Here is a 57671-nt window from a genome sequence, read left to right as displayed (position 1 = left end):
CCGCCTAGCCAGGGCCGCTGCGCTGCATTTTGTCAGCGCCTCTATGGAGAAAACTTCATGCATCAACTGACCATCGCCGGCAAGGCGTACCGTTCCCGCTTGCTGGTCGGCACCGGCAAGTACAAAGATTTCGCCGAAACGCGCGCCGCCATCGACGCCTCGGGCGCCGAGATCGTTACTGTCGCCGTGCGCCGCGTCAATATCGGCCAAGACGCCAGCCAGCCCAACCTGCTCGACGCCATTCCGCCGTCGCAATTCACCATCCTGCCCAATACCGCCGGCTGCTATACCGCCGATGACGCGGTGCGCACCCTGCGCCTGGCCCGCGAGCTGCTCGACGGCCATCCGCTCTGCAAGCTCGAAGTGCTGGGCGACCCGACCAACCTGTTCCCCAACATGCCGGAAACGCTGAAGGCGGCCGAAACCCTGGTCAAGGACGGTTTCCAGGTCATGGTCTACTGCGCCGACGACCCCATCCAGTGCAAGATGCTGGAAGAGATCGGCTGCGTCGCGGTCATGCCACTCGCCTCGCTGATCGGTTCCGGCATGGGCATCGTCAATCCGTGGAACCTGCGCCTGATCATCGACAACGCCAAGGTGCCGATCATCGTCGACGCCGGCGTCGGCACCGCGTCGGACGCCACCATCGCCATGGAACTGGGTTGCGATGGCGTGCTGATGAATACCGCCATTGCCCACGCCAAGGACCCGGTGCTCATGGCATCGGCCATGAAGAAGGGTATCGAGGCCGGTCGCGAGGCCTATCTGGCCGGCCGCATGGCGCGCAAATACTACTCGGCCGACCCGTCGTCGCCGACCAGCGGATTGATCGGCTCATGAGTGGCGCACCGCTGATCCAGTCGAGTGCCGCGCACGACGACGGCGTCTATATCGAGGGCCGCGAGGGGCACGACGGCCACGGCCACATCAAGAGCTTCGTGCGCCGTGCCGGCCGCATGTCCGACGCCCAGCACCGCTATTTCGACGACATGATGCCGAAAATCGGCATCGCCTACCGGCCGGAAAATATCGACCTGAACGCCGTGTTCGGCCGCGACAATCCGAAGATTCTCGAAATCGGCTGCGGCATGGGCGAGACGACGGCCAAGATCGCCGAAGCCAACCCGGATAGCGACTATTTCGGCCTGGAAGTCCATGTGCCGGGTGTCGGCGCCCTGTGCAAGCTGATCGCCGAGAAGAACTTGTCCAATCTGCGCATCGGCAACCACGACGCCGTCGAGGTGGTGCGCGACATGCTGCCGGAAGGCTCGCTGTCCGGCATCCATGTCTTCTTCCCCGATCCGTGGCACAAGACGCGCCACAAGAAGCGTCGGCTGATCCAGCCGCATTTCGTTGAATTGCTCGCTTCGCGCCTCAAGCCGGGCGGCTATTTTCACTGCGCTACCGACTGGGAAAACTATGCCTTGCAGATGCTCGACGTACTGGGTCGTGAAACTAGTCTGCAGAACAGCGTTGCCAATCCGACAGCCGAAGCGCTCGCTGCGGCGTTGGAGGCCGACAGCAGCGCCGGACTTGCCGGCTTCGCGCCACGCCCGGAATACCGGCCGCTGACCAAGTTCGAAAACCGTGGCCTGCGCCTCGGGCACGGCGTTTGGGACGTGATATTCGAGAAAAAATAGCCGGCGTAATAACCCTACCTGTTAAAATGTTTTTGTGATTAATCATAAAAAACCGGGGTTATCATGAAAAACACTAAATCTGTTCAAGCTTGTGTCCTGGCTCCGCTGACCATCCTGTTGCTGGCATCAGCGCCTGCCCTGGCGGCGGAGCGTTCGGGCAAGGAAGTGGTCGATACGGTATGCGCAACCTGTCACGCTACCGGCAAGGATGGCGCGCCCAAACTGGGCGACCAGGCTGCTTGGGCGCAGCGCGCCGCCAAGGGCCTGGACAAGCTGACGCAGAACGCCATCACCGGGGTGCGCAACATGCCGGCCCATGGCGGTCAGGCCGCACTTTCCGATGTCGAAATGAGCCGTGCCGTCGGCTACATGGTCAGTTCGGGCCATGCGGCCGATACCGACAAGGCTTACAGCTCCCCGAAGACGCGCAGCGGCGATCAGGTGGTGCAGGAGCGCTGCCAGGAATGCCACGCCACCGGCAAGAACGGCGCACCGAAACTGGGCGACATGAACGACTGGAAACCGCGCCTGAAAAATGGGGTCAATCCCTTGGTTAAATCGGCCATCAGCGGGCATAACGCCATGCCGGCCCGCGGTGGCCTGGCCAACCTGAGCGATGCCGAAATGAAGGCCGCCGTCGAATACATGGTGAGCCGGACCGGCGCCGGTACCAGCAGCAAGTAAGACGCGGGCCGACCGGGCAAGCAGGTCGGCCAGGGCAGCACAGACCCCGTCGGGACCGCAAGGTGCCGGCGGGGTTTTTTCATGGCAGCTGGCCTGCGCTTTCTGTGCGCATATCCCGGCACAGGGGGAGGGTGACTGATAAAATCCGCCCCCTGACCCGAGGCGAATCTGCGCTTGGGCTGCTTTCTGGGAAACAAGACCATGTGGTTCAAGAATCTTCAAATCTACCGCCTGCCGACGCCGTGGAACATCGACCTGGCCAAGTTCGACGAACAGCTTGGCCGCGGTACCTTCGCCCGCTGCGCCAGCCATGAGCCGATGTCGCGGGGCTGGGTGTCGCCGCGCAAGGATGGCGGCCTGATTTATTCGAACAATCGCCAGTGGCTGATCGCGCTGGCCATCGAGCAGCGCCTGCTGCCGTCGTCGGTAGTCAATGACGAGGTGCGCGAGCGGGCCGACAAGTTGACCGACGAACAGGGCTACGCGCCGGGCCGCAAGGCGATGCGCGAACTGAAGGAGCGCGTCACGGAGGAACTGATGCCGCGCGCCTTCACCAAGAAGCGCACGACCTTCGTCTGGATCGACCCGCAGAACGGCTGGTTCATCGTCGACGCCGGCAGCCCGGGCAAGGCCGAGGAGGTCATCGAGCACCTGCGTCATTGCCTCGACGACTTCCCGCTCACCCCGCTGCACACCGAGCTGTCGCCGCAATCGGCGATGGCCGACTGGCTGGCCGGCGGTGACGCGCCGCACGGCTTCACCATCGACCGCGACTGCGAACTGAAGGCGGTCGGCGAGGAAAAGGCGGCGGTCCGCTACGTGCGCCACCCGCTCGGCGACGAGGTCAGCGGCGAGATCAAGTCGCACTTGGCGGCGGGCAAGCTGCCGACCAAGCTGGCGCTGACCTGGGACGACCGCATTTCCTTCGTGCTGAGCGAAAAGCTGGAAATCAAGCGTCTGGCTTTCCTCGACCTGCTCAAGGAAGAAGCCGAGAAGGGCGCCGAGCACGCCGACGAGCAGTTCGACGCCGATTTCGCGCTGATGACCGGCGAACTCACCCGCTTCCTGCCGCAATTGATTGCGGCACTGGGCGGCGAGATCGTCGAGTCCGCTCCGGCCGCCGGCGGTGCCAGCACCACGCCGCCTTGGGAAGCATGAAGGCCGGCGATCCATGTCCCTGCGGCAGCGGCCAAACCTATGGCCGCTGCTGCGCACCTTTACACGAAGGTGCTGTCCCATTCAGCGCCGAGGCCCTGATGCGTTCGCGCTACTGCGCCTACGTCCTCAAGTTGGAAAATTACCTGCTTGCCACCTGGCATCCGGACACCCGGCCCAGCGAACTCGACCTCGCCGCCGACGGCAGCAAGTGGCTGGGGCTGGAAGTGAAGAAACATCTTCAGTCGGACGACACGCACGCCACCGTCGAATTCGTCGCCCGCTACCGCATCGCCGGCAAGGGGCACCGCCTGCATGAAACCAGCCGCTTCGTGCGCGAAGATGGCCGCTGGTACTACCGCGACGGAGACTGGTCCTGATCGGCTGCCGCTAACGGTGCGGAGAAGCGCCGGGCCGGCCATACGAATACCGCGCACAGCACCCCCTCGGCGAGCAGGCCGAGCACCGCCGGCAACAGGCCGGCCAGGCCGCCCATGCCGGACAACACCAGGCCGCCGGCCGAAACCAGCAATAACAGCGCCGCCACCAGACGCGCCGCCGGGGTGCGGTCGCCGGCCACCAGGCGGGGGAGGGCGAGGAGCAGCGGGCCGAGCCCAAAAGCCAGGCCAATGACGAGCAGCGGGGCGAGCAGATCGAACAGCTTGCGGCCGGCAGGAAGCTGGCCCGTACCGTGCGAGAGCAGGAGCAGGACGGTCGGCGCCAGGGTCAGGGCAGTGCCCAGGAGCAGGGCGAGCAGGCGAAGCAGGGTCATCATGAACGAACGGGCGGCTGAGTGGCGATCATCGCAGCGGGAACTGTCGGGCGAGGCTCGCATCATACAGCCAGCAGTTGCGGCCCGCGCATTCGGGCGCTTGCCCCGGATGGCTCAGGGGTGAATACCAATCCCAAGCGATGGAGAGCGAATCATGAAACAGCGTGTCAGCGGCCTGCTTGCCGCACTATTTCTGCTTGGCCAGTTGGCGGGTTGCGCCAATATGGACGAGACCCAGCGGACGACGGGCACCGGGGCTGCGGTCGGTGCCGTGGCCGGCGCCCTGCTCGGCGGGGTGACTGGGGCGGGGCACAAGGGCCGTAGTGCAGCAACCGGGGCGGCGATCGGTGCCGCGCTGGGCGCCGGCGGCGGCTACCTGTGGTCGCGCCACATGCAGGAACAGAAGGCGGCGATGGAACAGGCGACCCAGGGCACCGGCATCGGCGTCACGCAGACGGCCGACAACCAGCTCAAGCTCGACATTCCGAGCGATCTGTCCTTCGATTCCGGGCGCTACGACGTCAAGCCGGCGATGCATCCGGTGCTCGACCGCTTTGCGACGACCCTCAACCAGAATCCGGTGACCACCGTTCGTATCGTCGGCCATACCGACAATATCGGCAGCGACGCGCTGAACAACCCGCTGTCGGTCAACCGGGCGGCGGCGACCCGCGATTACCTGGTGTCGCGCGGCGTGGCGGGCAACCGGATCAGCATCGACGGCCGCGGCGAGCATGAGCCGGTGGCCGATAACGCGACGGTGGCCGGCCGGGCGAAGAATCGGCGGGTCGAGATTTTTGTCGCCGAAGCGCCGAAGTCTTAACCTACAGAAACTTTTCGAGCAGGACGTTCAGGAAGCGCCGGCCCTTGGCGGTCGGCGCAATTTTTTCCGGGCCGACGTCGAGCAGCCCTTCAGCCTCGGCCGCCTTGAGCTGGGGCAGGATGGTGTGCAGCGAACGGGCGGTGCGTGCCTCGAACAGCGACGGGTGGAAGCCGTCGGCCAGGCGTAGCGCATTCATCATGAATTCGAAGGGCAGGCTGGCGGCCTCGACCTCGTGGTGCTCCTGCACCGCGTTGCCATTCTTGATGTGCTCGAGATAGGCCTTGGGGTGCTTGTGGCGCATCTGGCGCAGCACCCGGTCGTGCAGGGTGAGCTTGGAGTGGGCGCCGGCGCCGATGCCGAGGTAGTCGCCGAAATACCAGTAATTCAGGTTGTGCTTGCATTGCCAGCCGGCGCGGGCGAAGGCCGAGGTTTCGTAATTGGCGAAACCAGCGGCGGCCAGACGGGCCTCGATGGCTTCCTGCATGTCGGCGCACAGGTCGCTTTCCGGCAGTTCCGGCGGGAAGGCGGCGAAGCGGGTGTTCGGCTCCAGGGTCAGCTGGTAGCACGACAGGTGGGTCGGCACCAGGCTTAGTGCCGTTTCGACATCGCTCAGCGCCTGCGCCTGCGTCTGGCCGGGCAGGCCGTACATCAGGTCGAGGTTGAAGGTGGCGAAATGCTCGCCGGCCAGTTGCGCCGCGCGTTTCGCTTCGGCGGCATCGTGGATGCGGCCGAGGGCTTTCAGGTGTTCGTCGTTGAAGCTCTGGATGCCGAGCGACAGGCGATTGATCCCGGCGGCGCGGAAGCCGGCGAACTTCTCGGCTTCAACGGTGCCCGGGTTGGCTTCCAGTGTGATCTCGGCGTCCGGCGCCAGCATGGCCAGGGCGCGGAAGGCGGCGAGCAGTTCGTCGATGGCGGCCGGCGACAGCAGGCTGGGCGTGCCGCCGCCGAAGAAGACGCTGACCACTGGCCGGCCCCAGATCAAGGGTAGGGCCGACTGCAGGTCGGCGATCAGGGCATCGACGTATTCGCTTTCCGGAATGGTCTCGCCCGCTTCATGCGAATTGAAATCGCAATAGGGACATTTCTGCACGCACCACGGCACATGGACGTAGAGGGCGAGCGGCGGCGAGACGCGGAATTCGAGGGGCGCCGTAGCGGACGGTGCCTTGCCGGCGGCGAAGATGGGGATGGTGCGGGCCATGAACGGAGGAACTGGTGGGTTCCCGCTGGCGCGGGAATAAGGGGAGCAGTGGACCTACAGCGTCGGCAGACGTTCGATCAATTTCTGCATCGCCCGGCCACGGTGCGACACCTGGTTCTTGGTTTCGGCGGGCAGTTCAGCCGCGGTCAGGCCGAATTCCGGCACGAAGAACAGTGGGTCGTAGCCGAAGCCGCCCTCGCCTTTTTGCGCCGGCAGGATTTCGCCGTGCCATTCACCCTCGGCGATGATCGGCTGCGGATCGTCGGCCGAACGGACCAGCACCAGCACGCTGACGAAGTGGGCGCGCCGATCTGCCTGGCCGACAAGATGGCCGAGCAGTTTCTCGTTGTTGCGGGCATCTGATTTCGGTTCGCCGGCGTAGCGGGCCGATAGCACGCCAGGGGCGCCATGCAGAGCGCTGACGCACAGCCCGGAGTCGTCGGCCAGCGCCGGCAGGCCGCTGTGCTGGGCTGCGTGGCGGGCCTTGGCCAGGGCGTTTTCGACGAAGGTACAGTGCGGCTCCTCGGCTTCCGGAATGCCCAGTTCGCCCTGCGGGATGACCTCGAAGCCGAGCGGCGCCAGCAGCGCATTCAGCTCCTTCATCTTCTTGGCGTTGTTCGAGGCGAGGACGAGCTTTTTCATGAGGCCAGCGCGCTTTCCTGGGCGGCGACCAGCTGACGGATGCCGTTGCTCGCCAGGTCCATCAGCACGTTCATCTGTTCGCGGGTGAAGGGCTCGCCTTCGGCCGTGCCCTGCACTTCGACGATGCCGCCGCGGCCGGTCATCACCACGTTCATGTCGGTGTCGCAGTCGGAGTCTTCCGGGTAGTCGAGGTCGAGTACCGGGCTGCCGGCGAAGATGCCGACCGACACGGCGGCGACGTGGTCCTTGACCGGATTGGCCGGCAGCTTGCCGGCCTTGACCAGCTTGTCGCAGGCTTCGTAGAGGGCGACCCAGGCACCGGTGATCGATGCGCAGCGGGTGCCGCCGTCGGCCTGCAGGACGTCGCAGTCGAGGGTGATCTGGCGTTCGCCGAGGGCCTTCAGGTCAGTCACGGCGCGCAGGCTGCGGCCGATCAGGCGCTGGATTTCCTGCGTGCGGCCGGTCTGCTTGCCCTTGGCCGCTTCGCGGGCGCTGCGTGTGTGCGTCGAGCGGGGCAGCATGCCGTATTCGGCCGTGACCCAGCCCTGGCCCTTGCCGCGCAGGAAGGGGGGCAGGCTTTCCTCGACCGAGGCGGTGCAAAGCACCCGGGTGTCGCCCATCTCGATGAGCACCGAGCCTTCGGCGTGGCGGGTGAAATTGCGGGTGACGCGGACGGTGCGGAGCTGGTCCGGCTGGCGTTGGCTGGGGCGCATGGCTTTCCTTATTTCTTCGGGTTGTATTTTTCGATGGCGGCGCGGATTTCCTCGATCGCGTCTTCGATCTCGTTTTCGCTCAGCTCGCTCTTGTAGGCCGGGTTGCGGCCGAATTCCTCGAGCCGGGTGGTCACTTCGTCCTGGGTCATGGTCTGCGTCGAAATGGCGCTGCTCGCCTCCTCGACGTAGGTGTCTTCCCAGCGTACGGCGACCACCGACAGGTTGTCGCCATGCTGGCCGCCCTTGGTCTCGGCCTGGTTGAGTATCATCGGCACGACCTGCAGCAGGTTGGCGCCCTTGGTGGCGGCGGCCATCATGTCGCCGGGCATTTCGCCCCACAGGCCGTCCGTGCACAGCAGCAGGATGTCGCCGTGGTCGAGTGGCGTCTTGCGCGAGAACTCGATTTCCGGCGGCGTCGGGCTGCCCAGGCAGCTGTAGATCTTGTTGCGGTCCGGGTGGAAGACGGCCTGCGCTTCGGTGATCATTCCTTCCTCGACCAGCAGGCGGATGCGCGAGTGGTCCTTGGTCTGGGCGATGACCTTGCCTTCACGCATCAGGTACAGCCGCGAATCGCCGGCGTGGGCCCAGTAGGCGATGTTGTCCTGAATGACACAGGCGACGCAGGTCGTGCGCGGCGTGTCGCGCAGGTTGTGGCGGGCGGTGTAGTCGAGGATGGCGTGATGAGCGTTGGTCATGCCCTTCTGCAGGAAGCGGAAGGGATCGGCGAGCAGCGGCCGGGCTTCGCGCTGGAAGGAGTCGGCCAGCGTCTGGACGGCGATCTGCGCCGCGATCTCGCCGTAGTGATGGCCGCCCATGCCGTCGGCAACCACCATCAGCAGCGCGTCGCGCGAGTAGCAGTAGGTCGTCCGGTCTTCGTTGTTGGCGCGGCCGCCGATGCGGCTTTCCTGATAGATGGTGAATCTCATCGCGGCGGATTCCTGAATTTGTCGACGAAGCGGCCCAGCCAGTTCGGATTGGTCTTCGGGCGCGGCGGGGTAATGGTTTCGACCAGCGCCTTCTGCAGGGCGAAAACACTTTGCGGGCGGTAGAGATGGTTGAGATTCAGGCACCAGTCGATGATCTCGAGCAGGCGGTCGGAATACTGGCCATCCCAGCGCAGCATGGCGGGGGCCAGGGTGTCCTTCTTCATCCGAGCGTCGGCGGCCTGTGGGGCCACCCCGGCCAGGCAGGCGTACATCGAGGCGCCGACGCTGTAGATGTCGCTCCACGGGCCGAGATCCTTGCGCGTGCCATAGTGTTCGGGTGACGCGAAGCCGGGCGTGTACATCGGCTTGAGGATGGGCTGGTCGGCGATCAGCGTCTGGCGGGCGGCGCCGAAGTCGATCAGCACCGGCGTGTTGTCGCCGCGCAGGTAGATGTTTGACGGCTTGAGGTCGAGATGCAGCAGCTTGTTGGAGTGCACTTCGCGCAGGCCGTTGAGCATGCGGGTGAATACGCCGCGCATGAAGCGCTCAGAAATGTGTCCCTGGTGCTTCTGGATGAACTCCTGCAGCGTGCGACCGTGCTCGTACTCCATCACCATGTACACCGTGTCGTTGGCGCGAAAGAAGTTCAGCACGCGGATCACGTTCGGATGCGACAGACGGGCCAGGGCGCGGCCTTCCTCGAAAAAACATTTCATGCCGTAGCGGAAGGCGCCGAGGTGTTCCGAGGTGATGACCGGGTTGATTTCGCCGCGGCTGCGCAACGCCAGACTGTTCGGCAAATATTCCTTGATGGCAACTTGCCGCCCCTCGGCATTCGTGGCGAGGTAAACGATGGAAAAACCGCCGAGCGAAAGCTGGCGGTCTATCGTGTACTCCTCGAGTTGGTGGCCGTTCGGCAACGGCTGATTGGCTTGTTGCGCCATGGAGCTCGCGGTTATGATGCAATTTCAGGCATTTTCGGGCGTGTTGTCCGGCCTGTAAAGCTGGAGACACCCTGACTATGATTTGCAGTATGACCGGTTATGCAGTGAAAACACGTGATTTAGATCGCGGATCACTGCAAATAGAGCTAAAAAGCGTCAATTCCCGCTATCTCGATTTTCATTTCCGCGTGACGGAAGATTTGCGCGCACTGGAAATGCCGCTGCGCGAATTGCTTTCCACCCGCCTGTCGCGCGGCAAGGTCGAATGCCGCGTGTCCTTCAATGCGGCCGCGGCGCGCGCCGAGCAGTTGCAGCTCAACGGCGACCTGCTGGCCTCCTTGCAGGCGCTGAGCGCCCAGGTGCGTGCCCGGTTGCCCGACGCCGCGCCGCTCAGCGTCAACGAAACCCTGCGCTGGCCCGGCATGTTCGGCGACCAGGGCATCGATTTCGCCGCGCTCTCCCCGGAAGTCATGGCCCTGGCTCGCGAGGCGCTCGACGACTTCACGGCCAGCCGTGGCCGCGAGGGCGACAAGCTGGCGGTGATGATCGTCGATCGCGTCAACGCTATGCGCGACATCGTGCGCCGGGTGGCGCCGCGCATTCCAGAAGCGCAGGCCCTGTTCACCGACAAGCTGCGTCAGCGCCTGGTCGAAGCGCTGGGCAACGCCAGCGACGACCGCATCCTGCAGGAAGTGGCGGTCTTCGCAACGCGCATCGACGTGGCGGAAGAACTCAGCCGCCTGAGCACGCACCTCGACGAGGTCGAGCGCGTGCTGAAGCACGGTGGGGCCTGCGGCAAACGCCTGGATTTCCTAATGCAGGAACTGAATCGCGAAGCCAATACCTTGGGTTCCAAGTCGGCGGTCACCGAGGTGTCGCAAGCTTCGATGGACCTCAAGCTGCTCATCGAACAGATGCGCGAGCAGATCCAGAACCTGGAGTAGCCCGGGCGGCATGCAAGCCAGCACCGCTTCGTCCCTGTCCCCCACCGCGCTGGCGCAACGCTTCATCCTGGGCTGGCTGGCGGTCATCCTGCTGGCCGTCGCACTGGCCTCCTACCTGCTGACAGCCAGTCTCGAACAGCAGCGCGGTCAAACGCTGCAGGCCACCGAAAATCTCGCCTTGCTGGTCGAGCGCGACGTGGCGGCGTCGTTCGAAAAGGTCGATCTGCTGCTGCGCGACGCCATCGATCTCTATGTCGACCGTATGGTCCAGGGGGCGGGTTCGCCGACGGCGATGGAGGATTTCCTGACCCGCCAGCGCGAGCGTCTGCAGCCGCTGCGTGTCCTGCGCATCACCGATGCCCGGGGAGCGTCGATTGCCGGTTTCGGCGGCGGCGCCGGGGCCGGCCTGATGGTCGACGACCGCGATTATTTCAAGCGGCTGCGCGATGATCCGACCCTGAGCCGGGTGATTTCCAAGCCGCTGCTCGGCCGGGTTACCGGCAAGTGGCTGATCGTCATCGCGCGCCGACTGCCCGATGTCGGCGGCGAGTTTTCCGGCATTGCCTATGCCGGCATCGATCTCGACTATTTCGAGCAATGGTTCGCCACCTTGCGGATCGGGGAGGCCGGCTCGATCGCCTTGCGCGATGCAGATCTCGCCTTGCTCGCCCGGGTGCCGCCGGACCCGGCAGTCGAACGCGGTTCGACCAAGATATCCAGGGATTTTAAACAGGCCCTGACGGGCAGAGCCGAGAATGGTACCTACGTTTCCGGCGACACCAGCATCGACAACGTTCATCGTCTGCACACCTACCGCTTCAATCCCGACTATCGCTTCTACATCAATGTCGGCGTTCCCGAACGCCATTATCTTGAGTCCTGGGAGCGCCAGCGGCGCAGCATCTTGGCCATGCTGGCTCTGTTCATTGCGCTGAGCGGCGGCGCCCTGTTCATGATGCACCGTTACGCCAGCCGGCTCGGCGAACGCGAGCGGGTGTTGCGTACCATTTTCGACACCTCGGATGGCGCCATTTTTCTGGTCGGCCCCGACGGGCGTATCGTGCTGGCCAATGAGCGCATGTCGGCAATGTGGGGCATCCCGATGGACGAACTGATCGGCGACGAGTACGTGGCGCTGGTGCATCCGGACGAGCGCGCCGCCGGTCGCGAAAAGATGGCGAAGCTGATGGCCAGCGAGATCGCCTTTGTCCGGCTGGAGCGCGAATATGTCCGGCGCGACGGCTCGATGTTCTGGGGTTTTCTGTGCGGGCGTCGCCTGCTCGACGAAAAAGGGAAGTTCGTCGGGCTGGTCGGCTTGATCGCCGATATCGACGCCTCGAAGCGCAATGCGCAGGAACTGGAAAACTATCGCCAGCATCTCGAAGTCCTGGTCCGTGAGCGCACGGCGCAACTTGAGCAGGCCAAGGATGCCGCCGAATCGGCCAACCGCGCCAAGAGCGCCTTCCTGGCCAATATGAGCCACGAGATCAGGACGCCGATGAACGCCATCGTCGGACTGACCCATCTGCTCAAGCGCGACGGCGTGACGCCGCGGCAGGGCGACCGGCTGGACAAGATCATGGGCTCCGCCGAGCATCTGCTGGCCATCATCAACGATGTGCTTGACGTCTCCAAGATCGAATCGGGCAAACTGGTACTCGAAGCGCGCCCCTTCCGCGTCGTCGATGTCGTCGAGCGCCTGGTCGGCCTCAATATCGACCGCGCGATGGCCAAGGGGCTGAATTTCCGTACCTCGGTCGGCGGCTTGCCGCCGGTGCTGGTCGGCGACCGCACCCGGCTCAGCCAGGCCCTGCTCAACTATGTCAGCAATGCGGTCAAATTCACCGAGTCGGGCACCATCGTGCTGCGTGCCGCAGTGGTCGACGAGGACGAACATAGTCTGCTCGCCCGTTTCGAAGTCCAGGACAGCGGGGTAGGCATTGCCGACGATGTCTTGCCGCGGCTGTTCCGCCCGTTCGAACAGGCGGACAATTCGACGACCCGCAAATACGGTGGCACCGGCCTCGGCCTGGTCATCACGCAGCGCCTGGCCGAACTGATGGGCGGGGAAGCCGGCGTGGACAGCACGCCGGGCGCAGGTAGCACCTTCTGGCTGACGGCGCGTTTCGGCAAACCGGCTAGCGCAGGGGCTGCCGCCGAGCCGCCCGTGGTGCCGGCTACCGAGCAGCCCGCAACGTGGGCGGGAGACACCCGCATCCTGCTCGTCGAGGATGAGCCGCTGAACCGGGAGGTAGCGATCGAATTGATCGGCGACATCGCCGGGGTGCCTGTCGATGTGGCGGAAAGCGGCGAAGCGGCCCTGCTACGCGTGCAGCAAAGCGCCTACGACCTAATCCTGATGGACCTGCAGATGCCCGGCATGGACGGCTTCGAGACCGCCCGCTGCATCCGCAGCCTGCCCCGCTATGCCGATACGCCCATCGTCGCCCTGACCGCCAATGTATTCGCCGAGGATCGCGAGCGTTGCCTGGCCGCCGGCATGAACGATCATCTGGCCAAACCGGTCGACCCGGAAAGGCTGCGCGCGAGCCTTCTGCGCTGGCTGCCGCGCCCGCTACAATGAACGCTTTGGCGCCAGGCGCCTGCTTGCTCGGGAAACAATAATGGCCGGAAACCTTTTTATCGTCGCCGCTCCGTCCGGGGGGGGCAAAACCACGCTGGTCCGCATGCTGCTGGAGCAGGAAAGCAGCGTGCATCTGTCGATTTCCTTCACGACCCGCGGGCCGCGTCCGGGCGAACAGAACGGACGCGAATACCACTTCGTCGATACGGTCGAATTCCAGGCCATGATCGCCCGCCAGGAATTCCTCGAATGGGCGGAGGTGCATGGCAATTTCTACGGCACGTCGAAAAAGTGGATTGCCGACCAGCTGGCGGACGGCCACGACGTGCTGCTCGAAATCGACTGGCAGGGCGCACAGCAGGTGCGCAAGCTGTTCCCGCAGGCGATCGGGATTTTCATCCTGCCGCCGTCGATGGAAGAACTGACCCGCCGCCTGACCGGGCGCGGTACCGACAGCGCCGACGTCATCGCCCGCCGCCTGGCGGCGGCACACGCCGAGATGCGCCATGTCGGGGAATTCGACTATGTTATTATTAACGACCAGTTGGCTCAGGCACTGGACGACCTGCGTGCCGTGGTACGCGCTTCCCGCCTGAGCTTCGGGGTCCAGCGTGTCCGCCACGCTGCCCTGTTCGAGAGATTGATTTGAAATTAGAGGTTTAGCATGGCCCGCGTTACCGTTGATGACTGCCTGAAAAGAATTCCGAACCGTTTCCAGATGACCCTGGCCGCCGCCCATCGCGCCCGCCAGCTGGCCAATGGCGCCACCCCGCTGGTCGATGCCGAAAAGCACAAGCCGACCGTCGTCGCGCTGAAGGAAATGGGTGCAGGCAAAGTCGGTCTGGAAGTGCTAAACCGCGGCCAAGCCTGACCTCCGGGGCGGTGGACTGATGGATTCTGCGCCGTCACCGCTGCCGTCTTGTGGTGTGGAGCCCGCTTACCGGGTCTTCCTCGATAGTCTCGACTATCTCCCTCCCTCCGATGTAGAGCGGATCAAAGCCGCGTATGCTTTCGCGGCCAAGGCGCATGCGCACCAGAAGCGCATGTCCGGCGAGCCCTACATCACCCATCCGCTGGCTGTTGCCGGCGCCGTGGTCGAGTGGCGGATGGATGGCGATGCGGTCTGCGCCGCACTGATGCACGATGTGCTGGAGGATACCGGTACCTCCAAGCACGAACTGGCCGAGAAATTCGGCAAGGAAGTCGCCGAGCTGGTCGATGGCCTGTCCAAGCTCGACAAGATGGAATTCGCTTCCTACCAGGAGGCGCAGGCCGAAAATTTCCGCAAAATGCTGATGGCCATGGCGCGCGACCTGCGCGTCGTGCTCATCAAGCTGGCCGACCGTCAGCACAACCTGCAGACCATGTCGGCCATGCGCGCCGACAAGCGCGCCCGCATCGCCCGCGAAACGCTGGAAATCTACGCGCCGATCGCCTTGCGCCTGGGCTTGAACAAGCTCTACCGCGAGCTGCAGGACCTGTCCTTCGAGCTGATCCACCCGCACCGCGCCGAGGTGCTGGCCAAGGCGCTCAATGCCGCGCGCGGCAACCGCAAGGAACTGCTCACCCGCATCCTCGACGGCATCCGCGACAAGCTCGAGCACGCCGGCCTGCGCGCCGACGTCTTCGGCCGCGAGAAGAGCCTGTATTCGATTTTCCGCAAGATGAAGGACAAGCATCTGTCCTTCTCGCAGGTGCTCGACATCTACGGCTTCCGCGTCGTCGTCGAAAACGTGCCGACCTGCTACCTGGCGCTCGGCGCCCTGCATAGCCTGTTCAAGCCGGTGCCCGGCAAGTTCAAGGATTACGTGGCGATTCCCAAGGCCAACGGCTACCAGTCGCTGCACACCACGCTGATCGGCCCGTACGGCACGCCGGTCGAGGTCCAGATCCGCACCCGCGAAATGCACCACGTAGCCCAGGAAGGCGTCGCCGCCCACTGGCTGTACAAGGACATGGACGAGTCGAGCGCCGACCTGCAGATCAAGACGCACAAGTGGCTGCAGTCGCTGCTCGAAATGCAGACCAGCGATTCGTCGGAGTTCTTCGAGAACGTCAAGATCGACCTCTTCCCGGACGAGGTCTATGTCTTCACGCCCAAGGGCAAGATCCTGGCCATGCCGCGCGGCGCGACGGTGGTCGATTTCGCCTATGCGGTGCACACCGATGTTGGCCACCACTGCTCGGCGGCGCGCATCAATCACGAACTGGCGCCGCTGCGCACCGAATTGCGCAATGGCGATCTGGTCGAAATCATCACCTCGCCGCAGACCAGCCCCAATCCGATCTGGCTGACCTATGTGAAGACCGGCCGGGCGCGCAGCAAGATCCGCCATTTCCTGCGCACCATGCAGAACGAGGAATCGGCCCGCCTCGGCGAGCGCCTGTTGCGCCAGGAACTGCTGTCGCTGGGCGTGGTCCCGATCTCGATCCCGACCGAAGCCTGGGATGCCCTGGTCAAGTCCGGCGGCCAGAAAACGATGGAAGACGTCTACAGCGAAATCGGCCTAGGCAAGCGCCTGCCCTCGGTGGTCGCCCGCCGCCTGCTGGCCCGCGAGGACATGTCGTCCGATTCGCCGAGCAGCATGACCCTGGCCATCCACGGCACCGAAGGCATGGCCATTCAGCTTGCGCGCTGCTGCCAGCCGATCCCGGGTGATCCGATCATCGGCTCGATCAAGAAGGGTAGTGGTCTGGTCATCCATACCCACGACTGTCCGACCATCCGCAAGTCGCGCTCGACCGAGCCACAGAAGTGGATCGACGTCGAATGGGAGCCGGAAGAAGGCAAGCTGTTCGACATCCGGATCAACGTCGAGGTCAAGAATGCGCGCGGCGTGCTGGCCCAGGTCGCTTCGGCCATCGCCGAAGCCGGCTCGAATATCGAGCACGTGGCTATGGATGCCGATCCCGAGCGCCTGTTCACCACGCTGCGCTTCACCATCCAGGTCGCCCATCGCAATCACCTCGCCTCGGTCATGCGCGGCATGCGCCATATCCCGGAAGTGACCCGGATCACCCGCGAAAGGGGAGGCGAGGTTTGAGAATCCTCGTGCTGGGCGCCGGCGTCGTCGGCACAACGAGTGCGTGGTATCTGTCCCAAGCCGGGCACCAGGTTACGGTGGTCGACCGTCAGCCGGTGGCCGGCAATGAAACCAGCTTTGCCAACGGCGGCCAGATCTCCGTCTCGCACGCCGAACCGTGGGCCAATCCGCACGTCCTGCCCCAGCTCCTCAAATGGCTGGGCCGCGAGGATGCGCCGCTGCTCTGGCGCTGGCGGGCCGATCCGGCCCAACTGGCGTGGGGCCTGCGCTTCCTGGTCGAATGCCTGCCCGGCCGGACGCGGCGCAACATTGCCGCCATCGTCGCCATGGCCTTGTACAGCCGGCGCTGCCTGCGCCACCTGCGGGCCGAACTGGGGTTGGAGTACGACCAGCTCGAACGCGGCATCCTGCACGTCTACACCGACCGCAAGGACTTCGTCCGCGCCTCCGAGGCGGCCCGCCTGATGCGCCAGTTCGGCCTCGATCGCGATACGGTCGATGTCGACCGCTGCCTGCAGCTCGAGCCGGCCCTCGCCGACGCCCGCCATCTGCTGGTCGGTGGCGATTACACCCGCTCCGACGAGTCGGGCGACGCCCACAAGTTCACCCGCGCCCTCGCCGGCCATGCCGAAGTCGCTGGCGTCGTTTTTCGCCGGGAGACGACCATCGAGCGCATCGCCACCAGTGGCGGCAAGGTCGCCGGAGTGGTGGTCCATAACGGCAAGGCGCCGGAACTGCTGACCGCCGACGCCTACGTCGTGGCGCTGGGCAGCTATTCGCCGCTGATGCTGCGGCCGATCGGTGTTCGGGTGCCGGTCTATCCGGCCAAGGGTTATTCGGCGACGCTGACGCTGGCTGACGACAGCCATGCGCCAAGCGTCAGCCTGACCGACGACGAACGCAAGCTGGTCTTCTCGCGCCTCGGCAACCGCTTGCGGGTGGCCGGCACGGCGGAATTCAACGGCTACAACCTCGACCTCAATCCGGTGCGCTGCCAGGCCCTGCTCGACCGCACCCGGCAGCTCTTTCCGCGTCTGCAAACCGTCGGTGAGCCGGCCTTCTGGTGCGGCCTGCGCCCGGCCACGCCGTCCAATGTGCCGCTGGTTGGCCGTTCCTGCTTCAGCAACCTGTGGCTCAATACCGGCCACGGCACGCTGGGCTGGACCATGGCCTGCGGTTCCGGCGCGGCACTCGCCGACATGATGAGCGGTTCGCTGCCCGATCCGGATTTCCCCTTCCTGAAATGCTGATCGACACCCACTGCCACCTCGACGCGGCCGAGTTTGATGCTGATCGCGACGAGGTGCATTCAGGGGCGGTGGCTGCGGGAGTGGAAAAAATCGTCGTGCCGGCCGTGGCGGTGAACGCTTTCGCCGGGACGCGCGACACGGTGGCGCGTTATGCCGGCTGCTCGGCCGCCTACGGCATCCATCCGCTCTATGTCGTGCAGGCGGCGGAAAGCGACCTCGCCATCGTGCGCCAGTGGCTGGAGCGCGAATCGCCGGTCGCCGTCGGCGAGATCGGGCTCGATCACTACGTCGCCGATGTCGATCCGCAGCGCCAGGAATTCTTCTTCGTCGAACAGCTGAAGCTGGCCCGCGATTTCGATTTGCCGGTACTGCTGCATGTGCGGCGGGCAGTCGATCCCATCCTCAAGCAGCTGCGCCGCTTCAAGTTGCGCGGCGGCATAGCCCACGCCTTCAACGGCAGCCGCCAGCAGGCCGACGAATTCATCAAGCTCGGCTTCGCGCTGGGCTTTGGCGGGACGCTGACCTTCAGCGGCTCGACCCGCATCCGCAAGCTGGCCGCCGAGCTGCCGCTGGAGGCTATCGTGCTCGAGACCGATGCGCCGGACATTCCGCCGGCCTGGCTGAACGGCGGGCGCAATTCCCCGGTCGAACTGGCTGCCGTTGCCGATGTACTGGCCGATTTGCGCGGCCTGAGCCGCGATGAAATCGGCCTGGCGACATCGCGCAACGCCCGCCGCGTTTTGCCTCTGATTTGATCATCGTCAACATTTCATTAAAAGCTACAGGGTTATTTCCCGGTTTTGATCTGCGCTAAAGAAGCAGTTCCTGATGGGCGTAGGCTGCGCGAGCTGACATCAAACTGACTGGGCGTAGCATGGACATGCAAGTCTCGACGGGGGTGAATATCTCCAGCGTCATCCTGGGTGCCTTGCCCGCCACGGCGGAGCAGGTTGCCGCACAACTGCGGCAACTGGCGGGGGTGGAGGTGCATGTCGTAGCCGACGACGGACGCATGATCGTGTCCATCGAAAGCGATTCGGAAGGCGCCACGGTCAGTACCTTTGAGGCGATACGCCAGTTGCCGGGGGTGCTCTCGGCCTCGCTGGTGTTTCACCAGTACGAATCCGATCCAGACGAGGAGGCCTGAGATGATGCAAGTGAAACTGACCCGGCGTGATTTCATCAAGAGCAATGCGGTGGCTGCAGCCGCCGCGACGGCGGGTATGACCGTTCCCGGTCTGGCCGCGGCCCAGCAGCCGGTTAACGACGGCGTGCGCTGGGACAAGGGCGTCTGCCGTTATTGCGGCACCGGTTGCGGCGTGCTGGTTGGCGTCAAGGACGGCCGCGTCGTCGCGACGCAAGGCGACCCGGAAGCGCCGGTCAATCGCGGCCTGAACTGCATCAAGGGTTATTTCCTGTCCAAGATCATGTACGGCAAGGACCGCCTGACCTCGCCGATGCTGCGCATGAAGGATGGCAAGTTCGACAAGAACGGCGACTTCAAGCCGATCTCGTGGAAACAGGCTTTCGACATCATGGAAGAGAAGTGCAAGGCGGCCCTGAAGGAAGGCGGCCCGCGCAATATCGCCATGTTCGGCTCGGGGCAGTGGACGGTGTGGGAAGGCTATGCCGCCGCCAAGCTGATGAAGGCCGGTTTCCGCACCAACAACATCGACCCCAACGCCCGCCATTGCATGGCTTCCGCAGTGGCCGGCTTCATGCGCACCTTCGGTATCGACGAGCCGATGGGCTGCTATGACGATGCCGAACACGCTGACGTCTTCGCGCTGTGGGGCTCGAACATGGCCGAGATGCACCCCATCCTCTGGTCGCGCATCACCGACCGCCGCCTGGGCGCTAAGCACGTCAAAGTCCATGTGCTGTCCACCTTCAATCACCGCTCCTGCGAACTGGCCGACAACGCGCTGATCTTCAAGCCGCAGTCCGATCTGGCCATCCTCAATTACATCTGCAACCACATCATCACGACTGGGGCGGTGAACAAGGATTTCGTCGCCAAGCACGTCAAGTTCGCCAAGGGCGTCACCGACATCGGCTACGGCCTGCGCCCGAATCATCCGCTGGAAAAGGTGGCGATGAACAACGGCTACCCGGGCGAGGACGGCAAGCCGAAGGGCAACCCGAACAACTCGACGCCGATGACTTTCGACGAGTTCGCCGCCTTCGTTTCCGAATACACGCTGGACAAGGCGCACGAGATTTCCGGCGTGCCCAAGGAGAACCTGGAGGCGCTGGCCAAGGCCTACGCCGATCCGAAGACCAAGGTGGTCTCCTACTGGACCATGGGCTTCAATCAGCACACCCGCGGCACCTGGGTGAACAACATGATCTACAACGTGCACCTGTTGGTCGGCAAGATTTCCGAGCCGGGCAACGGGCCGTTCTCGCTGACCGGCCAGCCGTCGGCCTGCGGCACGGCGCGCGAGGTCGGCACTTTCGCCCATCGCCTGCCGGCCGACATGGTGGTGATGAATCCCAAGCACCGCGAACTGTCGGAAAAGCTGTGGAAGCTGCCGGCCGGCACCATTCCCGACTGGATCGGCCTGCACGCCGTGGCCCAGAGCCGCGCCCTGAAGGACGGCAAGCTCGGTTTCTACTGGACGTCGACCACCAACAACATGCAGGCCGGGCCGAACGTCAATGAGGAAATCTACCCGGGCTGGCGCAATCCCAAGGCCTTCGTGGTCGTTTCCGATGTGTACCCGACCGTGTCGGCGATGTCGGCCGACCTGATCCTGCCCTGCGCCATGTGGATGGAAAAGGAGGGCATGTACGGCAATGCCGAGCGCCGCGGCCAGATGTGGCGGCAGCAGGTCAAGGCGCCGGGCGAAGGCAAGTCCGACCTGTGGCAGTACATGGAATTCTCCAAACGCTTCAAGATCGAGGAAGTGTGGCCGGCCGAACTGCTCGACAAGAATCCGGAATACAAGGGCAAGACCCTGTACGACGTGCTGTACGCCAACGGCCAGGTCAACAAGTTCGGGCTCGATGAGGTCGCCAAGGTCAACGCACACGGCATCAAGGGCTACATGAACGACGAATCGCAGGCCTTCGGCTTCTACGTGCAGAAGGGGCTGTTCGAGGAATATGCCAGCTTCGGTCGCGGCAAGGCGCACGACCTGGCGCTGTTCGACGTCTATCACAAGGCGCGTGGCCTGCGCTGGCCGGTGGTCGACGGCAAGGAAACGCTGTGGCGCTTCCGCGAGGGCTACGACAGTTACGTGCCGAAAGGCGAAGGCATGCGCTTCTACGGCTATCCGGACGGCAAGGCCATCATTTACGGCCTGCCTTACCAGCCGGCGGCGGAAATGCCGGATGCCGAATACGACCTGTGGCTATGCACCGGCCGCGTGCTGGAACACTGGCATACCGGCTCAATGACCCGCCGTGTGCCGGAGCTGTACAAGGCGATGCCGGACGCGGTGGTCTACATGCATCCGGAAGATGCCAAGAAACGTGGCCTGGCCCGCAACGACGTGGTCAAATTGGCCACCCGGCGCGGCGAGATCCAGTTGCGCGTCGAAACCAAGGGGCGCAACAAGCCGCCGGTCGGGCTGGTCTTCGCCCCCTTCTTCGACGAACACCGTCTGGTCAACAAGCTGACGCTGGATGCGACCTGTCCGATCTCGAAAGAGACCGACTACAAGAAGTGCGCCTGCAAGGTGGTGAAGGCGTAAAGGAACAACCAGGCAATCAGGGAGTGCCGGTACCGGATGGGAAAAGGGGCCCATCCGGCGCTGGCTGAACTGCAGAGTAGATGAGAGATGACAGCAAGACCCCCAAAAAGTAATGCGGCGCGCCGCCAGTTCCTGTTCGACTCCGCCAAGATGGTGTGCGGAGTCGGCATGCTCGGACTGGGGCTGGGCCTTTATGCCAAGCAGAGCAAGGCCTTGCCGGCGCTCGCCCTGCGCCCGCCGGGCGCCCTGCCCGAAAACGATTTTCTCGGTGCCTGCATCCGCTGCGGCCTGTGCGTGCGCGACTGCCCGTACAACACGCTGGAACTGGCCAAGCCGGAAGCCCCGGTCGCGACCGGCACACCGTATTTCACCGCCCGCAACATCCCCTGCGAGATGTGCGAGGACATTCCCTGCGTCAAGGCCTGCCCGACCAAGGCGCTGGACCACGGGCTGAACGACATCAACAAGGCGAAGATGGGCGTTGCGGTGCTCATCGACCACGAAACCTGCCTCAATTTCCTCGGTCTGCGCTGCGACGTGTGCTATCGCGTCTGCCCGGTGATCGACAAGGCGATCACGCTCGACATGCAGCCCAACACGCGTACCGGACGGCACGCCATGTTCCTGCCGACGGTGCATTCGGATCATTGCACCGGCTGTGGCAAGTGCGAGAAATCCTGCGTGCTGGAAGAGGCGGCGATCCGTGTCCTGCCGCCCAAGCTGGCCAAGGGCCAGCTCGGCAAGCATTACCGCGTCGGCTGGGACGAACAGAAGAAGGTCGGCCATTCGCTGATCGACGAATCGAAGATGATCGACCTGCCGGACCGCCTGCCCGAAGGCGCCCAATTGCCCGGGCACTACGATCCGGCCTCCGGCCATACCGAAGCCCTGCGCGGCATGTCGGGCAGCGAAGCGGGGGCCATCCCCAGCCTGCCGCCCGGACTGGGGGGCAAGCCATGAGTCCGGTTGCCCACAACAAGCGCATCGGCGCCGAGGCAGTCGTAGCAAAAGGCTGGCTGGGCGCCCACAAATGGCTGCTCCTGCGCCGCATTTCGCAGCTCACCATTCTGACTTTGTTCCTGCTCGGGCCGCTGGCCGGCATCTGGATCGTCAAGGGCAACCTGAACTACAGCTACACGCTGGGCGTGCTGCCGCTGACCGACCCCTATGTCGTCCTGCAGTCGCTACTGGCCGGCCATGTCCAGGAAAAGCTCGGGCTGATCGGCGTCGGCATCGTGCTGGCCTTCTATTTCCTGGTCGGCGGCCGCGTCTATTGCAGCTGGGTGTGCCCGGTGAACATGGTGACCGATGCCGCCGGCTGGTTGCGCGACCGGCTGGGTATCAAGGGGGCGGGCAGCCTGTCGGCGAAGACGCGCTACTGGATACTGGGCATGACCCTGGTCGGTTCGGCGGTGACCGGCGTCGTGTTGTGGGAACTGGTCAATCCGGTATCGATGCTGCATCGCGGGCTGATCTTTGGGATCGGCAGCGCCTGGATGATCGTCCTCGCCATATTCCTGTTCGACCTGTTCGTCATGACGCGCGGCTGGTGCGGCCGGCTGTGCCCGGTCGGTGCCTTCTACGGCCTGCTCGGCAAATGGAGCCCGGTACGGATTTCGGCCAGCAAGCGCAGCGCCTGCAACGACTGCATGGACTGCTTCGAAGTCTGCCCGGAGCCGCAGGTCATCCGCCCGGCCCTCAAGGGCGAGGGCAAGGGCGTCGGCCCGGTGATCCTGGCGCCCAACTGCACCAATTGCGGACGTTGTATCGATGTCTGTTCGAAGGATGTCTTCACCTTCGGGCTGCGCAGCAATAACCCGGTTTCGACTGCCGCCGTCATGGTGCAGCGCGAGGCCAAGTGATGATCGAGTCTTAGAGGAGGAGCGCCCATCATGAAACACACCGTGAAGCTGTCCTGCGCCGTTCTGGCATCCGTCGCCTGCTGGGCGTTTGCGTCACCGGCCTTGGCGCAGGAGGCGCCCAAGCCGATGCGCGGGGCCGATGTCGCGGCCGTCGACCAGGCCCCCGAGGCCAAGAAGTACCTGGGCGGCAAGCCGGGCGGGCAGGAAAAGGTGGCGCGGACCTTCAAGGAACAACCGCCAGTCATTCCGCATGCCGTCGAGAATTTCGACGAAATCACGCTCGAGGAAAACCAGTGCCTGACCTGTCACAGCGCGGCCAATTACCAGAAGAAGAAGGCGCCGAAAATAGGCGACAGCCATTTCCGCGATCGTGAAGGCAAGGTGCTGCCAGAAGCCTCGGCCCTGCGCCACAACTGCGTGCAGTGCCACGTGCCGCAGGTCGATGCGCCGCCGCTGGTCGATAACGACTTCAAGGGCAACCTGGCCGAAGGCAAGGTGAAGGCGGCCAAGAAAAAGAACTGAAAGTGTGGGCAATAAAAAAGGGAGCCTAGGCTCCCTTTTGTGTTGATAGCCTGTCGCTTCAGGCGGCGGTCAGTGCGCCGCGCATCTTCTGCAGCGCCTTGGCCTCGATCTGCCGGATGCGTTCGGCCGATACGTCGAATTCCGCCGCCAGTTCATGCAGAGTGGCGGCTTCGCCTTCGCTCAGCCAGCGGGCTTCGACGATGCGGCGGCTGCGCGGGTCCAGACCTTCCAGTGCGGCCTGCAGGCCTTCATTCTGCTGGTAGGCCAGCGCCTTGTTTTCGAGAACCCGGGTCGGCTCGTAACGCGAGTCGGCCAGGTAGTCGATCGGCGCGAAGGCTTCGTCGCCATCGTCCGGGTTGCCTTCCAGGGCCAGATCGCGGCCGGACAGGCGGGTTTCCATCTCGACGACTTCTTCGCGCTTGACGCCCAGGCGGACGGCCACTTCGGCGGCTTGCGTACCGGACAGGGTATCGACGCCTTCGTAGTCGTTCTTCAGGCTTCGCAGGTTGAAGAACAGCTTGCGCTGCGCCTTGGTGGTGGCGACCTTGACCAGGCGCCAGTTCTTCAGGATGTATTCGTGAATCTCGGCCTTGATCCAGTGCATGGCGAAGGACACCAGGCGAACGCCGCGTGCCGGGTCGTAGCGCTTGACCGCCTTCATCAGGCCGATATTGCCTTCCTGGATCAGGTCGGCGTGCGGCAGGCCATAGCCGAGATAGCCGCGGGCAATGGATATGACGAGGCGCAGGTGCGACAACACGAGCTGACGCGCCGCCTCCACATCGCCATCGTTGTGGAAACGCTCGGCCAGCCGGATTTCTTCCGCTTCGGACAACATCGGATATCGATTCGCCACTTGAATGTAGGCGTCGATGTTGCCGACGGTCGAGGGGATGGGAAGAGCCAGGGCATGAGACATAGCGTTCAATCCTCCTTCAAGGTTCACCAATATTTTAGCACTCGCAGCCTAGGAGTGCTAAGAGGTGAAAAAGTTTCTGGCTTATCTGTTGTTCTGGCCTATCCGACGGAGCGAAACCGGCTGCTGGCGGCTCGGCCTTACGCGCAGCTCAGCAGTTTCGGCGCGTTATCCAGGCATCGATCAATCCGGGACAGCAGGTCGGTCACCCGGTAAGGCTTCACCAGGTAGTCGCTGATTCCCAGCTGCTTGCTGCGCAAAACGCTGTCCCTATCGTCCGCCCCTGTGAGCATGATGACCGGCAGCGTGAAGGATTCGGGGCGCTCGCGTATTTTGCTGAGCACCGTAAAGCCATCGACGTCCGGCATATGGACGTCGAGCAGGACTAGATCGAAGAAGGCCGTGCCGAGCAGTTCCAGCGCCCGACTACCCGTCGCGGCAAGAATGACCTCGAAACCCTCCAGCCAGAGCATGCGAGACAGCGTGCCGCGCATCTCCTCCTGATCGTCTACGACCAGAAGCCGCCGCCGCCTTCCATTCTCGTCTCTACGCACTGCATTCGGCACAGCTGTTTCCTTGATCGCGGTATGTCAATGTTGAGGCGCAGCGCGCCGACCCCAGTATTGCAGGATGACGTTAGATTAATACGCCAGTCGACTAACAAAAATACCACCTTTGACCTAGCGCCGGGTTTTTCCTTGCGCCTGCGCCAAACTTGCTTGCTACCATACGCCACAATAAAACCGATCCGGGGCCTTGGCTTCGGGCAATCGATATTCAGGGAGCCCACTCATGCGTTTCGCGTTCTTTCAGCTTGGCATTCGGGCCAAGCTGATTGCGCTCTTTCTTGCCATCAAGGTCATCCCGCTGATTCTGCTTGCTCTGCTGGCCTGGCAGGGCGTCTCCAGTCTGGGAGGCGTCGTCGCCGGCCTGGCCGACGGCTGGAGTACGGAGGTGCGTAACCTGGCGTCGGCCATGGGGACGAATTTTACGCGAGAGGCGGAAAATGCGCTCAACGAACGGGCGCGTGAAGAGCTTGAACGCCTGACCACCGATACGGCACGGGCGGTCGCCGATTTCCTCCATGACCGCGACCGCGACATCCTGCTCGCCGCCCAATTGGAACCCGGCAACGACAGCTACCGGGGTTTCGTGGCCAACCGCAGGCGGGGCCTGTTCGATGCCGGGAAATGGGGGCTTGCCGACGACGGCAAGGCTTGGACTCCCGTCGGCGGAAAAACGGAGCCCGCCGAATCTATTGCGCCGCGCAATCCCGAAAACCGGCAGGATTTCCACTATCGCCCCCCGGAGACCGTCCTGCGTAAGGTCGAGCGGCCGCTGTACCACGAAATCACTTTTGTCGGCCTGGACGGGCGCGAGAAGGTCAAAGTGTCGACCAGTTCGCTGCTGCCGGCCGACCTGCGCGACGTCTCGAAGCGGGACAACACTTATTGCCGGGCAGAAACCTACTTCGCCGAAATTTCCCGGCTCAAGCCGGGGCAGGTCTGGGTTTCCGAGGTGATCGGCCCCTACGTCGGATCGCGCATCATCGGCAGCACGGCGCCTGACGCCGCCAAGCGCCTGGGCATCCCGTTCGAGCCGGAAAAGGAGGCCTATGCCGGGCGCGAAAACCCGGTCGGCAAGCGCTTCCAGGGCATCGTCCGCTGGGCGACCCCGGTGGTGCGCAACGGCCAGGTCGTCGGCTATGTCACGCTGGCCCTCGACCACGCGCACCTGATGAGCTTCACCGACAACCTGTCCCCCACGTCCGACCGCTACGCGGCCATCCCGAATGCCGCGGACGGCAACTATGCCTTCATGTGGGACCACCTCGACCGCGCCATCGCCCATCCCCGCCATCATTCCATTGTCGGTTTCGATCCGGCGCGCGGCGTACGCGTCGTGCCATGGCTAACGGACGATCTGTATGCTGGTTGGCAGCAAAGCGGTTTGCCGCTGCAGCGTTTTCTCGACAGCATTCCGCCGTTCGACCGCCAGTCGCGTGATCGCAAGCCGGCCCCGGCGCTGATGCGCGCCGGCATGCTCGGCCTGGACTGTCGTTACCTCAATTTTGCCCCGCAGTGCCAGGGTTGGCACGATCTCACCGAAAAGGGCGGATCCGGCTCGTTCCTGATCAACTGGTCGGGGGTCTGGAAACTGACGACGGCCGCCGCCATTCCGTACTGGACGGGCCAGTACGCCAAGAGTCCGCGCGGTTTCGGCTACATCACCATCGGCGCCAATATCGACTACTTCCACCAGCCGGCCGTGCTGACCGGCAACAAAATGGCCGCCCTGGTGAGCGAGTTCGGGGCGCACATGCAGCAGGAACAAAATAGCCTGCACGCCAAGATGACCGAGGCCATGGCGAATATCGCCGGCAGCCTGAGCGTGACGACGCTGGGCATGATCGCCATGGTCATTGCCATCGCGATCTGGCTCGCCCGCGTGCTGACACGGCGCATCACCTACCTGACGGACGGTTTGCAGCGCATCGAACAAGGCGACTTCAGTTACCGGCTGGACAAGGCCGCAGACGATGAAATGGGTCGTCTGGTCGATTCGCTGAACCGGATGGCCGACAGTGTCCAGGCTTCGATCCTGAAACTGGAGGAGAGCCAGATCGAAGCCCTGCAGAAATCCGAGGAGCAATACCGGCAAGTGGTCAACAACGCGGTGGAAGGCATCCTGGTTCTGCAGGAGGGGTGCATCGTCTTCGCCAATCCGCCGTTCGCCCGGATGGCCGGCCGCAGCCACGAAGCCCTGGACGGCCTCAGCGTTGCGGACCTGGCCCATCCGGCCGACCAGGCGCAGTTGACCGCCGTATTGTCGGAATCGGCATGGGCAGACGGAGTAAACAGGCGCTGCGCATTCCGGTTTGCCGGCGGCGACAGCGCAACCATCTGGACAGAATTGTCGGCGGTCGGCATCAGCTGGCTCGGCCAGCCGGCCATGCTCGTCTTCGTCTCCGACGTCACCGAGCGCCACCGGCTCGAAGTCAACATCAAGGAGGTTCTGGCCGAGCGGGAAACCATCCTCGAGCATGCCGTGGTCGGCATCGCCTTCCTGAATCCGGAAGGGCGCCCCTTGTGGGCCAACCGGGCCATGGGCGACCTTTTCGGCATCGAACCCCGACAGACCTTCGGTTCCTCGCTCGAGCCCTACTATGCTACCCGCGACGAATACCTGGCGATGGGCAAGGCGGCCCTGTCGGCCATACAGCGGCGGCAGCCATACATCGTCGAAGCGCGCATGCGGCGGGCCGACGGCACCTTGTTCTGGGCGCAGGTCAGCGGCCGGGCCATCAATCCCGACGATCTTTCCCAGGGTACCGTGTGGGTCGTCACCGACATTTCGCAGCGCCGCGAACTGGAGGAAAAACTGCTGCGCACGACGGCAGAGTGGGAAACCATCCTGCAGAGCACCTTGATCGGTATCACCTACACCAGCAATCGGGTGCTGCGCTTCGTCAACCAGACCTTTGCCGACATGGTGGGACGCGATCGCGCTGAAATGATCGGCCACAGCAGCCAGATCTACTATCCCGACGAGGAATCGTGGCGGCAGACCGGCGATCTGGCCTATCCGGTGCTGGCCCGGGGCGAGCCCTATGCCGGGGAACGGCGCCTCAAGCGCAAGAACGGCGAAACCTTCTGGGCCCAGATTTACGGCAAATGCGTCTATCCCAGCGATCCGGCACGAGGGGTCATCTGGACCTTCATCGACATCAGCGAGCGGCGCAAGGCCGAACAGGACATCCTCAAGCTGGTCGTCGAGCAGCGCCAGCTCAACGAACTGAAGAACCGTTTCGTTTCGATGACCTCGCACGAGTTCCGCACCCCTTTGGCCACCATCCTGTCGTCGGCCGAACTGTTGCGCTACTACGGCAAGCGCCTGCCCGACGAAGAGAAGGAGCAGGTCCTGATCAACATCGATGCGGCGGTAATGCGGATGACGCGCTTGTTGGACAACGTCCTTGTACTCGGGCGGGCCGATGCCGGGCAGCTGGAATTCAAGCCGGCGCCAACCCACATCGCCGGATTTTGCCGGAAGCTGGTCGAGGAAGTCGCTCAGGCGGCCATGCAGGGGGGGCATGGTTCTCCCAGCTTCAACTATTCCTGCGCCAATGCCGAGGATATGGTGCTGGTCGATGAAAAGTTGCTCCAGCAGTTGCTCGGCAATTTGTTGAGCAATGCCTTCAAGTATTCGCCCAATGACCAGCCGGTGCACTTCGACGTCGACAGCGACGACGAAGTGATTCGCTTCCGGATCGCCGATAAGGGTATCGGCATTCCGCCGGAACACCTGCCGAAGCTGTTCGCGACCTTCCAGCGCGCCAGGAACGTTGGCAGCATTGCCGGAACGGGCCTCGGCATGGCGATTGTGAAGCGTGCCCTCGACCTGCACGGCGGCAAGATCACGGTGGACTCCGCAATCGGTCTCGGTACCACCTTCACCGTGACGATTCCCAAACAGCTCATCGACGAGGCCACAGCATGAGTACCCTGTTGATCATTGAAGACGACGTCCATATCCGCGGCAATCTGCGTCTTGTCCTCGGCCTGGAGGGCTTCCGGGTGATCGAGGCGGAGACCGGGGGCGAGGGTCTCGCCTTGGCGCTGCGTGGTGAGGCGGATGGCATCCTGTGCGACGTCATGCTGCCCGAAATCGACGGCTTCGAGATCCTGGCGCGCTTGCGCAACGCCCCGGCCTGGCGTCCGGTTCCCTTCATCTTCCTGTCGGCCCGGGCCGACAGTGCCAGCCGTCAGGCGGGGCTGGCTTTGGGCGCCAGCGACTATCTGACCAAACCGTTCGCGCTGAGCGAAGTCATTTCTCTGGTCAGGCGCCACGTCGACAAGGCTTCGCCATGACGGCAATTTTCGACAATAATTGGCGAGGACTGGCCTTGCCCGTCGCACATTTTCGATAGCGGTCAACCACGGCCGTGAGTCGCGGCAAAGAGGAGCTGGTAATCAATCCGGGGAAGGCAACACTACTATTCAGGCAAAGCCAGCCGGTCAGGGCGCTGTGCGCGTTGTCGCTGATCCTGCTGGTTGCTGTCGTGCTTGGCGCGAGCATCCTGCTGCAGAAGCTGCGCCAGCGGGAACTGGCGCATGTGCAGGCCGAAATCGCCAGTCTGAGCCGGATACTTGCCGAGCAAACCACGCGCTCGGTCGATGGCATGACGCAAGCCATGCAGGGTGCGCGTGATCGGCTATCCGACCATATCGGCCAGAAACTGGCTTTGAACAGCACCCCCGTCCAATTGTTGCTGCAAGCCCGTATCGCGGGTCTGCCTCAGGTGAAATCGATGTTTGTCGTCGATCGAAACGGCATGGTGGTGAATTCATCGAGGGCCGATCTGAACGCCCCGTTCAGTGTCGTGCAGCGCGATTTCTATAAACACTTCCAGACGCCGGGGACCGACGAACTCTATATTTCCCGGCCGGAGCGCGCGCGCCTGGACGGGCAATGGACCTTCTACCTGGCCATGCCATTTCTCGATGCGGGAGGCCAGTTCCGGGGGCTGGTCGCGGTTGCGGTGAATATCGGCTACTTCGAGGAACTGTACCAGAGCATCGGCCTGGACTCGGTCAGCCGGATACTGTTGCTGAACTGGGATGGCGTGATCATGGCCAGCAACAGCGCAACCCAGGAGCGGATGGGCGAGTTCGTCCAAGAAAAGGACGTCCTCGCCACGACCAAGCAGGCGCCAAATGGAGAGATCGTCATCGCGACCCAGGATGACGCCGGCGAACACCGCTATTCCGGCTATCGTCTGGTCGCGAAATATCCGCTCATCATCGCTCCTTCCGTCAAGGAGAGCGAGGCGCTGGTTTCGTGGCAAATGGTGGCGATTCCGATTGCCATCAGTGCGATGGTGGCGGTCATTTTCATCGTGGCCGCCACTTTCATGGTCATCATGAACGTGCTGCGCAAGGAGCACATGGCCATGGCGCTGCGCGAGAGCGACGAGCGGCTGCGCTACATGGTCCAGTCAGTCCGGGATGCCATGCTGTCGATCGGCGCCTCCGGGAAAGTCACGCTGTTCAATCCAGCAGCGGAACGGATATTCGGGCTCAATGCCCAGGATGTTCTCGGGCGAGACTTTGCCCAGGTTTTTCTCAGCAACCAGCCCAAGTTGCTGGTTTGGCCCCTGATAAACTATGTCAATACGGGCTTGGTTTCGCCTCCCGGCAGTTCCATTCTCAGCATTGTTTCCCTGGGCCGGGCCGAGGGTGAGTTTCCCGTCGAACTGAGCTTGTCCACGTCGATGTTCCATGGCGAGCCTCAGGTAACGGTCTGTCTGCGCGATTTGTCGGAACGGCAGCAGGCGGAATACGAGTTGATAGAAAGCAATCGCCAGCTCCAGGAGCTTTCGGCCGCGCTGGAAACCGTTCGTGAAGAAGAGCGATCGAGAATTTCCCGGGAGCTGCACGATGAGCTGGGGCAGGCTCTGACCGGGCTGCGCATGGAGGTTTCGTGGCTGGGGTCGCGGCTGCAGGCGCTGCAGCCTGGAATGGAAAAGAAGGTGACATCGGTCAAAAAGCTGATCGACACCACCATTGCCTCCGTGCGGCGGATTTCGTCCGAACTCCGGCCGCTGGTGCTCGACGACCTTGGCTTTGCTGCGGCGGCGAACTGGTACGTAGACCAGTACGCGACGCGTACCGGTATTGCGGTCAACCTGATCCTCCCCGAGCGGGACCCGGAGAATGGCGGCGCGGTGGCCACCACGCTGTTCCGGGTGTTGCAGGAGTCGCTGACCAATATTGCCAAGCATGCCCAGGCGAATAACGTGCATGTCCGGCTCGCTATTGTCGATAATTGGTGGCAACTGTCGATACAGGACGACGGCGTCGGCTTTGACGGGGGAATCCGGACACGCGGAGGAATCGGTTTGGCCGGCATGAAGGAAAGAGCACAGATTTTGGGCGGGAACTTCTCCCTGACGGCGGCTTCCGGTCAGGGCACGGTGGTGGAAGTTCGCTTGCCTGTCGAGAATTTGGAAAAGGTTGCGTGATGGAGAAAATTAGCGTTCTGCTGGCCGACGACCACCGGATCATCCGTGATGGCCTGAGGCAGATATTGGCCGATACCGAGGATCTGGCGGTGAACGGCGAGGCCGCCAACGGCATCGAACTGATGCAACTGGTTCGCGAGAAGGAGTGGGGCATCCTGGTCCTCGATATTTCGATGCCCGGCCGCAGCGGCCTCGACCTGATCCGGATGATCAAGGACGAAAAACCGTCGCTGCCCATTCTCGTACTCAGCATGCATCACGAAGACCAGTATGCCGTGCGGGCCATCCATGCCGGGGCCTCCGGTTACGTGACCAAGGAAAGCGATAGCGATCTGCTGGTCAGTGCAATGCGGCGCGTCGCAGCGGGTGGCGTGTATATCAGCGACAAGGTCGCCGAACTGATGGTGCGCGGCGTCCGACCGAATGTTGAGCCGCTGCCGCACGACTTGCTGTCGGATCGCGAATTCCAGGTGTTCAACATGCTGGTTGCCGGGATGGGGCTGTCGGAAATCGGCAGCGAACTTTCGCTGAGCGTGAAAACGATCAGTACGCACAAGACCCATATCCTGCAAAAAATGAGTCTGACGAATACGGCCGAGTTGGTTCGTTATGCCATTGCCCACCAGTTGGCTGAACCCGGCAACTTATAGAGCTCTGAATAGGAATATTCCTATAGCGCTTTTAGTCCCTTGCTGATGCAGGGGTATTGGGCGCGTCGCTACACTTCCTACCTAACAAATCTTAACCATTAGTTCTTCTGAATTAATGCGGTGTACTCGGGAACGCAAGGTTCCTGAGTTTTGTGAAAGGGTAGAGAAATGAAATCTGGTATCGCTCGTCTTTCGTTGATTGCCGCCTCGGCGGTTGTCTTGGCCTTTTCGTCCGCCGCTGGGGCGGCTGTCGATGCAGACGCGGCCAAGGCGCTTGCCAAGAAGAATGACTGCTTCAAGTGTCATGCCATCGACAAGACCAAGAAGGGTCCTTCCTACCAAAAGATCGCCGCCAAGTACAAGGGCAAGGAAGCCGAGGGCGAGCAGAAGATGATCAAGAACATCACCACCGGCCCGAAGGTCAAGCTGGAGGATGGCACGGAAGAGGATCACAAGATCATCGATACCAAGGACCAGGCGGAGATGAAGAATCTGGTGCAGTGGATTCTCTCGCAGTAACTCGGTTCAAAGCATCAATGTGCTGACGTCGCCGGCGATAGGGCGCTGGCGACAGGCAAATTAGGGGGTACTTATGAAGGCTGTGCGACAGTTTCTGGCGCTGACCGTGTGTGTCGGCGCTCTTTTTGGTGGGGCAGCGTTTGCGGCTGATGCTCCGAAGGCCGAGGTCAAGGCGGGAGCTAAGGATTTGATCCTCAAGGGCGACGCGAAATGTACCGGCTGCCACGATGAGGCGGACGACACCAAACCCACCATGCTCGATCTCAAGCCGTCGGTTCTGGCGATCGGCAAGACCAAGCACGGCACGGTCGCAGACGGTCGCACACCGACGTGTACCGATTGCCACGGCGCTAGCGAAAAGCACGTCAATCACAAGGGTAGCGACAAACCCCCAAAGGCTGACCGCACCTTCGGCAAGGGCTCGAAAACTCCCGTCGATGCCCGCAATGATGCCTGTCTGAACTGCCACCAGGGCGGCAAGCACACCAATTGGCAATCGAGCTTGCACGCCAATCGCGACGTAGCCTGTACGTCCTGCCACAAGGTACATGCGGCGCACGACAAGGTCCGCGAAAAAGCCACGCAGGCCGAAGTCTGCTTCACCTGCCATAAGGAGCAGCGGGCTCAGGTCAACCGGCCGTCGCATCACCCGGTGATCGAAGGCAAGATGTCCTGCACCTCTTGCCATGATGTGCACAGCGACAATCCGAAGGCGCTGATCAAGACCAGCCTGAACGACACCTGCTACACCTGCCACATGGAAAAGCGTGGCCCGTTCGTGCATAACCACCAGCCGGTGACTGAAGACTGTGCTATCTGCCACAACCCGCATGGCACCACCATTCCTAATCTGCTGAAGTCGCGTCCGCCTTTCCTGTGCCAGGAATGCCACAACCATGACAGCCATCCGGGCCAGATCGCCGGGCTACCCAACAACGTTGCTGCGAACGGCACCTCGGTTGTCGGGACTGTCGGGCGCGGTTGTCTGAACTGCCACACCAATATCCACGGCGGCAACAGTACACAGAACAACGCGACCGCCGGACGCTTCCGTCGCTGATCGAGAAGGGGGAACGAATCATGTACGACACGCAAATGAACTTCCGACTGAGCGCGATGGCTATCGCCTTGCTCTCCGTTTTTGGAACAGCTTGGGCCGACGATGAAGAAATCGCCGAATTGATCAAGCCGGAAAGCTCGGTTTCCGTCGGAATCGGTGGCTGGTCGAAAGATCGCCCCCAGCAAGGCATTTACGATGCCATGCGCGAAAGTGGGCCTTACGGTCTGATCGACGCCGATATCGTCAAGCGCGACGATGCGACCGGGACCTGGATGAAACTCAAGGGCACCAATCTCGGTCTGGACAACCGGGAACTCAAGGGCGAGTACCTGCGCCAGGGGGATTTTGGCATCTCGCTGGACTACAACAAGCTGACCCGCGACAACCCGAATACTTTTAATACCAATCTGCAAGGCATCGGTAGCACGACCTTGATCGAGAGCAACAATGCAGCTCTTGCGAAGCCGGCGGTCAACCTCGGTACCAGCCGTGAAAGCATCGGTCTCGGTCTGTACAAAAACCTGGCCCCAGGCCTCGATTTCAACCTCACCTTCAAAAACGAGGAAAAGAACGGTACCCGCGCCTGGGGGCGTGGCGGTCCCAATCAGTTTCCAGAATTTGCTGTAGAGCCGATCGACAGCACGATCAAGCAGATCGAGGGCACGTTGAGCTATGCAACCAAAACGCTGCAGCTTTCGGGCGGCTATTATGGAAGTTGGTACGAAAACAACAACAAAATGGTCACGATGAGCACTTTGGGCGTCGTACCCACCGGTGTCGGGACCAACAATCCGAGCACAACCTATCTCTCATTGCCGCTCGACAACCAGGCCCATCAGCTGTTCTTGAATGGCGGCTATACCTTCTCGCCGACCACGCGGGCGACGTTGAAGATGTCGTATACCCACGCCACGCAAAATGATCATTTGCCGACTACTGATATTCCCGGCTTGTCGTTGGCTGGCGCGCCGTCCAGTCTGAACGGCGAGGTCAATACCACGCTTGTCCAACTCGGACTGACGTCGCGCCCCCTGAAGGACTTGTCCATCATGGCCAACCTGCGCTATCACGACGTGAAGGACGAAACCCCTGTCGCACGCTTTGTCCAAAGCAACGCCGCCTGCGCTTCAGGCCAGTGCGTCGATAACACCCCGTTCTCCTACAAGACCATCAGCGGAAAACTGGAAGGTACTTATCGCTTGGGGGACGGCTACAGCGTTATTGCCGGGGTCGAAGAACGCCGTCAGAACCGTGTCGTGCCGGTCTCCAATGCGAACGGCACCGGTGCCCTGGCTGGTGCCGATACGCAGCGCGTGGTGCCGATGCGCACCGACGTCGATGAGACTACTTGGCGTCTGGAGTTGCGGCGTTCGCTGTCCGATACGCTGAACGGCTCGTTGGCCTATCTGTACAGCCAGCGGACCGGCTCGAGCTACCTCAAGGTGGCAGGCCCCGGGAATAGCATCACGAACGGCATCGGTGCACCCGGCCCGAGCAATATGATCAATCCGCTGAATATTGCCGACCGCGATCGCAGTAAGGTGCGCCTTGCCCTCGACTGGAGTCCGCTTGAAAGCCTCGCCTTCCAGTTCAATGTCGAACAAGCGCGCGACAAGTACGAGCACAGTGCGGATCGCCCCTACGGCTTGGATGAAGGGACGAACGAGCTCTATACCTTCGATGTCAGCTACACGGTCAGCGAGAAGTGGAAAATCAACGCTTGGTTCTCACACGATCGTAGCCAAGCCACGCAGGTCAACAGCCGGGCCAATAACGGCGGTGGTACTGCTGTCCTGAGAAAAGACTACGAGCTGACCGATACGGGTAACTCCATCGGTTTCGGTGTGCGCGGCGAACCCACTTCGCGGATCAAGCTTGGTGGCGACCTGCAATGGTCACGCAATGTCAGCCGGTATGACCAGGATCTTGGCATCATTACGGCAGGCACTGTCATTCCGGCAAACTACACGCCCGGGCTGGCCGATATCCAGAACAAGTTGCTTCGTTTGAGCCTCTTCTCCACCTACAGCCTGGCCAAGAACTCCGACTTGCGTCTCGACTTGATCCACGAACGCTGGGAGACCAACGACTGGTCATGGATGTATGCCAGCGGTACGGCATTCACCTACGGGAACGGCGCGGTCGATGGCACCACGGTTACCGCCAATCCACGCCAGAACGCCACCTTTGTCGGCATGCGCTACATATACAAGTTCCAGTAAGCCGGTCGGAGAAATTTGAAACACAAAAACGAACAGGATCGCGAACATCGGGTCCTGTTTTCATTTGGCGCCGGGCATTCCGTCTTGTGCCAAGCTGAAGGTGAGAACAACAATGCGTACGCACCGCATCAATTTTAGAGAACTGCTCCGCATCCTGGCCTTGGCCGGGGCCATGTTGGCGAGTCAGGCGGGAATTGCCGCCGATGTGCCCGCCGAACTGAAAAGCACGGCATGCCTGTCGTGCCATGAGACCGGGAAGAAAAAGATATCCGTTCCCGGCCCCGACGACAAAGCGCGCACGCTCGCTCCCGTGCACCGGGGCAAGCTGGGCAAGAGCGTCCATGCCAGCATGGAATGCGTCGCCTGCCACACCGACATCGTCGATGCCAAGGAAAAGCACGAAAAAGCGCCCAACGTCGCCAAGCCGGACTGCGCGACCTGCCACGCCAAGCTGTGGGACGAGGCCAAGGCCAATCCGGCCGGCAAGGAGCGTCTTGGGATCGTGGCACAGAACATCGATGCCTATAAGGCTTCGTTCCATGCCCGGCCGGATACCGACCATCCTGAGCGGCCGAAGGCAGTCTGCGGTGAGTGCCACGCCACCCACGAGTTTGCCGTGCCCAAGAAAGGCACCCCGGAACGCGAACAGTGGCGCCTGACCATCCCTAAGACCTGCGGCGAGAAATGCCACGAGGAGCAACTGGAAGACTACGAAGGATCGGTGCACGGCAAGCTGACCATGGGCAAGGACGATCCCAAGGGAGCGATCTGTATCGATTGCCATACGACGCACGAAATCCGCGGCGCCTCGTCCGATCCGTTCAAGCTCAAGAACGTGGAAGCGTGCGGCGATTGCCACACGGACGAATTACACAGCTACCGCGACACCTATCACGGCCAGGTGAACAAGCTGGGTTATACCTACACCGCCAAGTGCTCCAATTGCCACGGCAGCCACGGCATCGCCAAAGTCGATGATCCGGCCTCCAAGGTGCACGTCAAGAACCGCCTGAAGACCTGCCAGGAGTGCCACAACGAGAAGAAGGGCCTGCCGCTGGCGACCGAGGGCTTCATTACCTTCGGCCCGCACGCCAACGGCCACGATTTCGACAAGTATCCGCAGATGTGGATCGCCACCAAGTTCATGGTCGCCCTGCTGATCGGCGTCTTCGCCTTCTTCTGGCTGCATTGCGGCCTGTGGTACTACCGCGAATGGCAGGAGCGCAAGGCGCACAAGACGGTGTCTCGCGTCTCTACCGAGGCCCTGGGCCTGGCCAAGCCGGAGAAGCACTTCCAGCGCTTTGCCTGGGGTTGGCGCGTGGCGCACCTGGCCTTCGCGCTGGTCACCATGACCCTCGTCATTACCGGCACCTCGGCCCTGTTCTCGAGCAGCAGCTGGGCGCCGCTGGTGGCGGCCGCGGTGGGCGGCCCCAAGGTGCTCGGCATCATTCACCGGGTGGCGGCTGCGCTGTTCGTCGGCATCTTCATGATCCACTTCGTCTATGTCATGCAACGCCTGTTGCGCAGCAAGACTTTCCGCTGGTTCGGGCCGGATTCGCTGATCCCGAACTGGAAGGACTTCGCCGATTGCTGGGGGATGTTCAAGTGGTTCTTCGGCATGGGACCCAAGCCGCAGTTCGAACGCTGGACCTATTTCGAGAAATTCGACTACTGGGCGGTGTTCTGGGGTGTCAACATCATCGGCTGGAGCGGTCTGATGCTGGCCTTCCCGCATATCACGGCCAAGTATTTCCCGGGCTGGGTGTTCAACGTGGCGACCTTGGTCCATGGTGAAGAAGCCTTCCTGGCCGCCGTCTTCCTCTTCACGGTGCATTTCTTCAACAACCACTTCCGCCCGGACAAGCTGCCGCCGCCGGATGTCGTGATGTTCACCGGGACGCAATCGATTGAAGAGTTCCGCAAGGAACACCCGGCGCATTACCGGCGCCTGGTCGAAAGTGGGGAGCTGGACAAGTATCTGGTCGATGCGCCATCGCGCCAAATGCACATCGGGTCGGTTATCCTTGGCTTGGTCCTGATCACCCTGGGTCTGGTACTGCTGGTTCTGGTCGCAACTGGGTTCTTTGCGCACTGAGACAGGCAGTCTCTCACTCACTGGGAGGGCTTCGGCCCTCCCGTTTTTATTGTGTTGAAATTCGATGACAAGCTTCTGGATTGCCGCTGCCGTACTCGTGCTGATTGCCTTTGCCTTCCTGCTGCCGCCCATGTGGCGCGGCATCCCCCAGGGGAAAGCCTCGACGCGGCGCAAGGATTCGAATCTGGCCATCTACCGTAGTCAGATCGCCGAACTGGAGCGCGAGCGGGCAGAGGGCGAGCTGAGCGAATCGGAGTTCCTTGCGGCCAATCATGAGTTGAAGCGCCGGCTCCTCGAGGATGTGGAAGCCGGCGACGAGGCGGGCCATCCGAAGGGAGCCCAGCCGAGCCGCAAGCTTGCGGCGCTGCTTGTCATGGTCGTGCCGCTTCTGGCGGTGGCCGGCTATCTGCAGCTGGGGAATCCACGCGCCCTAAATCCGCTGGCCACTGCCGCAACCGAGAAGATGACCCCGGACCAGATCGAGGGCATGGTCGCCAAACTGGCGGATCGCTTGAAAGCAACGCCCGATGGCGAGGGCTGGCTGATGCTCGCCCGCTCGTACAAATCGCTCGGCAGGTTGCCCGAGGCCGTCGATGCCTACGAAAAGGCCTCCGAATTGATCACTGACAATCCGGATTTGCTGACCGACTACGCCGATTTGCTGGCCACGCAGAACGGTGGCAGTTTGCATGGCAAGCCGCTGACGCTCGTCAAGAAAGCGCTGACCCTGGATCCCGACCATGTCATCGCCTTGTGGCTGGCGGGAACGGCGGCTTTCGACAATCGCGATTACGGCGCCGCGGTGACCTTGTGGGAGCGGGCGCGCCGGGCTTTGCCGGAAGGTTCGGAAGATGTGCAGACGCTCAGCGATGGGATACAGGAGGCGCAAAAACGGGCGGCCTTCAAGCCCGATTTGGCCAACACCATATCCGGTCAGGTAGCCTTGTCGCCGAACTTGAACGAGGCCGTTGCGCCGGGTGACACGCTCTTTGTCTTTGCCCGGCCGACCGACGGTTCCCGCATGCCGATTGCCATTGCCAAGGCTCACGTGTCCGATTTGCCCTTCGACTTCGTGCTCGACGACAGCTCGGCGATGATGGCCGACAACCGGCTGTCGCAGCATCGCACCGTGCTGGTGCTGGCTCGCATATCGAAGTCGGGCAACGCCATCGCTAAACCCGGCGATCTGGAAAGCGAAGCCAAAACCGTTCGTCTGGGAGAGGCTAAGCTGCGTATGGTCATCGACCGGAGGATAGGGGACTGACGGGCCGTGCTCCAGTCCCGTATCCCACATTGGCAACGCCGGCCGACTATTCGGTGACCCTGACGCGCTTGACGAATTTGCGTGACGCCTGATCCGGCGGGGCGGTCAACAGGCTGACGGCAACGATGGTCAGGAAGGCGGCCGGCACCCCGAAGATGCCAGCCGAGGTGGATTGAATGCCGAACCACGGAAGGTGCTGCCATTCGACCCGGAGCAGGTAATAGCCGGTGACCAGCAGGCCGACCAGCATGCCGGCAATCACGCCGGTGCGATTCGCCCGCTCCCAGAATACGCCGAGCACCAGCGGCGGGAAAAAAGCCGAAGCGGCAATCGAAAAGGCCCAGGCGACGGTCGGCAGGATGGAGGCCGGGCGTTCCGCGGCGACGGTGGCGGCCAGTGCCGCGACCATCAGCAAAATGATCTTCGAGGTGACCAGTCTGACCTGCGGCGAGGCTTGCGGCCGCACGATACGGTAGAAGAAATCGTGCGAAATCGTTCCGGCCATGGTCAGCAGCAGGCCGTCCGCCGCCGACAGCGCCGACGCGAAACCACCAGTGGCGACCAGTCCGACCACGACGAAGGGCATGCCGGTGATTTCCGGCGTGGCCAGTACGATGACGTCGGGGCTCAGGCTCAGTTCCGCCAGTTGCAGCAGGCCGTCCTGATTGACGTCCTCGATGCTGACCATGCCGAGCCGTCCCCAGGCGCTGATCCATCCCGGCAGGCTGGCGATGGGGGTATTGACCAGGTGATCGTACAACTCGAATTTGGTGAATACCGCGTAGGCCGGCGCCGCAAGGTAGAGCAGCACGATGAAGAACAGCGCCCAGGCCACCGAGGAGCGGCTTTCTTGCACGCTGGGCGTCGTATAGAAGCGGGTCAGAATGTGCGGCAGCGACGCCGTGCCTATGGTCAGGCAGAAGACCAGGGCCAGGAAATTCAGGCGCTGGACGTCGCGCTCGCCGGCGTCGCGTCCCGGGAAGGCCTCGGTATGGCGTACCGGAGGATTTGCTTTGGCCTGGGCGGACTGCATCTGGTTCGTCCACACCTCGCGGGCTTGCGCCGGGTTGGCCGGGAGGGCCTTGCGCTCGCGCTCCAGGACGACCAGATCGGCGAGCGGGGCATCGCTGGCCTTCAGTTGGGCGATGCGTTCGCTGATGGCGTGTTGTTCCTCGGTCAGCGATGCCGGCAGGTGCTCGATCTTGCTGCGGATGGCTTCGGCCCGCTGCAGGTAGGCAGCCCGTACCGCCTGTTCCGCCGGATCAGCCGCTATCTGCTCCTCGAGAACGGCGACCTTGGCGAGCACCTCGCCATAGGCCAGGGTCGGCAGCGGAACGCCGGTCAGCTTGTAGGATAGGATGACCACCGGCGTCAGGTAGGCGACGATGCGGATGATGTACTGGGCGACCTGCGTCCATGTCACGGCGCGCATGCCGCCGAGCAGGGAGCAGACCAGGATGCCGGTCAGGCCGACGAAGACCCCGATTTCGAACTGCAGCCCGGTGACCCGGGTGGTGATCAGGCCGATGCCGTAGATCTGGGCGACCAGATAAACGAACGAGGCGAGCACCGTGGTGATGACGCCGAGCAGCCGTGGCCAGGTCCCGCCGTAGCGGGCCTCCAGGAAATCCGGAATGGTGTATTGGCCGAAACGGCGCAGATAGGGGGCGAGGAGCAGTGCGACCAGGACGAAACCGCCGGTCCATCCCAGGATGTAGGCCAGGCCTTGAAAACCGCCCAGGTACAGGGTGCCGGCCAGGCCGATGAAGGAAGCGGCACTCAGCCACTCGGCACTGACCGCCATGCCGTTGAAAAAAGCCGGAATCCGGCGGCTGGCGACGTAGTAGTCGGCGATGCTGGTCGCCCGATTGAAGATGCCGATCACGGAATAGGCGACTAGCGGCAAGGTGAGAAAGCCGAGTCCCAGCCAGCGATGCGACACGCCTTGCCGTTCGAGGAGTGACATGCCGGCAACGAATGCCACCAAGCCCAGGATGAAGAGGATGAAATAGCGTTTCGAGGCCATTCCGCGCGTCACTCAGTCGCCCGGAACCAAGGGAACTTCCAGGTTCAATCTGACCTGCCCGATCGACACATTGCCCCCTTTGCCTCGACTTGTCGGAAAGGGCGATGCCCCCTCCCCCGGTTGGCGGCTATTCCTGGCTGTTCATGTCACGCGCTGCCGCGCATATGCCTTGCCGCAATTACGGAGAATATTACCGCGACAAAGCCGGCAAACTTGTACGACAGGTGTGTATATTCGCCCAGGGACGATTGAGCGCCCTTCAGGTAGTTGGCAAGAAGGGGGTCGGAAATCATCAGTTCGGCCCCGACCCAGCCCAGCAGGCCGGCCCCCAGCCAGATGATGACCGGGAAGCGATCCATCAACCGCATGATGCCCTGGGCGCCGAAAACGATGATCGGGATGCTGATGACGATGCCGGCGATGGCATAGGCGTTGCTGTGCGCCCCGGCGCTCTGGGCGGCCGAAATCACGGCCAGCACGTTGTCGAGCGACATCATGAAATCGGCGACGACGATGGTCTTGACGGCGTCGAGCAAGGTGTCGTGCGAGGCGACTTCCGGGTCGGCATCGCTGTCCATCAGCAACTGGTAGCCGATGTAGAGCAGGTAGGCGCCGGCGACCAGCTTGACGTAGCTGATGCCCATCAGATAGCCGGCAAAGACCAGCAGGATGGCGCGCAGCAGCACGGCGCCGGCCGTGCCCAGCATCACGGCGCGGCCGCGCATGCTGTGCGGCAGGGCCGAACAGGCCAGGGCGATGACCACCGCGTTGTCGACACCAAGCATGATGTCGATGCCGACGATCTTCAGCAGGGCTTCCCAATCGAGATTCAAGACTGCACCTCGGCGGCGACCTTAGCGATAGACCAGCACCGGGATGCGGGAATGGGTGAGCACCTTGACCGTCTCGCTGCCCAGAAGCAAGCCCGAGATGCCGCGGCGCCCGTGCGAGGCCATGAAGATCACGTCGCAGCCATTGTCCGTGGCGGCCTGGATGATGGCTTCGTAGGGCGCATCGCTGGCGACGGAAACGGAATTCGACTGGACTCCGGCCGCCAGCGCACTGGCGGTGATTGCGTCGAGAATTTCCTTGGCCTCGGCCTGGCCTAGCTGCTCGAACTCGTCCTGCTCGAGGCGTTGAAACAGGGCGCGTTCGCCGAGGAAATAGCCCTGGCGGATCGGCCGGGCGTGGAAAAAGGTGAGCGCCGCCCCGGATTCCTTGGCGAACTCGATGGCCTTGCTGGCCGCCTGCTTGGACAGCTCGGAACCGTCGCTCGGTACCAGAATGTGCTTGAACATCGTCTCTGCCTCTCGTGCGTTATTGTGCGGGCGCCGGTTCGCCGCCGCCCAGGTTCTTCAACATGCTGGCCGCGTCTTCGTTGCTGCCGGCGGCGCCATCGTTGTCGATCATCATTTCCAGCGTGGTGTTCTCGTCGAGCTTGGTCGGCTCGTCCAGCCAACTGGTCACCAGTTCGGGCCAGGCGATGACGATGGTCACCATCAGCAATTGCAACAACACCCAGGGCATGGCGCCGATGTAGATGTCGGAGCTCTTGACCTCGTTGGGGGCGATGTCGCGCAGGTAGAACAGGGCGAAACCGAAGGGCAGGTGCATGAACGAAGTCTGCATGTTGACGCAGAGCAGCACGCCGAACCAGACTAGGTCGATGCCCATCTTCTGCGCGACCGGCGCCAGCATCGGGATGATGATGAAGGCGATCTCGAAGAAATCGAGGAAGAAGGCCAGGAAGAAGACGAAGAGGTTCACCACGATCAGGAAGCCGATCTTGCCGCCGGGCAGGGAGCTGAGGTGGTGCTCGATCCACAGGCCGCCATCCACGCCCTGGAAGACCAGGCTGAACACCGACGAACCGATCAGGATGAATACCACCATCGCGGTGATGCGCATGGTCGATTGCATGCCCTGATGGACCAGTGGCACGGTCAAGCGCTGTGCAGGGCAGCCAGCGCCATGGCGCCGACGGCGCCTATGGCGCCCGCCTCGGTCGGCGTGGCCAGGCCCATGAAGATGGTGCCGAGGACCAGGAAGATCAGCACGATGGACGGCCCGATCGCCCCGGCGTACATGTCGCCGACCGAACGGCCCAGTTGATCGGCCAGCACGACCAGGACCAGCGACGGCGGGATGAGCTGGGTGATGGTGCCCGATGCCGCGATGACGCCGGTTGCCAGGCGCATGTCGTAGCCGTAGCGCATCATGATGGGCAGCGAAATCATGCCCATCGCGATGACCGAGGCGGCGACAGTGCCGGTGATCGCGCCGAGCACGGTGCCGACGATCACCACGGCGTAGGCGAGGCCGCCGGGAATCGGCCCGAACAGCTGGCCGGCACCTTCGAGCAGATCCTCGGCCAGGCCGCAACGCTCCAGGATGGCGCCCATGAAGGTGAAGAAAGGAAAGACCAGCAGCAGGTCATTGGACAGGATGCCAAAGATGCGCAGCGGCATGATTTCCAGGAAGCTGGGCTGGAAGAAACCCAGCTGGATGCTGACGAAGGCCGAGGCCAGGCCAAGGGCGGCCAGCGAAAAGGCCACCGGGAAGCCGACCAGCATGAACAGGACCAGGCCGCCGAACATCAGCGGCGGCATCATTTCGACGGTGATCATTGCAGCGGCCTTTCGTAGTGGGTATCCATGTTGTATTGGCCGGTCAGATAACCAATGCGCTTGATCAACTCGGAAAGTCCTTGCAGGGTGAGCAGACCGAAGCCCAGCGGCAGTACGAACTTGACCCACCAGCGGGTCAGGCCGCCGGCGTTGCTCGACACCTCGTTGGTGTGATACGACAGCTCGAAAAACGACCAGGACATTTTCATCAACAGGAAGCAGGCCGGGAGCAGGAAGAAGACGAAGCCGAGCAAATCGATCCAGGCTCGCAGCTTGGGCGACAGGCGACCGTACAGCACATCGACGCGGACATGCTCGTTCAGCTTCAGGGGGTACGAGGCGCCGAGCAGGACGATGCCGGCGAACATGTACCACTGCACTTTGAGCCAGCCATTCGAGCTGTAGTCGAACGCGTAGCGGACCATGGCATTGCCGGCGCTGATCAGGCAGGGCAACAGCACCAGCCAGTCGGCCAGTTTGCCGAACTGCAGATTCAGTCCATCGATGAACGTGGACAGTTTGAGTAAGGGTTTCATCTCCATCCTCTTTCTTATGCAGCGAAAAATCCGCTTTTTGAGTAGAGGGAGGGCGTAACAACTTTCTGACTAGGGATATCCCTAGTTTTACGCCCGGGTGCATCGCACCGGTCGCCCGATCTGTCGGCAAACGGGAAGGATTCATGGGCGGATTGACGGCACTGCGCACCGTCCTTGTCGGCGTCGAAACTTGGTTCGGTAGCGGCTGTCTCACTGACGAAGTAAACGAATGTATTGGCCGCGCAGACCCGGGGAACAGGGGCGCCGATTACCGCCGCCTTCGCGAGCAAAGGAGAATCCGACATGACCGCACCTGAACTGAAACTGGCGAGTATCAAGGTGCTCGCCTTGGCGGTAACCGACTTCGATCGGGCGATGCGCTTCTACACCGATACCTTGTCGTTGCACCCTGCCGAGGAAGACGGCAAGCCGGTCGGCGTCCATCTCGGTCATACCATCCTGATGCTGAAGACTGATTTGCCGGCGCAGCCGTCGGCGACCCTGAATCCACGGGTGACCATCCTGACCGACGATGCGCGCGGCACCGAACTCGTGCTGCGCCAACGCGGGGTGACCATCGCCGATGCCGTCGAACGCTATGGTGGTGCGCTGGTCGGAAGCTTCCTCGACAGCGAGGGCAACAAGCTGTGGTTCTGTTCCGGATCAGCGTCCGATTGAGCGGCTCGGGGTGGTGCCCGGCGTGGCGGGCTTTGCTGCAATAAATTATCAATTCATGAATCAATTGTACAGTTCGTGAAAAATTAACTATGGGGGCTTGCCGGCGTCCCTTACTGTCCAGGTTTGGTCAGGCATCCATTCCGGATGTGGGGCAACGGGGAGAGGGGCCGTTCCCGCTACGGGAACGGCTTCGAAAGGGGAGAGATGTTTAGCGGGAAGCTGGTGAAGCAGACTCAGGAACTAAGTTTTGCCGTCAATTTGATGGAACATCTGGTGGTGCCGACCTTCGTACTCGATGCCGAGTGCCGCGTCATCATCTGGAACCGCGCCTGCGAGCGTCTTACCGGGGTTGCAGCCAAGGAAGTGCTGGGCACCAGCGACCACTGGCGGGCCTTCTACAGTAAGCCGCGACTGTGTCTGGCCGACATCCTGGCCAAAGGGCTGGCCGCCGATCTCGACAAACTGTATGCCTTTCACACCGAGGCGTCCGAGTTCGGCCACGGCATGAAGGCGGAGAACTGGTGCGTGATGCCGCGCATCGGCGAGCGCCTCTACCTGGCGGTCGACGCCGGGCCGATCTATGCCGATGATGGCCAATTGGTGGCGGTGGTCGAGACGCTGCGCGACATGACCGACTACAAGAATGCCCAACTGGCCCTGCAAATGCAGGCGACGATGGACAGCCTGACCGGGATCGCCAATCGGCGCAGCTTCGACGAAAAACTGGAAATCGAATGGAACCGGGCGCAGCGCAACGGTCAGCCCATTGCACTGATCCTGGCCGACGTGGACCATTTCAAGCGCTACAACGATCACTACGGACATGTAAAGGGCGACGCCTGCCTGAAAGCGGTGGCCGGCATCCTGCAGCGGGAGATTTTCCGGCCGGGCGACTTGGTGGCCCGCTACGGCGGCGAGGAATTTGCCGTCATCCTGCCCGGCACCGATCTGCAAGGTGCACGCACCGTGGCCGAGCGGCTGCGTTCCGACATGGAGCGCACCGCGCTGCCGCATGTAGCCAGCGAGGTGGCGCCGTGGGTGACGATGAGCGTCGGCGTGGTGTCTACCATCCCCGAGCGCGAGATGCCCGCTGCCTGGCTGGTTTCGGCCGCCGACAAGGCCATGTACAAGTCCAAGTACGGAGGCCGCAACCGGGTTTCGGTGGCCAACGGCGCATTTTGAGCGAGGTCTGAAACTCCTCGCTGGCGGCGAGCGGAACATCGCCGCTGCAGAAAGCAGGCTCTCCCTGCTTCGGCTGAATCGAGGCAGCAGCCGACTTTCACCGTCGCGTCGATCCCGTCTTCGACATAGAATGGCCCGGCCTCGTTTTTCGCTTGCCTTTCATGAATCCTCCCTATCGCGGGCGTTTTGCGCCTTCTCCCAGCGGACCGCTGCATTTCGGCTCGCTGGTCGCGGCGGTCGGCAGCTACCTCGATGCCCGGACGCAGGGCGGCGAGTGGCTGGTGCGCATGGAGGATGTTGATACGCCGCGCAATGTGCCGGGGGCGGCCGACGAGATCCTGCGCACCCTGGCCGCCTTTGGCTTCGAATGGGACGGCGCCGTGCTGTACCAGAGCGCGCGCTTTGAGGCCTACGCCGCAGCGCTTGCCAAGCTGATCGAAGCCGGCCTGGCCTACGGCTGCGCCTGTTCGCGCAAGGAGATTGCCGATTCGGCGACGCATGCAGCCATCGACGGCGGACTGGCCTATCCCGGCACCTGCCGGGGCGGTCTGCCGGCCGGCCGCACGGCACGCGCCTGGCGCCTGCGGGTCGACGACGCCGCCGAGCTGGCCTTCGTCGATCGCCTGCAGGGGCGGATCGCCCAGCATCTCGAGTCCGATGTCGGCGATTTCGTGCTGCGCCGCGCCGACGGATTGTTCGCCTACCAGCTGGCAGTTGTCGTGGACGATGCCGAGCAGGGCATCACCCACGTCGTGCGCGGTGCCGACCTGCTGGCATCGACGCCGCGCCAGATCTGGCTGCAGCGGTGCCTGGGCTACCCGGTGCCGATCTACGCCCATCTGCCGGTGGCCGCCAACGAGGCCGGGGAGAAGCTGTCGAAGCAGACCAAGGCTCGGGCCTTGTGCCCTGACATGGCGGCAGCCGAGCTGCTCCGTGCCTTGCGCTTCCTGGGGCAACCGGCACCAGACGAACTGGCCCGCGCGCCGCTGGCCGCCGTCTGGGCGTGGGCGCAGGAAAACTGGTCGTTCGGCGCCATCCCGCGCCAGCCGCTCATTGCTCTTCCGGCGTGACGTCCTGATTGCGCCAGTGGCGCTGGCCGTAGCCGGCGATGCCGACCATGGCCCGCACCAGGCCGTAGGCCAGCCAGCGCAGCAGCCGGGAGGGCCACGCTACGCGCTTGAGATCGTCGGCCAGCAACTCGCGGGCCCCGTGCTTGATGGCGTCGTGCAGGCTAGCGTGAAGCTCTCCGCCGAAGCCCGCGTCGCGCACGACGATATTGGCTTCCTTGGCCAGCAGCAGGCTGAACGGATCGATGTTCGATGAGCCGACGGTCGCCCATTCGCCGTCGATGACGGCGACCTTGGCGTGCATGAAGCTCTTTTCGTATTCGAAGATGCGGATGCCGGCGGCCAGCGCGGCGACGTACAGCGTCTGGGTCGCGTAGCGCATCAGCGGGTGATCGGTCTTGCCCTGGAGCAGCACGGTGATGCGCACGCCGCGCCGGGCGGCGGCGTAGAGCGCCCGGCCGAAGCGGACGCCGGGCAGGAAATAGGCGTTGGCGATCAGGATTTCGTGCTGGGCGTTGTCGATGGCGTCGAGGTAGGCATTGAGGATGTCGTTGCGGTGGCGGATGTTGTCGCGGATCAGGAAGGCGGCCTTTTGCGTTCCGGCGATGTCGCAACTCGGGGTGGCGACGGGCATCAGGCGGTAGCGCCGCTTGAAGTTGACCCACGAAACGATTTCCCACATCCGGCGCGCGGCATGGTGAATCTGGTTGAGGGTCGGGCCTTCGATGCGTACCGCGTAGTCGAAGCGCGGGCGCATCGCTTCCGGTGCATTGTTGTCGTCGACGATGTTGATGCCGCCGACAAAGGCGACCTGGCGGTCGATGACGACCAGCTTGCGGTGCAGCCGGCGCAGCCGGTGGCGCTTCATGTTGAAGCGTCCGATTTCCGGGCGGTACTGCATGGCGCGGACGCCAGAGGCGGTCAGCCGGGGCAGGAAATCGGCGGCGAAATTGCGGGCGCCGAAGCCGTCCACGGTGACGTTGACCTGAACCCCGCGCTCGGCGGCATGGCACAGCGCCCAGGCCACCTCGTGGCCGATTTCGTCATCGGCGAAGATGTAGCTTTCAAGGTAGATCTCGATCCGGGCCTCGCCAATGGCGGCGAGCAGGGCGGGGAAGTAGTCGGCGCCCGAATTGAGCAGCGTTAGCCGGTTGCCCGGCAGAAACTCAGCGGCCATGCCGCGCGAGGTGCGCCGACAGTGCGGCGTGGTCGGAAATGGTCGACCACGGCAGTCCGTGGTGCACTTCGGTTTGCTTCACATCGAAGCCGCGCACGTAGATGCGGTCGAGGCGGAACATCGGCATCGCCGCCGGGAAGCTGCGCGCCGGTACGCCGCTCGTCCCGCTGAACACTTCGCGCAGGCCGAGGCGCTGGGCGAGATGTTCGCCGGCCCGGTTGCCCCAGTCGTTGAAATCGCCGGCAATGATCAGCGGCGCGCCCGGGTTGGCGCTCGTTTCCAGGTAGTCGGCCAGGGCGTTCATTTGCCGGCGCCGCGAGTAGCCGAACAACGACAGGTGCACGCAGACGCAATGGGCGGCGAGGCCTTCAGGCAGCTTGATCTGGCAATGCAGCAGGCCGCGTTTCTCGAATTGCAGGTGGGTGACGTCCTGGTTGTGGCTGTGCAGGATGGGAAAGCGCGACAGGATGGCGTTTCCGTGATGGCCGTGGTCGTAGATCATGTTGCGGCCGTAAGCGCAGGCTTCCCAGAAGTCCTCGGCGAGGAATTCGTGCTGCGGCGAATCCGGCCAGTTGTCGTGGTTCTCGGCGTGGCCGAGATGCAGGCCCTGCACTTCCTGCAGGAAGACAATGTCGGAGTTCAGGTCGCGCAGGCGCTCGCGCAGTTCATGCACCATCATCCGCCGGTTGAATTGCGAAAAGCCCTTGTGGATGTTGAAGGTGGTGATGTGTAAAGACGGCTGTGATCCGCTTCTGCTGGGCATCTTGGGTTTCGGTAACGGGGTTGGCTACGCATCCGGCCAAGCGCAATGGCGAGATGGGGGGGCTGTTTTCGTTTCGTTAGTATAGGCATAGGCCGTTTTGCCTGCACCAAGAAAAAAGCCGGGCATTCAGCCCGGCTTCGCGATTCGCGCTCAGTTCGTTTTACGTCGTCTGGTAAAGCCCAGTCCGGCGATCCCGGCACCGAACAGCAGCATGGAGGACGGTTCCGGTACGTTATTGACCAAAGCCTGCACGCTGGCGACGTTGGCGGCCTTGGTCAGCGTAAAGGTCGCATCGATGTTCTGTGTCACCGGGGATGCCCAGGTACAGTGGTCGGTGCCTTGGCAATTCCACGACAGGCCGGAGAACGACACGTCGAGCAGGCTGCCGTCGGCCAGCTGGATCGCGATCGGGGCAAAGCTGACCGCCAGGTCGATATTGGGTGAACCTTGTTCCTTCAGAACCCCCAGCGTTGCGGCCACCGTGGCGATGCTGGCGTTCGGCAAAGCCAGGGACTTGACTTGGAGCAGGGCACTTAGGCTCAGGTTGTCCACTTCGCCGCTGTCGATGCTGCCATTCTCTTCGGAGAACTTGGCCGAGCCGAAGCGGATGGTTTGGGAGTCCATCACGTTGTTGAAGGTCAGCGTCGTGCCGAGCAATGCGGCAGCCGTCCAACTGACGTTGAGCAGGCTGTGCGCGGGGTCGCATGCGCTGTTGGTGCACGCCGCACCCCACCCGGATCCGGTGCTCCAGTTGCCGCCGGAAATTTCCATGACCACCGGTGCGGCAAAAGTGGTGCTTGCCCACAGGCCGGTGGTGACGATTGCAGTAACCAGTGCCGCAGATTTGATTTTCATTTTTTCAGTCCTGTGGGTCGTTATCGGGTGACTGAAGTCTAGGTCTAGCGGGGAAAAAGCAAGCGTGAAATAGGACACGGCCGTCCCTATTCGCCAGTAAAACCGGGAAAATGTCACGAAAAAGCCGGGAACAAGCCCGGCTTTTAATGGCAGTTCGCTTGGGGGCGTAGCCAGGGGTCGGCTACGCATTCGCGCTACGTCAATTCAGCACGGCACCGCGCTCAGGAAATGGCCAGCATCCGGTCGAGCGCCAGCTTGGCCAGCTTGGCCTCGTGCTCGGGCACTCGGATGGGATTGACCACCTTGCCTTCGGCCAGGTTTTCCAGCGTCCACGCCAGGTGCTGCGGGTCGATGCGCTGCATGGTCGAGCACATGCAGATGGTGGTGGCCATGAACTGGACGATCTTGTTCTGCGGCTTGACCTCTTCGGCCAGGCGGTCGACCAGGTTCAGTTCGGTGCCGACCAGCCAGCGCGTACCTTCCGGCGCTTCCTTGATGGTTTTGACGATGTACTCGGTCGAGCCGACATAGTCGGCGGCGGCACAGACCTCGAAATTGCATTCCGGATGGGCGATGACCTTGCCTTCGGGGTGCTTGGCGCGGAAGGCGTCGATGTGCGATTTCTGGAACATCTGGTGCACCGAGCAGTGGCCCTTCCATAGCAGGATACGCGCTTTCTTGATCTGTTCCGGGGTGAGGCCGCCGAGTTCGAGGTCGGGGTCCCAGACCACCATTTCGTCCATGGCGAAGCCCAGGTTGTGGCCGGTCCACCGGCCGAGGTGCTGGTCGGGGAAGAACAGGACTTTCGGGCGGCGCTCGAAGGCCCACTTGGCGATGGTGCCAGCGTTCGACGAGGTGCAAACGATACCGCCGTGCTCGCCGCAAAAGGCTTTCAGATCGGCCGCCGAGTTGATGTAGGTGACTGGGGTAACTTCTTGGTCGGCATTGAGTATTTCGTTTAGCTCGCGCCAGCAGCGCTCGACCTTGGCCAGATTGGCCATGTCGGCCATCGAACAGCCGGCGGCGAGGTCGGGCAGGATGGCGGTCTGGTTCGGGGCGGTCATGATGTCGGCGACTTCGGCCATGAAATGTACGCCGCAGAAAACGACGAACTCCGAATCGGTCTGCGAAGCGAGGCGGGACAGCTTCAGCGAGTCACCGGTCAGGTCGGCATACTGGTAAACGTCGGCCCGCTGATAATGGTGACAGAGAATGACAGCCTTCTTGCCGAGCTTGGCGCGCGCGGCGCGGATGCGCTCGTGGCAGTCCTTGTCGGACAGGCTGTTGAACGGGTCGAAGGAAATGGTCGCTGTCTGCATTGCTGATCTCTGAAATGGGCCGTTTTTTACGGCCGCGTATTATCCCTGAATCCAGGGCAAGCCGGCGTGGCGCCAGCCGCCGATATTGCCGCGATGCGCGTTGGTGTCCTTGTCGCCCTCGAAGCCCTCGAGGATGTTGTAGCAGTCGCCGTAGCCGGCTTCGGTGGCCAGGGTGGCGGCGCCGATGGAACGCACGCCGCTGCGGCACAGGAATACCACTGGAACTTGCGGATCGACCTGGCGTTGCAGTTCGGCGATGAAGTTGGGGTTGCGCCCGCCGCCCGGGTACTGGTTCCACTCGATCTCGACGGCGCCGGGAACGCGGCCGACCCAGTCCCATTCGGCCCGGGTGCGGACATCGACCAGCTTGGCGCCGGGCGCCAGTTGCAGGACTTCGTAGGCTTCGCGCGGGGTCAGGTCGCCCTTGTACGGGCGTTCCAGCGCCTCGCCGCGCGCTGCGGCCAAATTGAGGATTTCGGTTAACTTTCCCATAAGGTCCAACTGCTAGAATCGTAAACCCATAGTATAGGGCAGAGCAGATGGGACAAGGGGAGCAGGCGGTGGCAAGCGCCTTGGCGGAGCGCGCGGCCGAGGCGCAGAAAGCAACGTGGGTCAGCGTTGCGGTGAATCTGGTAATGACCGTCGCTCAGTTGATCGTCGGCTGGCTGGCGCATTCGCAATCGCTGGTCGCGCATGGCCTGCATTCCTTTTCCGACCTGCTGTCCGATTTCCTGGTCATCTACGCCAGCCGGCAGAGCGCCCATCCGGCCGACACGGCGCATCCCTACGGTCATGCGCGGATGGAGACGGCGGCCACGCTACTGCTGGGTGCGTCGCTGGCCTTGATCGGAGGCGGCATCCTGTGGGAATCGGGGATGCGCCTGCAACACATCGAGAATCTGCCGGTGGTGGAGTTGTCCGCCTTGTGGATCGCCATCGCCACCGTGGTTTCCAAGGAAGGGCTGTATCGCTACCTGATCCGCGTCGCTGAACGCCAGCGCTCGCAACTGCTCACCGCCAACGCGCTGCATACGCGTGCCGATGCGGCGTCGGCGCTGGTCGTCGTGGTCGGCATCGGCGGTGCCCTGCTCGGCTGGTCCTTCCTCGACCTGCTGGCGGCGGCGCTGATGGGCTTCATGATCCTGCGCATGGGGGCGGAACTGGCCTGGGGCGCGATCAAGGAATTGATCGATACCGGGCTCGACGAAGCGCAGGTCGAGCAGATCCGTCGGACGCTGCTCGAAACCTCCGGCGTGCGCGGCGTGCACCAACTGCGTACCCGGCGCATGGCGCATCAGGCGCTGGTCGATGCCCACGTCCAGGTCGCCTCGCGGATCAGCGTCTCGGAAGGACATCGCATCGCCGAGTCGGCGCGTAGCCGGGTCTTGCGCGAACACCCCGAGGTGCTCGACGTGCTGGTCCATATCGATCCCGAAGACGATATGGACCCCGACGCCTTCGCGTTCCGGCAGCCGTCGCGCGATGTCCTGCTCGCCGATTTGCAGCCTTTGCTGGTCGGTTTGCCGCAGCCGCTGAAGATCGTCCTGCATTACCTGAACGGCCGGGTCGAGGCCGAGGTATTCCTCGATCATGCCTTTTTCAAGAATGGCGACACGCTGAAAGAGGCGGAAAGCGCCGTTGCGGCCCGCCTGAAGACTCATGCCGTGGTGGACAATATATCACTGATCTGCATGGTTGCACCAAAGTAGTGCCATGTTGTCATTTGTGCACCATAAGAGTGCGTCAATTCTTTGTTTATTGTCGGCATCTCCTTGTGGCAAAATGGAAAGATTGCTCGCTGACCTTTGGCATAGTTACTGCTAAGACTTCCGGGCTTTGATTTTTTGATTTGCCGGTTCCGCCCGGCACCTTGTTTTCTTAGGAGACAGACTCTTATGGCAACCCCGCAAGACGTGATGAAGATGGTCAAGGAAAACGACGCCAAGTTCGTCGATTTCCGTTTCACCGATACCCGTGGCAAAGAACAGCACGTCACCGTGCCGGTTTCCGCCTTCGACGAAGACAAGTTCGAAAACGGCCACGCTTTCGACGGCTCCTCCATCGCTGGCTGGAAAGGCATTCAAGCTTCCGACATGCTGCTGATGCCGGATCCGGCTACTGCCTACGTCGACCCGTTCTTCGACGAAACCACCGTCGTTCTGTCCTGCGACGTTGTCGACCCGGCCGATGGCCGCGGCTACGACCGCGACCCGCGCTCCATCGCCAAGCGCGCTGAAGCCTACCTGAAGTCCTCCGGCATCGGCGACACCGCCTACTTCGGTCCGGAACCCGAATTCTTCATCTTCGACGGCGTCGAATGGAATGTCGACATGTCCGGCTGCTCCCTGAAGATCCACTCCGCTGAAGCGGCCTGGAATTCCGGCGAGAAGAACGAAGGCAATGGCGCCACTGGCCACCGTCCGACCGTCAAGGGCGGCTACTTCCCGGTTCCGCCGGTCGACAGCCTGCACGATATCCGTTCGGCCATGGTCCTGACCCTGGAAGCCATCGGCTGCCCGGTTGAAGTTCACCACCACGAAGTCGCCAACGCCGGTCAGTGCGAAATCGGTACCGTGTTCAACACCCTGGTCAAGCGTGCCGACCAGACCCAGATGCTGAAGTACGTGGTGCACAACGTTGCCCACCAGTACGGCAAGACCGCCACTTTCATGCCGAAGCCGATCGTCGGCGACAACGGCTCGGGCATGCACGTTCACCAGTCCATCTGGAAGGATGGCAAGAACCTGTTCGCCGGTGATGGCTACGCTGGCCTGTCTGAAACCGCCCTGTTCTACATCGGCGGCATCATCAAGCACGCCAAGGCCCTGAACGCGATCACCAACCCGGGTACCAACTCCTACAAGCGTCTGGTCCCGCACTACGAAGCTCCGGTCAAGCTGGCTTACTCTGCCAAGAACCGTTCCGCTTCGATCCGTATCCCGTTCGTCGCCTCGACCAAGGCCCGTCGTATCGAAACCCGCTTCCCGGATCCGATCGCCAACCCGTACCTGTGCTTCGCCGCCCTGCTGATGGCTGGTCTGGACGGTATCCAGAACAAGATCCACCCGGGCGATCCGGCTTCCAAGAACCTGTACGATCTGCCGCCGGAAGAAGACGCACAGATCCCGACCGTCTGCGCCTCCCTCGAAGAAGCGCTGGCTGCCCTGGAAGCTGACCACGAGTTCCTGACCCGTGGCGGTGTCTTCTCCAACGACTGGATCGATGCCTACATCAGCCTGAAGATGGAAGAAGTGAACAAGGTTCGCATGACGACCCACCCGGTCGAATTCGATCTGTACTACAGCTGCTAATCGGGGCTGAGTCAAAAAAAGGGCGGGTTTCCCGCCTTTTTTTTGTCCACTTTTTCGTGGCCGTGTCGTTAAGTCCGGTAGACTGAAAAAGTTATGAGGAATGACGGTGATGAAACGTAGTTTGCTTACCCTGCTGGTTGTTGCGATGCCGCTGACGGCGTCGGCGCAGACGATTTACAAATGCGTCGATGCCAGCGGCGGGACCGTCATCGCCAATTCACGCATCGAGAAGAACTGCAAGGCCATTGTCAGCGGCCCCGAAAACACGCTGCCCGCGCCCAAGGCGCGGCCGGCAGGTGCCGCGGCCAATCCGTCGCCGGCCGGCTTCCCGCGGGTCGGCGAAGACACCCAGAAGTCGCGCGACGGCGATCGCCGCCATATCCTCGAACAGGAACTGGCCGGCGAACAGCGCAATCTGGAGCAGGCGAAGAAGGAACTGGCCGAACAGGAAGCCGCCAAAGGCGGCCCGAGCGACCGGACGGCCCCGTATCGCGACCGGGTGAGCCAGCACGAACGCAACATCCAGGCAATCCAAAAGGAACTGGGAAACCTGAAGTAGCGGTTAGCTATTGGGATCGAGCTGTTAGTGAAAGTTGAGGGCGCCGCGGCGCCCTCTGTTTTTGCCAAAAGCTGGCAGCTCGATCCTAATTCCTGACTTTGTACCAGGCCGCATACAGCGCCGGCAGAAAGAGCAGGGTCAGCGCCGTGGCGACGATCAGGCCGCCCATGATGGCGACCGCCATCGGGCCGAAGAAGTCGTTGCGCGACAGCGGGATCATGGCCAGCACCGCCGCGGCGGCGGTCAGCACGATGGGGCGGAAGCGGCGCACCGTCGATTCGACGATGGCATCGCGCCGCGCCTTGCCGGCCGCCAGGTCCTGCTCGATCTGATCGACCAGGATGACCGAGTTGCGCATGATCATGCCGAACAGTGCGATGGTACCGAGCAGCGCCATGAAGCCGAAAGGCTGGTTGAAAATGAGCAGGAACAGCGCGATGCCGATGATGCCGAGTGGGGCAGTGAGCAGCACCATGGCCACCCGCGAAACGCTCTGCAACTGGATCATCAGGATGGTGACCACGGCCAGCACGAACAGCGGGATGCCGGCCATCACCGAACCGGAGCCCTTGGCCGATTCCTCGACCGAGCCGCCGGTAGCGATGCGGTAGCCGTCGGGCAGGGCGGCCTGGATGGAATCGATCTGCGGCTGGATGCGGCCGACGATGGTCGCCGGCTGTGTCTTGCCGTACAGGTTGCCACGTACCGTGATGGTCGGCAGGCGATCGCGCCGCCAGATCAGGCCCGGTTCGAAACCGTGCTTGAGGCGGCCGATCTGGCTGAGCGGCACGCTCTTTCCGGCCCGCGTCGGCACCGCCAGATCGGGCAGGGCGGCCAGATGCTGCCGCTCGTCGCGGTCGCCGCGCAGCACGACGTCGATGGTTTTTTCGCCTTCGCGGAAACTGGTCACCGCATAGCCGTTCAGCGACATGTTGAGCAGGGCGGCGATATCCTGGCTGGACACCCCGAGCAGGCGTGCCTTGTCCTGGTCGATCTCGATTTCGATGCGCTTCGATAGTTCGCTCCAGTCGAGATTGACGTTGCTCAGTTCGGGTTCCTGTCGCATGACAGCGGCGATGTCGGCGGCCGTCTTGCGCAGCACCTCGGGGGCCTCGCCGGAAATGCGGTACTGGACCGGATAGCCGACCGGCGGACCGTTCTCGATGCGGCTGATGTTGGCGCGGGCACCGAAGCTCTCGCTATCGTACAGCCGGATCAGGCGATCACGCAGCGCTTCCCGCGCCTCGACGCTGCGCGCCACGATGACGAACTGGCTGACGTTGCTGGACGCCAGTTGCTGGTCGAGGCCGAGGTAGTAGCGCGGCGAGCCGGAGCCGACGTAGGCGATGTAATGCTCGAAATCGTCGTGCGCGGCCTTGTCCTTGGCCAGCCAGGCTTCGAGCCGCTGCGCCTCGGCGTCGATGGCGGCGATGGACGAGCCTTCCGGCAGGCGCAGTTCGACGTTCAGTTCGAGGCGGGTCGAGTTCGGGAAGAACTGCTTCTGCACCTTGCCCATGCCGACGATGGACAGCGCGAACAGGACGATGGTGATGCCGATGACCAGCCAGCGGCGACGGACGCACCAGGCGACCAGCAGGCGGAAGCGGGTATAGAAAGGCGTGCCGTATACATCGTGGTCTTCGGCATGGGCGGGGCCGTTCAGGCCGAGCTTGTCGACCAGGGCCGCCAGGCGGGGTGCCTTTTTCTCCCACGCGCTGGCGGCTTTGGCAGCGCGCGGGTCGGGCAGCAGCTTATAGCCCAGCCACGGAATGGCGATGACGGCGGCCAGCCAGGAAATGAGCAGCGACACCGCATTGATCTGGAAAAAAGCGAAGGCGTATTCGCCGGTCGACGACTTGGCCAGCGCGATGGGGATGAAGCCGGCGACGGTGACCAGCGTGCCAGACAGCATCGGCCCGGCCGTGCTGGTATAGGCGAAAGAGGCGGCGCGGGTCCGTTCCCAGCCCTGCTCCATTTTCACCCACATCATCTCGACGGCGATGATTGCGTCGTCCACCAAGAGGCCCAAGGCGAGGACCAGGGCGCCGAGCGACACCTTGTGCAGGCCGACGTTGAACAGCGACATGGCGAGGAAGGTGGCGGCCAGCACCAGCGGGATGGAAATGGCGACGACCAGGCCGGTGCGGATGCCGAGGCTGAGGAAGGTGACGGCCATGACGACGAGCACCGCCTCGGCCAGCGACTGGACGAAAGCCTGCACCGAGCGCTTGACGGCGTCGGGCTGGCTGGCCGCTTCGCCGATCTCGACGCCGATCGGCAGGCCGGCTTGCAGCTCAGCGATTCGGCTGTGCAGGTCCTTGCCGAGTTGGATGATGTCGCCGCCCTTGGTCATCGACACGCCGATGGCCAGCGCCCGCTTGCCGCCGAAGCGTACTTGCGTGGCTGGCGGATCGATG

At 62.9% G+C, this 57671-nt stretch carries 51 protein-coding genes and 2 pseudogenes (1 of these 53 only partly in view); 34 read left to right on the top strand and 19 right to left on the bottom strand.

Annotated elements, in window-relative coordinates; translation table 11 throughout:
- Nucleotides 1-57: 57 nt before the first annotated feature.
- The 6 genes and pseudogenes from LZ012_RS00545 to LZ012_RS00525 all read left to right on the top strand — a co-directional run bounded on the left by LZ012_RS00545 (nt 58) and on the right by LZ012_RS00525 (nt 3859).
- Nucleotides 58-840, top strand: coding sequence for a thiazole synthase (locus LZ012_RS00545; RefSeq protein WP_275706439.1), 783 nt, complete (start codon nt 58-60; stop codon nt 838-840).
- Entirely contained in the window at nt 837-1640 is an 804-nt protein-coding gene (gene trmB, locus LZ012_RS00540; RefSeq protein WP_275706437.1) for a tRNA (guanosine(46)-N7)-methyltransferase TrmB, read from the top strand. The genes LZ012_RS00545 and trmB overlap by 4 nt, the downstream gene beginning before the upstream one ends.
- Nucleotides 1641-1703: 63 nt before the next feature.
- Nucleotides 1704-2324 carry a c-type cytochrome gene (locus LZ012_RS00535; RefSeq protein WP_275706435.1) on the top strand — a complete coding sequence of 207 codons (621 nt, stop codon included), beginning with the start codon at nt 1704-1706 and terminating at the stop codon, nt 2322-2324.
- A 201-nt stretch (nt 2325-2525) separates the two neighbouring features.
- Nucleotides 2526-3482, top strand: a complete 957-nt coding sequence (locus LZ012_RS00530; protein WP_275706433.1) for a recombination-associated protein RdgC — start codon at nt 2526-2528, stop codon at nt 3480-3482.
- Nucleotides 3479-3541: pseudogene (locus LZ012_RS19745) on the top strand (SEC-C metal-binding domain-containing protein); the annotation flags it as partial. The gene LZ012_RS00530 and the pseudogene LZ012_RS19745, both read left to right, overlap by 4 nt.
- A 39-nt stretch (nt 3542-3580) precedes the next feature.
- Nucleotides 3581-3859, top strand: a complete 279-nt coding sequence (locus tag LZ012_RS00525; protein ID WP_338033153.1) for a YchJ family protein — start codon at nt 3581-3583, stop codon at nt 3857-3859.
- On the opposite strand, the gene LZ012_RS00520 is transcribed toward LZ012_RS00525, so the two are convergent.
- Nucleotides 3835-4254: a hypothetical protein gene (locus LZ012_RS00520; protein ID WP_275706429.1), complete on the bottom strand. Its 420-nt coding sequence runs from the start codon at nt 4252-4254 to the stop codon at nt 3835-3837. The two genes, LZ012_RS00525 and LZ012_RS00520, sit on opposite strands and share 25 nt — an antisense overlap.
- A 151-nt stretch (nt 4255-4405) precedes the next feature.
- Between LZ012_RS00520 and LZ012_RS00515 the strand changes: the two genes are divergently transcribed.
- A complete protein-coding gene (locus LZ012_RS00515; RefSeq protein ID WP_275706427.1) occupies nt 4406-5074 on the top strand; it encodes a YiaD family glycine zipper/OmpA-like lipoprotein in 669 nt (222 codons plus the stop codon).
- Between the two features lies 1 nt (nt 5075).
- Here the strand turns inward: LZ012_RS00515 and hemW are convergent, their stop codons facing one another.
- From hemW to LZ012_RS00490, 5 genes are read right to left on the bottom strand one after another with little or no spacing between them, the layout of a single operon-like run.
- Entirely contained in the window at nt 5076-6275 is a 1200-nt protein-coding gene (gene hemW / locus LZ012_RS00510; RefSeq protein ID WP_275706425.1) for a radical SAM family heme chaperone HemW, read from the bottom strand.
- A 54-nt stretch (nt 6276-6329) separates the two neighbouring features.
- A complete protein-coding gene (gene rdgB, locus LZ012_RS00505; protein WP_275706423.1) occupies nt 6330-6917 on the bottom strand; it encodes an RdgB/HAM1 family non-canonical purine NTP pyrophosphatase in 588 nt (195 codons plus the stop codon).
- Nucleotides 6914-7630, bottom strand: coding sequence for a ribonuclease PH (gene rph, locus LZ012_RS00500; protein ID WP_275706420.1), 717 nt, complete (start codon nt 7628-7630; stop codon nt 6914-6916). The genes rdgB and rph overlap by 4 nt, the downstream gene beginning before the upstream one ends.
- 8 nt (nt 7631-7638) lie before the next feature.
- Nucleotides 7639-8556: a PP2C family protein-serine/threonine phosphatase gene (locus tag LZ012_RS00495; RefSeq protein ID WP_275706418.1), complete on the bottom strand. Its 918-nt coding sequence runs from the start codon at nt 8554-8556 to the stop codon at nt 7639-7641.
- Entirely contained in the window at nt 8553-9500 is a 948-nt protein-coding gene (locus LZ012_RS00490) for a serine/threonine protein kinase (protein WP_275706416.1), read from the bottom strand. The genes LZ012_RS00495 and LZ012_RS00490 overlap by 4 nt, the downstream gene beginning before the upstream one ends.
- Nucleotides 9501-9577: 77 nt before the next feature.
- On the opposite strand from LZ012_RS00490, the gene LZ012_RS00485 reads away from it, so the two are divergent.
- From LZ012_RS00485 to LZ012_RS00430, 12 genes are all read left to right on the top strand, one after another.
- A complete protein-coding gene (locus LZ012_RS00485) occupies nt 9578-10444 on the top strand; it encodes a YicC/YloC family endoribonuclease (protein WP_275706414.1) in 867 nt (288 codons plus the stop codon).
- Between the two features lie 10 nt (nt 10445-10454).
- Entirely contained in the window at nt 10455-13028 is a 2574-nt protein-coding gene (locus LZ012_RS00480) for a response regulator (RefSeq protein ID WP_275706412.1), read from the top strand.
- A gap of 40 nt (nt 13029-13068) precedes the next feature.
- Nucleotides 13069-13677, top strand: coding sequence for a guanylate kinase (gene gmk, locus LZ012_RS00475; protein WP_275706410.1), 609 nt, complete (start codon nt 13069-13071; stop codon nt 13675-13677).
- Between the two features lie 15 nt (nt 13678-13692).
- Nucleotides 13693-13899, top strand: a complete 207-nt coding sequence (rpoZ, locus tag LZ012_RS00470) for a DNA-directed RNA polymerase subunit omega (RefSeq protein WP_226448783.1) — start codon at nt 13693-13695, stop codon at nt 13897-13899.
- A gap of 19 nt (nt 13900-13918) precedes the next feature.
- Nucleotides 13919-16072 (top strand): RelA/SpoT family protein, encoded by a 2154-nt coding sequence (locus LZ012_RS00465; RefSeq protein ID WP_275706408.1) that lies wholly within the window; start codon nt 13919-13921, stop codon nt 16070-16072.
- Nucleotides 16069-17322, top strand: a complete 1254-nt coding sequence (locus LZ012_RS00460) for a D-amino acid dehydrogenase (RefSeq protein ID WP_275706406.1) — start codon at nt 16069-16071, stop codon at nt 17320-17322. The genes LZ012_RS00465 and LZ012_RS00460 overlap by 4 nt, the downstream gene beginning before the upstream one ends.
- Nucleotides 17316-18077, top strand: a complete 762-nt coding sequence (locus LZ012_RS00455) for a TatD family hydrolase (protein ID WP_275706404.1) — start codon at nt 17316-17318, stop codon at nt 18075-18077. Before LZ012_RS00460 ends, LZ012_RS00455 begins: the two co-directional genes overlap by 7 nt.
- Before the next feature lie 119 nt (nt 18078-18196).
- Nucleotides 18197-18469 carry a chaperone NapD gene (locus LZ012_RS00450; protein WP_275706402.1) on the top strand — a complete coding sequence of 91 codons (273 nt, stop codon included), beginning with the start codon at nt 18197-18199 and terminating at the stop codon, nt 18467-18469.
- 1 nt (nt 18470) lies between these two features.
- Nucleotides 18471-21020, top strand: a complete 2550-nt coding sequence (napA, locus tag LZ012_RS00445) for a nitrate reductase catalytic subunit NapA (RefSeq protein WP_420839454.1) — start codon at nt 18471-18473, stop codon at nt 21018-21020.
- 87 nt (nt 21021-21107) lie between these two features.
- Nucleotides 21108-21980, top strand: a complete 873-nt coding sequence (napG, locus tag LZ012_RS00440; RefSeq protein WP_275706400.1) for a ferredoxin-type protein NapG — start codon at nt 21108-21110, stop codon at nt 21978-21980.
- The gene (gene napH / locus LZ012_RS00435) at nt 21977-22882 is read left to right on the top strand and encodes a quinol dehydrogenase ferredoxin subunit NapH (RefSeq protein ID WP_275706398.1); all 906 of its coding nucleotides are present in this window, start codon (nt 21977-21979) and stop codon (nt 22880-22882) included. The genes napG and napH overlap by 4 nt, the downstream gene beginning before the upstream one ends.
- Nucleotides 22883-22912: 30 nt before the next feature.
- Nucleotides 22913-23404 carry a nitrate reductase cytochrome c-type subunit gene (locus LZ012_RS00430; RefSeq protein WP_275706396.1) on the top strand — a complete coding sequence of 164 codons (492 nt, stop codon included), beginning with the start codon at nt 22913-22915 and terminating at the stop codon, nt 23402-23404.
- 58 nt (nt 23405-23462) lie between these two features.
- On the opposite strand, the gene rpoH is transcribed toward LZ012_RS00430, so the two are convergent.
- Together rpoH and LZ012_RS00420 are read right to left on the bottom strand one after the other, a co-directional pair.
- Nucleotides 23463-24323 (bottom strand): RNA polymerase sigma factor RpoH, encoded by an 861-nt coding sequence (gene rpoH, locus LZ012_RS00425; RefSeq protein WP_275706394.1) that lies wholly within the window; start codon nt 24321-24323, stop codon nt 23463-23465.
- Nucleotides 24324-24460: 137 nt separating this feature from the next.
- Nucleotides 24461-24874 carry a response regulator gene (locus tag LZ012_RS00420; protein ID WP_275709581.1) on the bottom strand — a complete coding sequence of 138 codons (414 nt, stop codon included), beginning with the start codon at nt 24872-24874 and terminating at the stop codon, nt 24461-24463.
- 238 nt (nt 24875-25112) lie between these two features.
- On the opposite strand from LZ012_RS00420, the gene LZ012_RS00415 reads away from it, so the two are divergent.
- From LZ012_RS00415 to ccmI, 9 genes are all read left to right on the top strand, one after another.
- A complete protein-coding gene (locus LZ012_RS00415) occupies nt 25113-28820 on the top strand; it encodes a PAS domain S-box protein (protein ID WP_275706392.1) in 3708 nt (1235 codons plus the stop codon).
- Nucleotides 28817-29191: a response regulator transcription factor gene (locus LZ012_RS00410; RefSeq protein ID WP_275706389.1), complete on the top strand. Its 375-nt coding sequence runs from the start codon at nt 28817-28819 to the stop codon at nt 29189-29191. Before LZ012_RS00415 ends, LZ012_RS00410 begins: the two co-directional genes overlap by 4 nt.
- 74 nt (nt 29192-29265) lie before the next feature.
- Nucleotides 29266-31344, top strand: coding sequence for a histidine kinase (locus LZ012_RS00405; protein ID WP_275706387.1), 2079 nt, complete (start codon nt 29266-29268; stop codon nt 31342-31344).
- Entirely contained in the window at nt 31344-31994 is a 651-nt protein-coding gene (locus LZ012_RS00400; protein ID WP_275709579.1) for a response regulator, read from the top strand. Before LZ012_RS00405 ends, LZ012_RS00400 begins: the two co-directional genes overlap by 1 nt.
- 168 nt (nt 31995-32162) lie before the next feature.
- The gene (locus LZ012_RS00395) at nt 32163-32513 is read left to right on the top strand and encodes a c-type cytochrome (protein ID WP_275706385.1); all 351 of its coding nucleotides are present in this window, start codon (nt 32163-32165) and stop codon (nt 32511-32513) included.
- Nucleotides 32514-32586: 73 nt separating this feature from the next.
- Nucleotides 32587-33573 carry a DmsE family decaheme c-type cytochrome gene (locus LZ012_RS00390; protein WP_275706382.1) on the top strand — a complete coding sequence of 329 codons (987 nt, stop codon included), beginning with the start codon at nt 32587-32589 and terminating at the stop codon, nt 33571-33573.
- A gap of 20 nt (nt 33574-33593) precedes the next feature.
- Nucleotides 33594-35795, top strand: a complete 2202-nt coding sequence (locus tag LZ012_RS00385; RefSeq protein WP_275706380.1) for an MtrB/PioB family decaheme-associated outer membrane protein — start codon at nt 33594-33596, stop codon at nt 35793-35795.
- Between the two features lie 112 nt (nt 35796-35907).
- Entirely contained in the window at nt 35908-37890 is a 1983-nt protein-coding gene (locus tag LZ012_RS00380; protein ID WP_275706378.1) for a formate dehydrogenase subunit gamma, read from the top strand.
- Between the two features lie 64 nt (nt 37891-37954).
- Nucleotides 37955-39154: a c-type cytochrome biogenesis protein CcmI gene (gene ccmI / locus LZ012_RS00375; RefSeq protein ID WP_275706376.1), complete on the top strand. Its 1200-nt coding sequence runs from the start codon at nt 37955-37957 to the stop codon at nt 39152-39154.
- Nucleotides 39155-39200: 46 nt separating this feature from the next.
- Here the strand turns inward: ccmI and LZ012_RS00370 are convergent, their stop codons facing one another.
- The 5 genes and pseudogenes from LZ012_RS00370 to LZ012_RS00350 all read right to left on the bottom strand — a co-directional run bounded on the left by LZ012_RS00370 (nt 39201) and on the right by LZ012_RS00350 (nt 44343).
- Nucleotides 39201-41192 (bottom strand): sodium:solute symporter family protein, encoded by a 1992-nt coding sequence (locus LZ012_RS00370; RefSeq protein ID WP_275706373.1) that lies wholly within the window; start codon nt 41190-41192, stop codon nt 39201-39203.
- A gap of 134 nt (nt 41193-41326) precedes the next feature.
- A complete protein-coding gene (locus LZ012_RS00365; protein WP_275706371.1) occupies nt 41327-42013 on the bottom strand; it encodes a TerC family protein in 687 nt (228 codons plus the stop codon).
- A 21-nt stretch (nt 42014-42034) separates the two neighbouring features.
- Entirely contained in the window at nt 42035-42478 is a 444-nt protein-coding gene (locus LZ012_RS00360; protein ID WP_275706369.1) for a universal stress protein, read from the bottom strand.
- 19 nt (nt 42479-42497) lie between these two features.
- Nucleotides 42498-43792: pseudogene (locus tag LZ012_RS00355) on the bottom strand (TRAP transporter large permease).
- A gap of 11 nt (nt 43793-43803) precedes the next feature.
- Nucleotides 43804-44343 carry a TRAP transporter small permease subunit gene (locus LZ012_RS00350; RefSeq protein ID WP_275706367.1) on the bottom strand — a complete coding sequence of 180 codons (540 nt, stop codon included), beginning with the start codon at nt 44341-44343 and terminating at the stop codon, nt 43804-43806.
- Between the two features lie 303 nt (nt 44344-44646).
- Here LZ012_RS00350 and LZ012_RS00345 point away from each other — a divergent pair, with 303 nt between their 5' ends.
- The 3 genes from LZ012_RS00345 (at nt 44647) to gluQRS (ending at nt 47273) form a co-directional block, all read left to right on the top strand.
- Nucleotides 44647-45021: a VOC family protein gene (locus LZ012_RS00345; RefSeq protein WP_275706365.1), complete on the top strand. Its 375-nt coding sequence runs from the start codon at nt 44647-44649 to the stop codon at nt 45019-45021.
- Between the two features lie 222 nt (nt 45022-45243).
- Entirely contained in the window at nt 45244-46203 is a 960-nt protein-coding gene (locus LZ012_RS00340; RefSeq protein WP_275706363.1) for a sensor domain-containing diguanylate cyclase, read from the top strand.
- A gap of 161 nt (nt 46204-46364) precedes the next feature.
- Nucleotides 46365-47273 carry a tRNA glutamyl-Q(34) synthetase GluQRS gene (gene gluQRS, locus LZ012_RS00335; protein WP_275706361.1) on the top strand — a complete coding sequence of 303 codons (909 nt, stop codon included), beginning with the start codon at nt 46365-46367 and terminating at the stop codon, nt 47271-47273.
- Here the strand turns inward: gluQRS and clsB are convergent.
- The 5 genes from clsB to LZ012_RS00310 form a co-directional block, all read right to left on the bottom strand.
- Nucleotides 47254-48447: a cardiolipin synthase ClsB gene (clsB, locus tag LZ012_RS00330; protein ID WP_275706359.1), complete on the bottom strand. Its 1194-nt coding sequence runs from the start codon at nt 48445-48447 to the stop codon at nt 47254-47256. The two genes, gluQRS and clsB, sit on opposite strands and share 20 nt — an antisense overlap.
- A complete protein-coding gene (locus tag LZ012_RS00325; protein ID WP_275706357.1) occupies nt 48437-49210 on the bottom strand; it encodes an endonuclease/exonuclease/phosphatase family protein in 774 nt (257 codons plus the stop codon). The genes clsB and LZ012_RS00325 overlap by 11 nt, the downstream gene beginning before the upstream one ends.
- Nucleotides 49211-49360: 150 nt before the next feature.
- A complete protein-coding gene (locus tag LZ012_RS00320; RefSeq protein ID WP_275706355.1) occupies nt 49361-50065 on the bottom strand; it encodes a PEP-CTERM sorting domain-containing protein in 705 nt (234 codons plus the stop codon).
- A gap of 221 nt (nt 50066-50286) precedes the next feature.
- Nucleotides 50287-51384 (bottom strand): quinolinate synthase NadA, encoded by a 1098-nt coding sequence (gene nadA / locus LZ012_RS00315; RefSeq protein ID WP_275706353.1) that lies wholly within the window; start codon nt 51382-51384, stop codon nt 50287-50289.
- A 39-nt stretch (nt 51385-51423) separates the two neighbouring features.
- The gene (locus LZ012_RS00310; protein ID WP_275706351.1) at nt 51424-51876 is read right to left on the bottom strand and encodes a rhodanese-like domain-containing protein; all 453 of its coding nucleotides are present in this window, start codon (nt 51874-51876) and stop codon (nt 51424-51426) included.
- Between the two features lie 68 nt (nt 51877-51944).
- Here LZ012_RS00310 and LZ012_RS00305 point away from each other — a divergent pair, with 68 nt between their 5' ends.
- The 3 genes from LZ012_RS00305 to LZ012_RS00295 all read left to right on the top strand — a co-directional run bounded on the left by LZ012_RS00305 (nt 51945) and on the right by LZ012_RS00295 (nt 55254).
- Nucleotides 51945-53093 (top strand): cation diffusion facilitator family transporter, encoded by a 1149-nt coding sequence (locus LZ012_RS00305; protein WP_275706349.1) that lies wholly within the window; start codon nt 51945-51947, stop codon nt 53091-53093.
- A 186-nt stretch (nt 53094-53279) separates the two neighbouring features.
- Nucleotides 53280-54695, top strand: a complete 1416-nt coding sequence (glnA, locus tag LZ012_RS00300; protein ID WP_275706347.1) for a type I glutamate--ammonia ligase — start codon at nt 53280-53282, stop codon at nt 54693-54695.
- Between the two features lie 109 nt (nt 54696-54804).
- A complete protein-coding gene (locus LZ012_RS00295; RefSeq protein ID WP_275706345.1) occupies nt 54805-55254 on the top strand; it encodes a DUF4124 domain-containing protein in 450 nt (149 codons plus the stop codon).
- A gap of 85 nt (nt 55255-55339) precedes the next feature.
- Here the strand turns inward: LZ012_RS00295 and LZ012_RS00290 are convergent, their stop codons facing one another.
- Nucleotides 55340-57671 carry the 3' portion of an efflux RND transporter permease subunit gene (locus tag LZ012_RS00290; RefSeq protein WP_275706342.1) on the bottom strand. The gene runs 806 nt beyond the window's last position, so the window shows 2332 of its 3138 coding nt (coding positions 807-3138); the start codon falls outside the window, past its right edge; the stop codon is at nt 55340-55342.

The organism is Dechloromonas hankyongensis (assembly GCF_022012295.1).
Taxonomy (GTDB): domain Bacteria; phylum Pseudomonadota; class Gammaproteobacteria; order Burkholderiales; family Rhodocyclaceae; genus Azonexus; species Azonexus hankyongensis.
This window is presented reverse-complemented; position numbering and strand designations above follow the sequence as displayed.

Bases quoted from the DNA above. Each gene is read 5' to 3' on its own strand.
- LZ012_RS00450 (WP_275706402.1), top strand. From the start codon at position 18,197: ATGGACATGCAAGTCTCGACGGGGGTGAATATCTCCAGCGTCATCCTG.
- LZ012_RS00400 (WP_275709579.1), top strand. From the start codon at position 31,344: ATGGAGAAAATTAGCGTTCTGCTGGCCGACGACCACCGGATCATCCGT.
- LZ012_RS00465 (WP_275706408.1), top strand. From the start codon at position 13,919: ATGGATTCTGCGCCGTCACCGCTGCCGTCTTGTGGTGTGGAGCCCGCT.
- LZ012_RS00310 (WP_275706351.1), bottom strand. From the start codon at position 51,876: ATGGGAAAGTTAACCGAAATCCTCAATTTGGCCGCAGCGCGCGGCGAG.
- LZ012_RS00545 (WP_275706439.1), top strand. From the start codon at position 58: ATGCATCAACTGACCATCGCCGGCAAGGCGTACCGTTCCCGCTTGCTG.
- LZ012_RS00480 (WP_275706412.1), top strand. From the start codon at position 10,455: ATGCAAGCCAGCACCGCTTCGTCCCTGTCCCCCACCGCGCTGGCGCAA.
- gluQRS (WP_275706361.1), top strand. From the start codon at position 46,365: ATGAATCCTCCCTATCGCGGGCGTTTTGCGCCTTCTCCCAGCGGACCG.
- nadA (WP_275706353.1), bottom strand. From the start codon at position 51,384: ATGCAGACAGCGACCATTTCCTTCGACCCGTTCAACAGCCTGTCCGAC.
- rph (WP_275706420.1), bottom strand. From the start codon at position 7,630: ATGCGCCCCAGCCAACGCCAGCCGGACCAGCTCCGCACCGTCCGCGTC.
- LZ012_RS00325 (WP_275706357.1), bottom strand. From the start codon at position 49,210: ATGCCCAGCAGAAGCGGATCACAGCCGTCTTTACACATCACCACCTTC.
- ccmI (WP_275706376.1), top strand. From the start codon at position 37,955: ATGACAAGCTTCTGGATTGCCGCTGCCGTACTCGTGCTGATTGCCTTT.
- LZ012_RS00515 (WP_275706427.1), top strand. From the start codon at position 4,406: ATGAAACAGCGTGTCAGCGGCCTGCTTGCCGCACTATTTCTGCTTGGC.
- LZ012_RS00350 (WP_275706367.1), bottom strand. From the start codon at position 44,343: ATGAAACCCTTACTCAAACTGTCCACGTTCATCGATGGACTGAATCTG.
- LZ012_RS00535 (WP_275706435.1), top strand. From the start codon at position 1,704: ATGAAAAACACTAAATCTGTTCAAGCTTGTGTCCTGGCTCCGCTGACC.
- LZ012_RS00430 (WP_275706396.1), top strand. From the start codon at position 22,913: ATGAAACACACCGTGAAGCTGTCCTGCGCCGTTCTGGCATCCGTCGCC.
- LZ012_RS00395 (WP_275706385.1), top strand. From the start codon at position 32,163: ATGAAATCTGGTATCGCTCGTCTTTCGTTGATTGCCGCCTCGGCGGTT.
- LZ012_RS00320 (WP_275706355.1), bottom strand. From the start codon at position 50,065: ATGAAAATCAAATCTGCGGCACTGGTTACTGCAATCGTCACCACCGGC.
- LZ012_RS00385 (WP_275706380.1), top strand. From the start codon at position 33,594: ATGTACGACACGCAAATGAACTTCCGACTGAGCGCGATGGCTATCGCC.
- rdgB (WP_275706423.1), bottom strand. From the start codon at position 6,917: ATGAAAAAGCTCGTCCTCGCCTCGAACAACGCCAAGAAGATGAAGGAG.
- LZ012_RS00295 (WP_275706345.1), top strand. From the start codon at position 54,805: ATGAAACGTAGTTTGCTTACCCTGCTGGTTGTTGCGATGCCGCTGACG.
- trmB (WP_275706437.1), top strand. From the start codon at position 837: ATGAGTGGCGCACCGCTGATCCAGTCGAGTGCCGCGCACGACGACGGC.
- LZ012_RS00530 (WP_275706433.1), top strand. From the start codon at position 2,526: ATGTGGTTCAAGAATCTTCAAATCTACCGCCTGCCGACGCCGTGGAAC.
- LZ012_RS00495 (WP_275706418.1), bottom strand. From the start codon at position 8,556: ATGAGATTCACCATCTATCAGGAAAGCCGCATCGGCGGCCGCGCCAAC.
- clsB (WP_275706359.1), bottom strand. From the start codon at position 48,447: ATGGCCGCTGAGTTTCTGCCGGGCAACCGGCTAACGCTGCTCAATTCG.
- napA (WP_420839454.1), top strand. From the start codon at position 18,471: ATGATGCAAGTGAAACTGACCCGGCGTGATTTCATCAAGAGCAATGCG.
- glnA (WP_275706347.1), top strand. From the start codon at position 53,280: ATGGCAACCCCGCAAGACGTGATGAAGATGGTCAAGGAAAACGACGCC.
- LZ012_RS00525 (WP_338033153.1), top strand. From the start codon at position 3,581: ATGCGTTCGCGCTACTGCGCCTACGTCCTCAAGTTGGAAAATTACCTG.
- hemW (WP_275706425.1), bottom strand. From the start codon at position 6,275: ATGGCCCGCACCATCCCCATCTTCGCCGCCGGCAAGGCACCGTCCGCT.
- gmk (WP_275706410.1), top strand. From the start codon at position 13,069: ATGGCCGGAAACCTTTTTATCGTCGCCGCTCCGTCCGGGGGGGGCAAA.
- rpoZ (WP_226448783.1), top strand. From the start codon at position 13,693: ATGGCCCGCGTTACCGTTGATGACTGCCTGAAAAGAATTCCGAACCGT.
- LZ012_RS00410 (WP_275706389.1), top strand. From the start codon at position 28,817: ATGAGTACCCTGTTGATCATTGAAGACGACGTCCATATCCGCGGCAAT.
- LZ012_RS00520 (WP_275706429.1), bottom strand. From the start codon at position 4,254: ATGATGACCCTGCTTCGCCTGCTCGCCCTGCTCCTGGGCACTGCCCTG.
- LZ012_RS00455 (WP_275706404.1), top strand. From the start codon at position 17,316: ATGCTGATCGACACCCACTGCCACCTCGACGCGGCCGAGTTTGATGCT.
- napH (WP_275706398.1), top strand. From the start codon at position 21,977: ATGAGTCCGGTTGCCCACAACAAGCGCATCGGCGCCGAGGCAGTCGTA.
- LZ012_RS00390 (WP_275706382.1), top strand. From the start codon at position 32,587: ATGAAGGCTGTGCGACAGTTTCTGGCGCTGACCGTGTGTGTCGGCGCT.
- LZ012_RS00485 (WP_275706414.1), top strand. From the start codon at position 9,578: ATGATTTGCAGTATGACCGGTTATGCAGTGAAAACACGTGATTTAGAT.
- LZ012_RS00360 (WP_275706369.1), bottom strand. From the start codon at position 42,478: ATGTTCAAGCACATTCTGGTACCGAGCGACGGTTCCGAGCTGTCCAAG.
- LZ012_RS00490 (WP_275706416.1), bottom strand. From the start codon at position 9,500: ATGGCGCAACAAGCCAATCAGCCGTTGCCGAACGGCCACCAACTCGAG.
- LZ012_RS00380 (WP_275706378.1), top strand. From the start codon at position 35,908: ATGCGTACGCACCGCATCAATTTTAGAGAACTGCTCCGCATCCTGGCC.
- LZ012_RS00415 (WP_275706392.1), top strand. From the start codon at position 25,113: ATGCGTTTCGCGTTCTTTCAGCTTGGCATTCGGGCCAAGCTGATTGCG.
- rpoH (WP_275706394.1), bottom strand. From the start codon at position 24,323: ATGTCTCATGCCCTGGCTCTTCCCATCCCCTCGACCGTCGGCAACATC.
- LZ012_RS00345 (WP_275706365.1), top strand. From the start codon at position 44,647: ATGACCGCACCTGAACTGAAACTGGCGAGTATCAAGGTGCTCGCCTTG.
- napG (WP_275706400.1), top strand. From the start codon at position 21,108: ATGACAGCAAGACCCCCAAAAAGTAATGCGGCGCGCCGCCAGTTCCTG.